Source organism: Mesorhizobium sp. M0618, assembly GCF_040320765.1.
Lineage (GTDB): Bacteria > Pseudomonadota > Alphaproteobacteria > Rhizobiales > Rhizobiaceae > Mesorhizobium.
On the sequence record NZ_JAMYQH010000045.1, the window covers coordinates 1 to 45,172 of the forward strand.

Below are 45,172 nucleotides of genomic sequence, written 5' to 3' on the forward strand. Positions count from 1 at the left end.
CCTCCCGGCGCAAAGCACGCCAAACTGTTCGCGATGTCCTCGCACACCTGTTCGCGATGTCTCCGGTCCAAACAGGGGGGAGATCAGATGTCCGTCGGCCTTCGCTAGTCTCCAGCGTTGGAAGGAAGGCGCCGCCAGCGGAACCGCCAATCTCCCCCCTTGCGGGGGAGATGTCCGGCAGGACAGAGGGGGGTGTGAAGGAACGCGGCGGCAGGTGTTGGGCGGCTTCGCTCAGTCCCACTATAAGGAAGGCGCCTACGCCGCCCTCTTCCACCCATTTTTGATATGCTTATACCCTTCCCGATAGACAGCTTCCGGCGTCTCTGAAAAATCGCGCCACACCTTGGTCGCCGCCGCCAGATCCCCCAGCGAACGGCCGAACGCCTCGATCGTCAGCCAGTCGTCATAGCCGCTCTTGCGGATGGCCGAGAATGTTTCCTTCCACGGAATGTTGCCGCGCCCCGGCACGCCGCGATCATTCTCCGAAATATGGATATGCACGACATTCCGGCGGTGTTTCGTGTAGGCGCCGATCGGGTCGGCCTCCTCGATATTGGCGTGGAAGGTGTCGTACATCGCCTTGATGTGCGGCCGGTCGATGGCATCGATATGCTCGGACAGGTCCGCCATCGTGTTGAGCAGGTAGCATTCGAAGCGGTTCAGCGCCTCGAGCCCGATGGTGACGCCCTTGTTGCCGGCATGGTCGCCGATCGCCCGCTGCGAGGCGACGGAGCGCTTTTTCTCGGCAGAGGTCGGTCCGGAGCCGGAAAAGGCGCCGAGCGTCGAATGCAGCGGGCCACTCAGCGTGTTTGCGCCAAGTGCCTGCGCGCAGTCGATCGCCCATTTCATGTAGTCGACACCGGCCTTGCGCGTCGCCGCGTCGGCCGAGATCAAATTCATCCGGGGATCGCCCATGGCCGAAACCGCGGTCCGCTCCAGCCCGATGCGGTCGAGCAGATCGCCGAGCTTTTTATAATCGTCCGGCGCGCCGGCGAAGATCGGTATCTCGACGCCATCAAAGCCGGTTGCCTTGATATCGCGCAGCAGTGGTTCGTGTGCCTTCGACACGGCCGTCGTCCATAAGAACATGCACATGCCGATTTTCATCGACGGCCCCCCTCCCCTTGGATCCCCCGGACCGCCTCTATTTCAGAGCTTCGTCCACGCCCCATTCTTCTTCGACGACTTCACGCAGGCCTCGATGAAGGCCATGCCCTCGACGCCGTCCTGGATGGTCGGGAAGACGACGTCCTTGGCCGGCTTGCCGCCCTTGCGGCGTGCCGCGCGGATGGCGCGCGCGGCCTCCTGGTAGATGTTGGCGAAACCTTCGAGATAGCCTTCCGGATGACCTGACGGCACGCGGCTGACACGGCCCGCCACCGGCAGCGCGCCGGCGCCGTTGCGGGTGATCAGTTGCTTCGGCTGGCCGAACGGCGTGTACCAGAGATAGTTCGGGTCGGCCTGCACCCATTCCAGCCCACCCTTCGAACCGTAGATGCGCAGTTTCAGCCCGTTCTCATGGCCGGGCGCCACCTGGCTTGCCCAGATCATGCCCTTGGCCGGATGCGTCTTGCCGACCGGCTTGAAGCGCAGCATGACGTTGACGTTGTCATCGAGTAGCCGGCCCGGCACGAAGGCGTCGAGATCGGCCGACAGGGAGTCCAGTTCCAGCCCCGAGACGAAGCGGGCGAGGTTGTAGGCATGCGTGCCGATATCGCCCAGCGCACCGCCGGCGCCTGCCTGCTTGGGGTCGGAGCGCCACGCCGCCTGCTTCTGGCCTGTCGCGGCCAAATCCTCGGTCAGCCAGTCCTGCGGATATTCGGACTGCACGATGCGGATGTCGCCAAGCACACCCTTGGCGACCATTTCGCGTGCTTGCCGGATCATCGGATAGGCGGTGTAGTTGTGCGTCAGCACGAACACCTTGCCGGTCTTCTCGACTATCGCGGCAAGCTTTTTCGCTTCGGCCAGGGTCGTCGCCAGCGGCTTGTCGCAGATGACGTGGATGCCGGCCTCGAGGAAGGCTTTTGCCGCCGGCACATGGACATTGTTGGGCGTGACGATGGCCACTGCCTCGATGCCGTCGGGGCGCTTCGCCTCGGCCTTGGCCATCTCGGCATAGGATGCATAGCTGCGTGCGGGGTCGAGCCCCAGTTCGGCGGCCGAGGCCTTGGCACGGGCCGGGTCGGCTGACAAAGCACCGGCAACCAGCACGAAATCATTGTCCAGCCGCGCCGCGATCCGGTGCACCGCGCCGATGAAAGCGCCTTGCCCGCCGCCGACCATGCCATAGCGGATCGGGCCGCCTCCCGTTTCCGACTTCGATGCGCCGACCATATCTTGCTCCTCGCTGTTGCTCACCTCCCCCTTGAGGGGAGGTCGATCCGCGCAGCGGATCGGGTGGGGTCGTTGAGGCAGAGCTCGGCATGAACCGACCCCTCCCGGCCCTTCGGGCCACCCTCCCCTCGAGGGGGAGGGGAAACCGCGTCAGATTCCCATCATGGCGCGCAGCAACTTCTTGTCGGTAGCGCCGCCGGCGAAGTCGTCGAATGCCTTTTCCGTCACCCGGATGAGGTGATGCTCAATGAAAGGCGCGCCCTCGGCCGCACCATCCTCCGGATGCTTCAGGCAGCACTCCCACTCCAGCACCGCCCAGGAATCGTAGCCATACTGGGTGAGCTTGGAGAAGATGCCGCCGAAATCCACCTGTCCATCGCCCAGCGAACGGAAGCGCCCGGCGCGGTTGGTCCAGCTCTGATAACCGGAATAGACGCCTTGCCGGCCAGTCGGGTTGAACTCGGCGTCCTTGACGTGGAACGCCTTGATGCGCTCGTGATAGATGTCGATGAATTCTAGATAATCGAGCTGCTGCAGCAGGAAGTGCGACGGATCGTAGTTGATGTTGCAGCGCTTGTGGCCGCCGACCGCATCGAGGAACATCTCGAAGGTCGCGCCGTCGAACACATCCTCGCCGGGATGGATCTCGTAGCCTAAATCGACACCATTGTCCTCATAGACATCGAGGATCGGCTTCCAGCGCTTGCCGAGCTCAGCGAACGCTTCCTCGATCAGCCCTGCCGGCCGCTGCGGCCAGGGGTAGAGGTAGGGAAAGGCCAGCGCTCCCGAGAAGCTGACCGAGGCCTTGAGGCCAAGGTTCTTCGAGGCCTTGGCCCCGAACTCCATCTGTTCGACCGCCCATTTTTGCCGTGCCTTGGGATTGTTGTGCACTGAAGCCGGCGCAAAGCCGTCGAACTGCGCGTCATAGGCAGGATGCACCGCCACCAGTTGCCCCTGCAGATGCGTCGACAGCTCGGTGATCTCGACGCCGGCATCCGCGCAGATGCCCTTCACCTCATCGCAATAGGCCTTGGAGGAAGCCGCCTTCTTGAGGTCGAACAGCCGCGCGTCCCAGGTCGGGATCTGCACGCCCTTGTAGCCGAGACCGGCCGCCCATTTGGTGATCGACGCCAGTGAGTTGAACGGCGCGGCGTCGCCCGCGAACTGCGCCAGAAACAGCCCAGGGCCCTTCATTGTCGTCGGCATCGGCATCCTCCCTCATTTCTCTCGACCGAGCATAGCGCCGATTGGAAACAGCGCCAGCCACTTTGGTCTTTTCTCAACGGGTGCTTGCACGCACCGCCATTCTGGTATTACCAAATGTGGAAATTTGGTCAAGCCATGCAATGCGCCACCAAGACCCCAAAATCACCCGGTGCAGGCCTATATATCTCAATATAATCAAGCAAATAATCCACAGCGAAAGTTGCATCCCAGCGCTTCTTGCCGATCTGGAGAATTTGCTGTAGACCTCGCTTCAGGCCCAATTGGTCGAACCAGTTTGCGAGAAAAGGCTGGGAACGCCTTGGGGAGGAACCTTTGTGTCGCCTTTTGGCGATGCATGTCGCAGGCGAACCATAGAGACGATTTGGGAAGGACAGACCATGCATCTTTCGACGCACAACTGGATGCGCGCGGAACCCTTGGAGACGACGCTCAAGCGCATCAAGAAATTCGGCTATGAGTCGATCGAGATTTCCGGCGAGCCCGAGCAGTACAAGACCAAGGAGACCCGGGCGCTGCTGAAGGAGCATGGTATTCGCTGCTGGGGCGCGGTGACCCTGATGCTGGGCGAGCGCAACCTTGCCGCCAGGAACCAGGGCCAGCGCGAGCGTTCCGTTCAATATGTCAAGGACGTGCTGACCATGGTCAGCGAACTCGATGGCGAGATCATCACGCTGGTTCCGGCGACCGTCGGCAAGGTTGTGCCTGACGGGACCGAAGAAGAGGAATGGAAGTGGGTCGTCGACGCCACCCGTGAATGCTTCACCCACGCCAAAAAGGTCGGCGTCAAGATCGCGGTAGAGCCGCTCAACCGCTTCGAGACCTATCTGTTCAATCGCGGCGCCCAGGCACTCGCTCTGGCCGACGCGGTCAGCCCCGAATGCGGCGTCTGCCTCGATGCCTATCACATCCACATGGAAGAATTTAACGTCTATGACGCGATCCGGCAGGCCGGAAAGCGCCTGTTCGACTTCCATGTCGCCGACAACAACCGGTTTGCCGCCGGCCTCGGCCAGATCGACTGGCCGAAGATCGTCGCCACCTTGCGCGAGATCGGCTACGATGGCGCGCTGACCAATGAGTTCGTCGCGCCCGTCGACCGGACGCCGGCAGCCCCCTATCCCGACATGGTCGAGCGCAATCCGGTCGACATCTCGCCCGAACAGCTGAAGTTCATCCAGGACCACGGCTCCAGCGTGCTCACCGAGAAATTCTACACCGACCAGATGCGCATCAACGCCGAAACGTTGCTGCCGCTGATCAAGTAGTCGACTGCCTCTGGGAAATTCGCCCTTCCGCCCTGACCGGCGGCGGGGCTGGGGAAGAATATGCGTATCAAGTCCGTCCAAGCCTGGTGGATCCGCGTTCCGATCGAAGCCGCTCGGCAGCACCGCAGCGACTTCGGTCAGGTGACGACCTTCGACGCCGCCATCCTGCGCATCGAGACCGATGACGGGCTGGTCGGCTGGGGCGAAGGCAAGAACGCCGCTGGCAGTGCCGGCAGCTACGGTGCGCTCGTCCACATGCTGAACCATGAGGTCGGGCCGCAACTGGTCGGCCGCGATCCGGCCGACATCGGCGTCATATGGGAGATGCTCTACAATGGCGTGCGCCACGACAGCGCCGCGCGTGGCGGCCACGCCATGCCGCAACTGGCGCGGCGCGGCATGAGCATCGCCGCCATCAGCGCCGTCGACATCGCGCTGTGGGACATTCTTGGCAAATCGCTTGGCGTTCCGGTCTGGCGGCTGCTCGGCGGCCGCAAGCTCGATCGCATGCCGGCCTATGCGTCCGGCGGCTGGGCAGCCGCCGACGCCATCGGCGAGCAGTTGAAGTCCTATATCGCCAAGGGCGGTTTCAAGGCACTGAAGATGCGCGTTGGCGCCATGGATGGCGCGGCACACATTTCCGCCACCCGCGTGCGGGCCGCACGGCAGGCGCTCGGCCCCGATGTCGAACTGATGGTCGACGCGCACGGCACCTACACGGTGGCCGAGGCCAAGCGCTTCATCCACCTTGTCAACGATTTGGACCTCGCCTGGTTCGAGGAACCTATTATCGCTGACGACAAGCCCGGCATGGCTGAAGTGCGGGCGTCAGGTGCCGTCCCGATCGCCACCGGCGAAAGCGAGGCGACACGCTATGCCTTCCGCGACCTTGCCGTGCTCAAAGCCGCCGACATCTTCCAGCCTGATCCCGCTTTCTGCGGCGGCATCAGCGAGGCGATGAAGATCGGCACCATCGCCAGCGCCTTCAATTTGCGCTTTGCACCCCATTTGTGGGCCGGCGCGCCCTGTTTTTTCGCAGGCTTGCATGTCTGCGCCGCCTCGCCGTCGAGTTTCACCGTCGAATATTCGCTTGGCGCCAACCCGATGATCCATGATCTGGTCGAAGAGACTGTCGAAGCCAGGGACGGTATGATAGCGATCCCGGAAAAACCGGGTCTGGGATTCACCATTTCGGAGCGGTTCCTGGAGGCGCACGCGCAACGCGGTTGACGATGAAAGAAAAGAACCTCCTCGCGGAACTCGCTGCCTACCTGTTCTCCCATTCGGACAAGGAGAGCGGCCGAACGCCTTCGGAACGCGAACTGGCGGAGCATTTCGCCGTCAGCCGCGGTCAGATCCGCGAGGCGCTGGCCATCCTGGAGGCCATGCGCATCGTCGAGCGTCGAGCCAAGTCCGGTATCTACATCGACACCAAGCAGGCCAGTGTGGAGGCCATGGCGCTTTTTGCCCGCGCAGGCCTGCCGCTCGACCCGATCCAGATCTACGAGACGGTCGAACTGCGCAAGATCCACGAGATCAAGGCGGCCGAACTTGCCTGTTCGCGCGCCACCGAGGAGAATTTCGAGCGGCTGCGCGAAATCCTGAAGGCTTCGGAAGAGCGCATCGCCGCCGGTGAAGGGCTTGCCAGGGAAGACCGCGAATTCCACCTCGAAATCGTGCGCGCCACCAAGAACAGCGTCTTCCACAATGTCTGCAGCGTCTACTACATGATGGGCGAGCAGCGCCTGCCGATCTATTTCAACGACCCCGAGCGCAACCTGCGCTCGCATGCCGAGCATATCCAGATTTATGAGGCGCTGCTGCGCCGCGACGGCAATCTCGCCCAGGCGCTGATGAGCGCCCATCTTCAAGGGGCTGAGAGCTACTGGAAAGGCCTGATCGAGGGCCATGGCGAGGAGCCGCAAAGCCCGGCGCTCGAAAGAGCCTGATCGACATGGCCCGTATCCTCACGACCCACGCCCTGCACCCGCGCGCCTCGGCCATGCTCTCAGGCGCCGGCGAACTCGTCGTCGCCTCCGCCATCGATCCGGCCACGCTGGCCGCCGAGGCTAAAAATGCCGAGATCGTCATCGTGCGCGCGCCGCTGCCACCACAGCTTTTCGACGGCGCAAAGCTGCTGAAGGCGGCAATCCGCCATGGCGCCGGGCTCGACATGATCCCCATGGAAGCGGCGACCGCCGCCGGCGTGCTGGTGGCGAATGTGCCGGCGGTCAATGCCCGCTCGGTTGCCGAGCACGTCATGTTTGCGGTGCTCGCCTTGCTGCGCAACTTCCGCGCCGTCGACCGCGACCTGCGCACCAAAGGCTGGCTCGCCGGCCGCGAGCATGCCAATGCCAACAGCGAACTTGCCGGCAAAACCATCGGCATCGTCGGCCTCGGCGCCGTCGGCCAGGCGGTCGGCCATATCGCCGCGCACGGCTTCGACCTGAAGGTGGTGGCGACGACGCGCAGCATGCAGCCGGCGCCGGACAAGGTCGGCTTCCTGTCGATCGACGCCCTAGTCGAACAAAGCGACATCATCGTTCTGTGCTGCCCGCTGACGCCGGAAACGCGCGGCCTGATCAACCGTGAGCGGATCGCCCGCATGAAGCCGCAGGCGCTGCTCATCAACGTGTCGCGCGGACCGGTCATCGATGACGACGCGCTGATCGAGGCGTTGCAGAAACGCCGTATCGGCGGTGCCGCGCTCGACGTTTTTGCGACGCAGCCGCTGCCGTCGAACCATCCCTATTTCGGCTTCGACAATGTCATCATCACGCCGCACATGGCCGGCATCACCGAGGAATCGATGATGCGCATGGGCGTCGGCGCGGCGGGTGAAGCCTTGCTGGTGCTGGCGGGCAAACTGCCGGTCAATCTGCGCAATCCCGAAGTGGTCGATCACTACCGGCGGCGGTTTCCGGCCGATAGCTAAAGCATCGCGGTTTCGCCCCAATTCTCCGCGACGTTGAGCACCATGTTCGGTCTTCGCCTCAAATGTCTGACTGTTGCCGCATCTTCGCTCTGCGCCATGCCGTCATTCGCGGCCGAAAGCAGCTATGTCTATTGTGACAACGGGCTGCGCTGCTTCAAGGCGCCCTGCCCATCCAACAGCGCACTCGACCTTGCCACCGGGACGATCATCAAGGGCGTGTCGATCGACCCCCAGCGGATTGCCTCGAGCCGACAAGGCGATAACCGATCTTTCCGACGCGCTTTATGCTGGCAAGATCGTCGTCAGGGGCTCGATCGAGCAACGCACCCAGTCGATCACCGGCAAGGAGTACAATCTGCCCTGGCTGGTCGCGACCCGTATCGTACGCACCGCCAAGGACAGCGAACGCAAGCACTGTTCGTCGCGCTGATAGGCAGGTCAGCCCTGGTCACGCGCCAAGCAGCTGTTCTATTTCAGCCGCAATCCGCAGCAGGCGCCGGTCATGCCCGTTGCGCGCCACCAGCATCAATCCGGCGGGCAGCGGAGTGCCCGGCATCGGCAGCGAGATTGCGCAGAGATCGAACTGGTTGGCAACCTGCGTGTTGCGCAGCAGCAGGCCTTCGGTGCGGTCACGCAACTCGGCATCGTCAGACATCGAGACGATGGTCGGCGCCGTCACCGGTGTGGTCGGCAGAGCCAGCACATCGACCGATGCCAGCCGCTCGTCCATGGCGGCAACGAGCGCTGTGCGGCGGCGCATTGCCCTGATGTAGACAGGCGTCGGCAGCATTGCCGCCCGCGACAAAGGTCCGCTGACATGCGGGTCGACCGGCACCGAAGCCCCAGCCGCCAGCCAGTCGGCATGCACTTCGGCCCCTTCCATGGCAGCGATCGAGCCACGCTTGGTGGCGGCCCGCAAATCGGCAAGCAGATCATCGATCGATAAGCCCGCGATCCGCGCGCCTGTCTGTTCGATCTTGCCAAGGCAGCGGTCGAACGCGGCCGCCACCTCGTCTTCCGTCTCTTCGAAAAGGACGCCGCGCGGAATGCCTACGCGAAGCCCTGCAAGGGCAATCGGCGTCAGCGCGGTCGCCACCTCACCGGCCATTACGGCGTCGGCGGCGGCACACTGGGCGACGGTTCGGGCAAGTGGGCCGATCGAGTCCAGCGTGGCGGACAGCGGGAACGCACCGGCGAGTGGCACGCGTCGCGCTGTCGGCTTGAAGCCGACGACACCGTTGAGTGAAGCCGGAATGCGTATCGAACCGCCGGTGTCGGAACCGATCGATATTTCGCTCGTCGCCTCGCCGACGGAAACGCCGGCGCCTGAGGAAGAACCGCCCGGAATGCGGCTGGCGTCCACGGCATTGCCAGGCGTGCCGAAATGCTGGTTGTCGCCGATCGCGGTGAAGGCGAATTCGGTCATGTTGGTCTTGCCGATGATCATCGCGCCGGCCTGCCGCAGCCGGCTGACGATCACGGCATCGCACAGCGGAGGTGCTGCGGCCCTAAGCATCAGCGAGCCGGCCGTGGTTGGTTCGCCGGCGACATCGAACAAGTCCTTGACCGAGACGATGGTGCCATCGAGCGGCCCCAGTGTTACGCCCGCGCGCTGGCGCGCATCGCTGGCATCGGCCGCGGCACGCGCGGCTTCGGCATAGAGCTTCGTGAACACGCGCTCTTCGCCGGCACGGGCAGCGAGGCGCGCGAGAATGGTTTCCAGATGATCACGAACGGATTGCATTTTCGGTGTCGGACTCCGGACGTCTTGAACGTCCTTGGGGCATGGATTGCCGAGACTTAACCCGGCGCAGGCGGTTTTGCACCCTGTCTAATGCGAGGAAAAATCCGATGCTCTACAAAGGCAGCTGCCACTGCGGCAAGGTCGCCTTCGAATTCAAGGCCGAACTGACGGGCGCCTTGCGGTGCAATTGCTCGATCTGCTCGCGCAAGGGCGCCCTGTTGTGTGCCATCCCGCACGGGACCTTGCAGGTCCTGGCCTGGGGCGACGATCTCGGCACCTACACATTCGGCAATCATGCCATCGCGCACCGGTTCTGCCGGGCCTGCGGCATCCATCCCTTTGCGGAGGATGTCCGCGAAGGCAGCGAACGCAGTGCCTACATCAACATCAACTGCGTGGCCGATCTCGACCCCTCGACCCTGTCGGTTTTCGATTTCGACGGGCGGTCGGCCTGAGTTTGTTCGCCCCTGCCATCACAACGGCAGCGGCCCGAGAACCGTGACAGTTCTCAGGCCGACGCGCAGTGTCAGGGAAGCCTGATCGCGTCCAGGCTACTTGGCGCACTTCGGGCCGCGCAGGAACACCACGATGGCCGCCAGCAGTGTCGCCGCGCCGCAATAGGCGAAGGCACTGGCCACGCCGGCATGGTCGACCAGCAGGCCGCCGAAGACGGCGCCGAGCGCGATCGCCACCTGGAACGTCGCCACCATCAGTCCGCCGGCGCTTTCTGCCTGATCGGGCGCTGCCCGCACCAGCCAGCTCTGCAGCCCGACCGGCACCGCGCCGAAAGCAAAGCCCCAGACCGCGACGGCGGCAGCGGCGATCGTCGGCGAAGCCCCGAAACCCAGCATCGAGGCGGCGGCCAGTGCGATCAGCAACGGCGCCAGCGCAACGGCTGCCTTGAGGCTGCGCTCGGCCAGGATACCGCCGGCGACATTGCCGAAGAAACCGCCAATGCCATAGGCCAGCAGCACCAGCGAGATCGTCTCGATGTCGAGCACGGGGACCTTCTCGAGGAAGGGACGGACATAGGTGAAGCCGGCAAAGTGTCCAGAAGCGACCAGCAGCACGACCAGCAGCGCCACCCTGATCGACGGACGCTTCAGCACGTCGAGCAAGGTGCGGAAGCTTGCAACACCCACGGGGGGCAATTTCGGAATGGTGGCCAGCTGCACCAGCAGCGCCAGGGCGGCGACGACGGTCGCAATCATGAATGCCGTGCGCCAGCCCCAGATGTCACCAACGTAAGCGCCGACCGGCGCCGCGCAGACGGTCGCCAGCGAGACGCCGGTCAGGATGATCGACATGGCGCGCGGCATCAATCGCATCGGCACCAGCCGCAGCGCCATCGCTGCCGACATCGCCCAGAAGCCGCCAAGTGCTACGCCGAGCACGACACGGGCAAGCAGAAGCACGGGCAGCGATGAGGCAAAGGTGGCCAGAAGATTGGACAGGATCAGGAATACGGTCAGCATCCACATCACCAGCCTGCGATCCATACGCCTGGTGATGATGGCCATGGTGGGTGCGGCAATGGCTCCGACGATCGCGGTTGCCGTCACCGCCTGTCCGGCCACGCCTTCGCTGACGCCGAGATCGCGCGCCATCGGCGTCAGCAGGCTGGCGGGGAGAAATTCAGCGGTGACGAGGCCAAAAACACCAAGTGCCAGCGAAACAACGGCGCCCCAGGCCGGCTCGGTTCGTTCGTCGGAGTCCGCAGGGTTCAAAAGTGTGGCGTCGATGACGCCTGTCGCCTGTTCGGCCATGGTCAGTCTCCGAGTGGTTTTGCAGCGCAGCATTTGGCTGCAACGCAACATAGGGAGTGACCACCTGGAGTTTCCATGCTAGAAACCCCATCATGCTTGACAATTCGTCCAAAATTCCGATCACTGGCGACCCGCTCACCGACATTTTGCGCGGCTTGCGCCTCGATGGCGTCGAATACGGCCGCTTCGAACTGAAGGAACCCTGGGGCATTCAGTTTCCAGCCCAGCCAGCGGCGCGGTTTCATTTCATCGGCCGCAAAGGCTGCTGGCTGAAGCAGCCATCCGGCGAATGGGTGGAACTCAAGGCAGGCGACGCGGTGCTGCTGCCGCGCGGTGCGGCGCACGTGCTGGCCAGCGAGCCCGGCGCCCAGGCCTGGCCGATCCACGGCTACGAAGTCGAGGAGGTCTGCAAGGACGTCTACTGCATGTCGAACGAAGGCATGTCGGAATGCTGCCGGCCGGGAACCCTGTTGTTTTGCGGCAGCATGTACTTCAATCTCGATGGCCTGCATCCCCTGCTCGGCATGATGCCGGATGTGATGCGCACGCATGAGTTGGAAGCCGATGAGCCCGGCATTCCGCATCTGCTGGAATCGATGGCGCGTGAGGTGACGATGGAGCGCGTCGGCTCCGGCGGCATCCTGGCGCGGCTGGCCGACGTACTGGCCGCCACCGTCATCCGTTCATGGGTCGAGCGCGGCTGCGGCGACGCCTCCGGCTGGATCGCCGCCGTCAGGGACCCGGAAATCGGCCGCGTGCTGGCCGCCATCCATCTCGAGCCAAACCATGACTGGACGGTCGAGTCGCTGGCCAGGATGCTGGGCGCCTCGCGATCGGGATTTGCCGATCGCTTCGCCACCATCGTCGGCGAAACCCCGGCAAAATATGTCACCCAGGTCAGAATGCATCAGGCACGGCAATGGCTGGTCCGCGACCGGATTAAGATCTCCGTCGTTGCGGCGCGTCTCGGCTATGAATCGGACGCCGCCTTCAGCCGCGCCTTCAAGCGCGTCATCGGCTCGGCGCCCAGCCATCTCCGGGCCGAGGAACAGGCCGATATCCGCCAGGCCAGCTGACGCACAGGGTTCCGAACTCAGCTTGACAAAGGCAGCACCCAGTTCGGCGGTCCCGGCAGTTTTTTTGCCGGCAGCTTTTCGCGATAGGAATTTTTTCTTGACTCGGTGACCTCAGCTATGCTACATTTTTGCCCATGGTGCTGATTTGCGCCGGTGACCCGCCGCACAGGTGGGTTTTGCGTCTGATGCTACGTCAGCCGACGCCCCGGCGGAGGAACCCGTTGGCCCGAGTTTGTTGCCCCTGAGCTGACGCATGGAGGCCGTGACGGACTGGTGATTCCAGGCTAGAAAAATCCGCATGGTTTTCACCTCGCCCAAGACTGGCCTGCCGGCCTCGGACGGTCCGCTAACCGACATCTTGCGCGGATTGTGGCTTGATGGCGTCGACTATGGCCGCTGCGAACTTTCAAACCCATGGGCCGTGTTGTTTCCTGCCCAGAAGGCAGCAAGGTTTCACTTTATCGGCCGCCGCCAATGCTGGCTGTTTTCGCCAGCCGGGGAATGGATTGAGCTGACACCCGGCGATGCATTGCTCTTGCCGCGCGGTGCCGAGCATGTCGTTGCCAGCGCGCCTGGCATTCCGGCCGTGCCGATCGAAAGCTACACTGTCGAGCCTTTGCAGGACAATGTCTTCAATGTCTCCAACGGCGGCCACGGCCCGAAAACCTTGCTGTTTTGCGGCAGCATGCACTTCAACCTGGACGGGTCGCACCCCTTGCTGGGCATGATGCCGGACATGATGCGCGCCAAGGAATTGATGGCTGGCGAGCCAGGTATTCCGCATCTGCTGGAAGCTATGGCCGGCGAAATCACCATGAACCGGGCCGGCTCTGGCGGCATGCTGGCGCGACTGGCCGACGTGCTGGCTGCAAGCATCATCCGTTCCTGGGTAGAAAACAGTGGCGGCGACACCAGAGGCTGGACCGCGGCGATCAAGGATCGCGACATCGGCCGCGTACTTGCCGCCATTCATCTGCAGCCCGACAGGAACTGGACTGTCGAAGCGCTGGCGCGCGAAATGGGCGCCTCGCGATCGGCCTTCGCCGAACGCTTCACGGCCATCGTTGGCGAAACACCGGCGAGATATGTCGCCCGGATACGCATGCACCAGGCGCGGCAATGGCTGATCGACGATCGGATGCGGGTTTCAGTGGTCGCCGCCAGACTGGGTTACGATTCCGAAGCATCGTTCAGCCGGGCGTTCAAGCGCATCATAGGCATCGCGCCCAGCCACCTGCGCACTGTCGACGGCACCTCCGAAAACCGCTGAGGCGATCCCGGATCCGCGGCCGTGGATTGCCGGGTCTGGATGAATTGCCGGGTCTGGATGAATTGCCAAGCCTTCCGGACGCAATGCCATTGCCGGGCCACCCGCATGTAATAGCTTGCCAGAACCAAGCAGCGAGAGGCCGGCGTCCAGTCGGTCCGAAGAGGAGAACCAATGCCAAATTATCCGAAGGTCATCGCACTCGCCGTCATGCTTGCGGTTCCCGGGCGCGCCTTTGCCCTCGAGGACAGCTACCTGCCGGCCGACAAGATCCCCTATGTGGCGGAAGTACCCGACCAGCCGCATCGTCTTGGCCTATTGTGGGGCGAGCGGGCCAAGGGCCCGGCAGGAACGTTGCTGAAGGTTCCCGGCAACTGGCGTGCACCGGTCCATGCGCACACCGCGGATTATCGCGCGGTGGTCATAAAGGGGCTGTGGGCGCACTGGCAGATGGATGGCGGCGAGGCGACCAAGGTCGAACTGCCTCCTGGATCCTATTGGACCCAGAAGGCCGATGAGATGCATGACGACGCCTGCGTCTCCGACACGGAATGCGTGATCCTGCTAATCAACGACACACCCTACGAAACCTACTTCCAGAAATAGGCTCGGATGCAGCCTATGAGGCGTGTCGCAAGCTGACGCCGCTGCCCTTGTCGAACAGCACCACCTTGTCGGGGTTCCAGGCAAAGCGCACCGCCTGCTCGATGGCGACGTCAGTCCTGGCCGGCACGGTGGCACGCAGCGTCGCGTCGCCGACGCGCAGCGTCAGGATCTTTTCGACGCCGTGGTTCTCGACGTCGTGGACACGCGCCTCGACCGGCGCGCCGCTCTCGAGATAGACGTCCTCGGGACGAATGCCGAAGACGAGTGGGCGACCGTCGGTCGCCGCACCCGCCTTTAGCCCCCCAAAAGTTTTGGCTCCCCCTGAAAATGGCAGTTCGAAATTCAACGGCGCCATCACCGCGCGGCCGTTCACGAGCTTGCCGTCGATGAGGTTCATCGGCGGCGAACCGACGAAGCTCGCCACATAGGTGTCGCGAGGATTGTTGTAGATCTCGTGCGGCGTACCGGTCTGGACGATGCGGCCATGGTTGAGCACGCCGACCTTGTCGCCCATCGACATCGCCTCGATCTGGTCGTGGGTGACGAACAGGAAGGTGGCGCCGAGCTGCATCTGCAGGTTCTTCAGTTCAGTCCGCAGCGCCTCGCGCAGTTTTGCGTCGAGCGCCGACAGCGGCTCGTCCATCAGGAACACGCGCGGCTTGCGCACGATGGCCCGGCCGATCGAGACGCGCTGCATCTCGCCGCCGGACAGCCGATCCGTCTTGCGGTCGAGCAGATGCTCGATCCGCAGCGTACGGGCGGCACGGTCGACGCGATCCTTGATCTCGGCGTCGGGCAGCCGGCGGATTTTCGGCTTCAGCGGAAACTCGAGATTTTCGCGCACGGTGTAGCGCGGATAGAGCGAGTATTGCTGCAGCACCAGCGCCACGTCGCGCTCGGCCGCACCCCAGTCGGCGACGTCGACGCCGTCGATGAAGACCTGGCCTTCGCTCGGCTTTTCCAGGCCGGCGATAAGCCGCAGCGTCGTCGTCTTGCCGGCGCCCGTCTCGCCCAGCAGCACGAAGAACTCGCCATCGGCAATGTCGAGATCGAGCCCGGTGAGCGCAGTGTGGTTGCCGAAGGTCTTCGAGATGTTCTTGAGCTGGATATGGGCCATCAGAGTCTCACCTCAAGCGACTTGCCGCTTGCCTTGTCGAAGAAGTGCGCCTGGGTCGGGTCGATCCTGGCGAAGACCCTTTCACCGGGTCCGGCAACGAAGCCGCTCTTGGTGCGGGCCCGCAGCAACTCGGTTCCGACCTTGAGATCGACGATGTCGAAGGAGCCGAGCGGCTCGACGATATGCGTGTCGACAGGCACGAAGCCCTCGGTCGCCTCGCGCCGAATGAGCACGCCCTCCGGGCGGATGCCCAGCGCGAGCTGCCGCCCGGCATGGCCGTTGAGCTTCGACAGCAATGCCTGCGGAAATTCGAAGCCGGAAGCCGCGCCGCCGACCGTTACCGAGACCGCGGATCCGGTCTCGGCGACCGCGGCATCGGTGACATTCATCACCGGGCTGCCGACGAATTGCGCCACGAACAGATTTGCCGGCTGCGAATAGACCTCGTCGGGCGTGCCGACCTGCTGCAAGACGCCTGCGTGCATGATGACGATGCGGTCGGCCAGGCTCATGGCCTCGATCTGGTCGTGCGTGACATAGATGGTGGTCGAGCCCTGCTTGATGTGCAGCCGCTTGATTTCCGCGCGCATCTCCTCGCGCAGCTTGGCGTCGAGCGCGCCGATCGGCTCGTCCATCAGCATGGCCTTCGGCCGCCGCACCAGCGCCCGGCCGATGGCGACGCGCTGCATGTCGCCACCCGAGAGCGCCGACGGCTTCTTGTCCAGCAGGTCGGTGATCTGCAGCGTCTTGGCGACGGAGCGAACCTCGCTGTCGATCTCCGTCTTGCTCTTGCGCGTGGCACGCAAGGGGAAGGCGATGTTCTCGTAGACGCTCATATGCGGATAGAGCGAGAACGACTGGAACACCATGGCGATGTCGCGGTCGGCGGCCTTCAAATGCTGTACCGGCTTGCCGTCGATGAAGATGTCGCCCTCGTCGATGGTTTCCAGCCCGGCGATGGCGCGCAGCGTTGTCGTCTTGCCGCAGCCCGACTGGCCCAGCAGCACGATGAACTCGTTGTCGGCGATCTTGAGGTTCAGGTCCTTGATGACCTGGACGGCGCCGAAGAATTTCTGGACGCCGCGAAGCTCGATCTGGGTCAATGCTGTGCTCCCGGATTGCGCACCTGGCCGGTGCCGGCCTTTTCCTCGGGCGCGATCTTGGAGGTTACGTTGAAGCCGACGAGTCCGATCAGGATGATGGTCAGGCCATAGGTGTGCAGCAGCATGCTCCAGGGCTGGCAGAGCGCGATGATGCCGAGCACCATCAGGATCTGCGATCCGGGCTCGAGGTATTTCTGGTTGATGGCGCGAAAACTCATTTGCGGATCGCTCCGAAGGACATGCCGCGCAACAGATGGTTGCGAAGCAGGAAGGTGAAGATGGCGACCGGCAGCAGGAACAGGAAGGTTCCGGAGGCGATCACCGTCCAGTCCGGCAGGCCCGAACCGACCTGGCTCGGGATGAAGGGAGGCGCGGTCTGGGCGCGGCGGTTGGTCATGATCAGCGCAAAGGCGTATTCGTTCCACGCGGTGATGAAACAGAACACGGCGGTGGCGGCGATGCCCGTGGCGGCCTCCGGCAGCACGATCTTGAAGAACGCCTCCATGCGCGTGTAGCCGTCGACAAGCGCTGCCTCCTCATACTCCTTCGGGATCTCGTCCATGAAACCCTTCATCAGCCACACGGAGAAGGACAGGTTGAAGGCGGTGTAGAGAATGATCAGGCCCAGATGCGTGTCGTTGAGCCCGACTGCCCGGTACATCAGGAACATCGGAATGGCGACCACCACCGCCGGCAACATGCGCGTCGACAGGATGAAGAAGAGCAGGTCCGCCTCCCCTTTCACCTTGAAGCGCGAGAAGCCATAGGCGGTGAATGTCCCCATGCCGACCGCCAACACCGTCGAGGTGATGGCGATGATGAGCGAGTTCAGGAAGCGGCTCGGATATCCCGACCATTGCACCTGGCCCTTGCCGTCGCGCACGATCTTCTCGCCGCCGTCGAACACGACGCGCTCCCACCACGGGGCGGCGGCATATTCTTCAGCCGACGGCGGGCTGCGCAACTGTGAGCGCTTTGTGAAAAGTTTGACGAAAGGCGAGATGGTCGGCTCGAACATCACGGTCGGCGGGATCGTCGTGGCCAGGTTGCGTGGCTTGAACGAGGTCGCCACGATCCAGTAGATCGGCGCCAGGAAGATGATCGTCACCAAAAGGACGGCGACAATAGCGACCTTGTTGAGCGCCCGTTCACCCGAAGTCTGGACGGCCGCCATCTCAGCGCTCCTTAACTTTGTTGAGGTATTTCACATAGATGTTGGTGATCGCCAGCACCATGATCAGCACGATATAGGCAAGCGCGCAGGAGCGCCCTGTCTGCCATTCCTGGAAAGCCATCTTGTAGAGACGGATGGAAATCACCTCGGTGCTCGGCTGCGTCGAGAGCACATAGGCAAGATCGAAAGTCTTGAAGGCTTCCATGGTGCGGAAGATGACCGCGATCATCAGGATCGGCGCGACCAGCGGCAGCGTGATGCGGAAGAAGGTATAGAACGGCCCGGCGCGGTCGATCGCGGCAGCTTCATAAAGATGCTTCGGCACCGCCGAAAGCCCGGCGAGCGACAACAGCATGACGAAGGGCGACCACATCCAGATGTCTGTGAACGCGACCGCGTAGAGCGCCATCTTCGGATCGCCGAGCCATTGGAATTTGCCGAGGTCGAGCACGTAGTTGATGACACCCCAGGACGGATCGTAGAGCAGTTTCCAGAACAGGCCGACCACCGCCATCGAAAGCATCATCGGCAAGAGCAGCAATGTCGTGATCAGGCCCTTGAGCGGAATGGTACGATTGAGCAGCATCGCCGTTCCAAAGCCGACGACAACCTGACCGACGACCGAGACGATGACGTATTTCGCGGTCACCGCGAAATTGTTCCAGATATAAGGGTCGCTGAGGAGTTCGCGATAGTTCTTCAGTCCGACGAAATTGGCCGGCGCATTGGTCGACGCGCGGAAGTCGGTGAAGGAATAGCCGAGCGAATAGATCAGCGGAAAGATGTTGAAGACGATCAGGAACACGATCGTCGGGATGATGAAGAGGTTGCGTATCGAAATGTCGCTGAGGCCGCGAGAGGCGGCTCTGGAGGAGGTATTCAGCGGTGTGATCATTGTGGTCGCCAAGACCTGCTCCCATTCCTGAAAAAGAAAACGGAGGAGGCACGGGCCTCCTCCGCACTACATGTCGGTTATTGGCCGCGGCCGTATTTCTTGAACGTGGCGTCCCAATCCTTCGCCAGCGCATCCAGCATTTCCTTGGCCGTACCATCGCCATTTACGATGTACGGATAGACACGCTGGTTGAGCTGCTGCAGCAGTTCCGCATATTCCGGCACCGCCCAGAAGTCCTTGACCTTGAACATCGTGTCGTAGAAGGCCTTGTTGTAGGGCGTGGCGTTCTGGAACTCGGCCGATTCCAGCACGGCCTTGTTGCAGGTGTAGCCGCCGAGGGCTGCCCACTTCTTCTGCGTATCGTCCTGGATGAACCACTTCAGGAATTTCATCGCCTCTTCCTTGTTGTTGGAATAGGAGACGACGGAAATGCCCTGGCCGCCGAGCGCGGCGAATTGCTCACCACCTGGACCTGCCGGGTTGGCGAAGAAGCCGGTGTTCTTGGCATGCGGGTTCGACGCCTCGTTGATCAACGAGGGGAAGAAGGCGAAGTAGTTCATGCTCATCGCCGCCAGGCCTTCGGTGATGGCCTGGTTGTTCTCGACGAAAAAGGCGTTGGTCCAGCCCGGAGGCGTGAAGCCGAACAGCTTGCGGTAGTTTTCTGCCGCGGCTACCGCCTTGTCCGAGTTGATGATGCCGTCGACCTTGTAAGTGCCGAAGTCGCCGAGCTCACCGCCATACGAGAACAGCGCGTTCTCGAAGCCCATCGCCAGGCCGTCATACTGGTTCTGGGTGTAGATGGCGATGCCGTAGCGGTTCTGGTCGGGCCTATTGAAGAACTCCGCGATGTCGGTCATTTCCTTGAAGGTCTTGGGAACGGCAAGTTCGTAGCCATACTTGGCCTTGAACGCTTCCATTTCCTTCGGGTCCTCGAACCAGTCCTTGCGGTAGGCCCAGCCCACTGCGTCGCCCTCGGCCGGGATAGACCAGTATTTGCCGCTGTTGCCGGGATATTCGGAGTAGAACTTGACCGTCGCCGGAGCCATCTTGTCGAGAACCTGGTTCTCTTTGACGAAGTCCGTGAGGTCGACATAGTGACCGCCCTCGGAGGCGGCACCAAGCCATTGCGAGTCGCCGACGACCAGGTCATAGGCGCTGCCCTTGGCGTTGAACTCGGTGAAGGCCTTGGTCTGGAAATCGGCCCACGGGGTGGTTTCCACCGTGATCTTGACGCCGGTTTGCTTCTCGTACTCGTTGCCGAGTTCCTGCAGATAGTTTGCGGGATCCCATTCAGCCCAGAAGATGGTGAGTGACTTTTCCTGCGCGTAAACGGACGTTCCGCAGGCAAGCGTTAAGCCGATACCAGCAAGTACGCTGGTCACTAACTTGCGCATAATGATTTCCTCCCTTGTGCGCGTTCTACCTTATCGTGCGAGCCGGCAACGTGGCCGGCCCTGGTAGTTCCTCCCGTGATCGCACCTTTCCGGTTTCGAGCCTCCTCGCCCCGCCGGAAAATGGATCGCAGCCCTCACTTTCGATCCGCATTTCTGATCCAATCTGGTATTACCAATTTTGCATGCACGTCAAGCCCTTTCTTGGCAGCTTGACATGGCCATTGCCATGGGATTCCCGCTTTATCTGCCTGTTTTACCAAGATTTTCCTACTCAGTGATATGATTGGGTATTGTCCGATACTCCACCCAACGGCTAAGATCGGTAGTGTGCATGCCAATCTGGTCGAACCAGTTAGGCTCTATTTCATGACTGCCTTCGGATCGAGGCTGCCTCCTTCATCGACCGATTCCGCGACTGCCGCACGCACCAGCGCCCCGGCCGCCCACTGTGCGACCGCCCTCGTCCGGCGGCTCTCCAGCCCCCAGATATCCTTGAGCACGATCAGCACCTCGACACCGAAGATAAGCGACAGCGCCTGCGCCAGCCGCTGGAAGTCGCGCGGCGGCAAACGGCCCTTGAGCGGCGCGATCGCATCTTTCAGCAAGTCGATGCGATGGCCGCGCGTGAAGGCGGGCTCACCGCCCAGCGTGCCGGCCTGACGCCGCGCCCATTGATCGAGCGACAGCTTCAGTGCTGCCTTGAACGTGGCTTCGAAGGCCTCGATGCGCGGCATGGCCGTATCGAACAGCTCGGCGACCCGGCGCTCGGCATCGGCGGAGGTCGATCGCCAGGTGAGGATTGGCCCCAGCCCCTCGTCGACGACGGCCTGCACCAGTGCCGACTGGCTCGGGAAGTAACGATAGGCGGTGGCGCGGGAAACCTCGGCCGCCTCGGCGACCTCGCTGACCGAGGGCGTGACGCCCGCCTGCATCAGCCTTGTTGCCGTCTCCAGCATCAGCCGTTTCGTCCTCGCGCGCGGCCCACGTTCGGGCATTGGACCAGTTGCCCGTTCAGCGTCGTCGCTCGCAGCGGATTGTTGACGTGAGACATTCATGCCAATACGATACGCGCGTCTCAAAAATTTGCAATGGCGTCCGCATCGTCGAGCGGCCCGGGCAATGAGCGATGGAGGCGGCATCGCGCCTGCCAGGATTGGGGGAGCGCAATGAAGCGTATCTATGTGGTGGGTACCGCGGACACCAAGGGCGAGGAACTCGCCTTCCTGGCCGATGCGATCGCTGCTGCGGGCGCCCTCGTTAGCCGTGTCGATGTCGGAACGCGCGGCGCAACCATACCTGTCGATATCAGCGCGAGGGAAATCGCCGACCATCATCCCGGCGGCCGTGACGCCGTGCTCGGCGGCAATGATCGTGGCGCCGCGGTCGCCGCGATGGGCATCGCCTTCGCCCGCTTTGCCCAATCGCGCAACGACATCGCAGCCATGATCGGCATCGGCGGCGGTGGCGGCACATCGATCATCACGTCGGGCATGCGCGCCCTGCCGCTCGGCTTGCCCAAGATCATGGTCTCGACGCTCGCCTCCGGCGATACCGCACCCTACGTCGATGTCTCCGACATCATCATGATGCCGGCGGTGACAGACATGGCCGGACTGAACCGGCTCTCCCGTGTCGTGCTGCATAATGCGGCTCAAGCCATATCAGGCATGGCGGCCAGACCGGCGCCGCCGCCAGACGGCCGACCGTCGATCGGCCTCACCATGTTCGGCGTCACCACGCCTTGCGTGACGGCCATCGCCGACCAGCTCCGTTCTAGATATGACTGCATAGTCTTCCACGCCACCGGCACAGGCGGCCGCAGCATGGAAAAGCTGGCCGACAGCGGCTTGCTGTCCGGCGTCGTAGACATCACCACGACCGAAGTCTGCGATCTGCTGTTCGGCGGCGTGCTGCCGGCGACTGACGATCGTTTCGGCGCCATCGCTCGCACGGGGCTGCCCTATGTCGGCTCCGTCGGCGCGCTCGACATGGTGAACTTCTGGGCGCCTTCGACCATCCCGGAGCACCATCGCGATCGGCTGTTCTACGAACACAATCCCAATGTCACGCTGATGCGCACCACGGCGGACGAATGCCGTGCGATCGGCGAGTGGATCGGCACCAGGCTCGCCCGCTGCGGGGGGCCGGTGCATTTTCTCATCCCGGAAAAAGGCGTCTCGGCGCTCGACATCGAAGGCGGCGCCTTCTTCGACCCGGAAGCCGATGCCGTTCTGTTCGATGCCATCGAGCGCACCATCGAACCCAACGGCAAGCGCCGCGTGACGCGCTTGCCGCTGCACATCAACGACCCGGAATTCGCAAAGGCTGCAACATCAGCCTTCCTCGACATCGCCAGACAGTGAGAGATCTAAAAAAATGCCCGCCATACCGCGCAAGGACATATTGAAGAAATTCAGGGGAATGATCGACAAGGGCGTGCCGATCGTCGGCGGCGGCGCCGGCACCGGCCTGTCGGCGAAAGCCGAGGAAGCCGGCGGCATCGACCTCATCATCATCTACAATTCCGGCCGCTACCGGATGGCCGGGCGCGGCTCGGCCGCCGGCCTGCTCGCCTATGGCAACGCCAACGAGATCGTCAAGGAAATGGCCTACGAGGTGCTGCCGGTAGTCAAGAAGACGCCGGTGCTGGCCGGCGTCAACGGCACCGATCCCTTCATCATCATGCCGCTGCTGCTGGCCGAGCTGAAGACCATGGGCTTTTCCGGCGTGCAGAACTTTCCAACCATCGGTCTGTTCGACGGCAGTATGCGGCAGAGTTTCGAGGAGACCGGCATGGGCTTCGGGCTTGAGGTCGACATGATCGCTGAGGCGCACAAGCTCGACCTCTTGACCACACCCTATGTCTTTAATCCCGACGAAGCGCGCGCCATGACCAAAGCCGGCGCCGACATCGTCGTCGCTCATATGGGTGTGACGACCGGCGGTTCGATCGGCGCGACGTCGGCCAAGTCGCTCGACGACTGCGTTGTCGAGATCGACGCCATTGCCAACGCAGCCCGCTCGGTGCGCAAGGATGTCATCCTGCTTTGCCATGGCGGCCCGATCTCTATGCCGGACGACGCCCGCTACATTCTCGACCGCTGCAAGGGCCTGCACGGCTTCTATGGCGCAAGCTCGATGGAACGGCTGCCGGCGGAAGCTGCGATCGCCAGACAGACCGCTGATTTCAAATCGGTGACGTTTGGTGGCGAGAAGACCACGAAGAAAAAGAAGGGATGATGAGAGATGACCGACAAAAGCAAAGTGTTCGTGTACCCGGAGGAAGTCAGCGCCTTCGCCTTCGACTGGGGTAGGCTGGCGTTGACCGTGGCGCCCGAGGTGAATGGCGCGACCCGCTTTTCCGGCGGCGTCGTCGACCTGCCGTCCGGCAAGGGCCACACACGCCACAATCATCCCGGTGCCGAGGAAATCATCTTCGTCATCTCCGGCAACGGCGAGCAGATGGTCGAGGACGAGCAGGGCAATCCTGTAGTCGCAAAAGTCGGCCCCGGCTGCACCATCTATGTCCCGGAAAGCCGCTTTCATTCGACGCTCAACACCGGCGACGGGCCGATGCAGCTTTTCGTCGTCTATTCGCCGGCAGGGCCCGAACTGGTTTTGCGGGAATTACCGGACTTCAGGCTGCTTCCGGCGGGGCAGTGATCTTTCCTCCGTCCCGCGTTTGCTGGGAGGCCCCCTCATCCGGCCGCTTCGCGGCCACCTTCTCCCCGAGGGGAGAAGAGACGAGCATTATCGCCGGCTCCGGGTGAGGGGGCAGCAGCCTCAATACCAGCTAGGCGCTCGCACCCCTGTTCCACCCCCGGCCCCGATCACCGAACATCGCATAACCAGCATCCGTCACCGCCAGCGTGTCCTCCAGCTTGATGAAGCCGCGCGTCGGGTGGAGCATGGTTGTCTCCACCGAAAGCACCATGTTCTTCTCCAGCGGCTTGGCCGCATAGGTGCCTTCATAGGTCACCGGGTGGTTGGTCATCAGGAACGGCGCCTCATGTGTGATCAGGCCCATGCCATGGGCGAAGAAATCCGTGTAGGGCGCGACCTTCGAGGCCTTCAGCACGCCCTCGGCATGGGAAATCATGTCGCCGCCCAGCGTGCCCGCTTTGACCTTGGAGAAGGCCGCCTGCTGCACCGTCTCGACCTCGGCCAGCAAATCTCTAAGTTCGGCATCCAGTTCGCCGAGGATGCCCATGCGGCAGAGGTCGCCGATATAGCCGTGATAATTGCCGCCTGAATCGATCGACAGCACCTCGCCTTGCTTCCACGCCTGCGGTGAAGCGGCGCGGTTGTGGCTGGAGCCCAGCGTCAGCAGGCAATATTCGAAATGAATGCCGCGATTGGTTTCCTCGCGCCGCAGCTGCTCGATGATCTCGGCCTTGGTCGTGCCTTCGCGTGCCCAGGCAATGGTCGCCAGCATGGAATCGGTGATCAGTTCGGAGGCCGTGCGCAGCTTCTCCAGTTCGGCATCGGTCTTGATGGCGCGCATGCGCTCCAGCATATCGGTCGCATCGATCAGTCTGGCGTCCGGCAACGCCTTGCGGATCAGCGTATAGGCATCCGACGGCAGGAAGCCAGGCTCGATGCCGATGCGGGCGCCGGCCTTGCCGATCTTCTGCAGATGTTCGACGGCGAGATTGGCAGCGTCGAGCGTGCCCCAGCAGGCGGCGTGCAGCGTCGGCGTCCAGAACGGGTTGTTCTGATGTTCGCCGCCTTCCATGCGGTTGCCGATATAGGCGGCATGGTCCGGCCCGCCCTTTTCGTACACGACGATCGGCAGATACCGGCTGTGGCCGATCGCATCCATGGCGGCGAAGAAGATGAACTTGTAGCCGCCCAGCAGGTATTGCGTGTTGTGCTTGGAGGTGGCGAGCAGCACATCGATGCCGGCGTCCTCCATCAGCCGGTCGACCCTTGCCTGGTCGAACGGGATATTGCCGACCGCATTCTTGCCCGGAGCAATGTTCATCTCTCTCTCCCTGAATAGCCGGATCGCCGCTGTTCCGCTCCCGATCCCTTGGCAGTGGTCAAATCTGCACCATTTTGCCCGTTCTGGTCCAGCCAGAAAGAGATGAAATGTCGTCTCTCTATGTCTCTTTGTTGTCATTCGTCGCATATTCAATCAATCTGGTCCTACCAGAATGATCAAATGAGCCACGCCCTCTAAACTGGTCCAGCGGACGAAAATTTCAAAGCCAAGCGAGGATGCGCCAATTCCGTCTCTGGCGAAACCCTCGGCAAAGCTCATAATCACCGCCGCAAGGGATGCTGGCGGGCTTGCCGGCGTCCGAGGGGTATTGGCGCACCCGACCGGGTCGCGGAGAGGACGGAGTTCGATCATGTCAGGTTTCACGATTTCCAGACGCACGATGCTTGCCGGCTCGGCAATGCTGCTGGCCTCCACCGCCATGCCGACATCGGGCTGGGCGCAGACGCCGAAGAAGGGCGGGCGGCTGGTGCTTGCCGCCGATTCCGAACCGCGCAACCTCAACCCGGCGATCGTCGCCTCCAACGGCGTGTTCTTCATCTCCAGCAAGATCGTCGAAACGCTGGCCGAAGCCTCATTCGACGGCAAGGACGGGCTTGCGCCACGGCTGGCGCTGAGCTGGGAAGGTGCCGCCGACGGGCTCTCGGCGACGTTCAAACTGCGCGACGGCGTCAAATGGCATGACGGCAAGCCGTTCACCTCGGCCGACGTCGCCTTTTCGGCGCTGCAGATCTGGAAGCCGCTGCAGAATCTCGGCCGCACTGTGTTCAAGGATCTGGCCAACGTCGACACCCCTGACGATCTCACCGCCGTCTTCAAATTCGCCAAGCCGACGCCGTTCCAGCTGATCCGCAACGCGCTGCCGGCGCTGAGCAGCGTGGTGCCGAAGCACATCTACGAGGTCGGCAAGATCGAGGAAAACCCGGCCAACAACGCGCCCGTCGGCACCGGGCCGTTCAAATTCGGCGAGTACAAGGCCGGCCAATATTACCGGCTGACCAAAAACACCGACTACTGGGGCAAGGACGAGCCCTATCTCGACGAGATCATCTATCAGGTGCTGCCGGATCGCACGTCAGCGGCGAGCGCGCTGGAGGCTGAAGAGATCCAACTGGCGGCCTTCTCCGCCGTGCCGCTGGCCGACCTCGACCGCATCTCCAAGGTGCCAGGCCTGAAGGTGATCTCCAAGGGTTACGAAGGGCTGACCTATCAGCTCGTCGTCGAGATCAACCATCGCCGCAAGGAACTGGCCGACCTGAAAGTGCGCCAGGCGATCGCGCACGCCATCGACAAGGATTTCGTCGTCAAGACGGTGTTCCTCGGCTATGCCGCCACGGCCACCGGTCCGGTGCCGAAGAACGATCCGCAATTCTACACCGCCGATGTGCCGACCTATGCCTTCGACGTCGCCAAGGCCAACGCGCTGCTCGACGAGGCCGGCTACAAGAAAGGTCCGGACGGCAAGCGCTTCACGCTAAAACTGCTGCCTGCGCCCTATTTCAACGAGACCAAGCAGTTCGGCGACTATCTGCGCCAGGCGCTCGCCGCCATCGGCATCGACGCCCAACTGGTCAACAACGACTCGGCCGCGCACATCAAGGCGGTCTACACCGACCACGCCTTCGACCTCGCGGTCGGCCCGCCGGTGTTCCGCGGCGACCCGGCGATCTCGACCACCATCCTGGTGCAGAGCGGCATTCCGGACGGCGTGCCGTTCTCCAACCAGGGCGGCTACAAGAACGACGCGCTCGACGCGCTCATCGCCAAGGCATCAGAAACGCTCGACACATCAGCCCGCACCGACCTCTACAAGGAATTCCAGAAGGAGGTGGCCACCGACCTGCCGCTGATCAACGTCGCCGAATGGAGTTTTATCAGCGTCGCGCGCGACACTGTCGGCAACATAGCAAACAACCCGCGCTGGGCGGTGTCGAACTGGGCGGACACGTATCTGGAATCGTGACAGAATTGCGCGGATGAAAGTTCGCGAGAAAAGGGGAATTTGGCCGAAGGCCGAGTTCCTTCACACCCCCCTCTGTCCTGCCGGACATCTCCCCCGCAAGGGGGGAGATCGGCTATTTGTCCGCCCCGCCAATTATGCAACCTCGAAAATTGGCGAAGCCGTCGGTGACATCCAATCTCCCCCCTTGCGGGGGAGATGTCCGGCAGGACAGAGGGGGGTGCCCAGACACCGCACCTCTCACGATCAGGCCGGCGTCCTTTTCCCATGACCCGCGCCCTCACGCTCATCCGCCGTCGCCTCGTCGGCAGCATCTTCGTGCTGCTGATCGTCGTCATAGGCACCTTCCTGCTGCTCGAAGCAGCTCCCGGCGACGCGGTCGACGCCTATATCGTCTCGACCGGCGGCGACGCCGGCATGATCGAGCTGTTGCGTCATCGCTGGGGTCTCGACCAGTCGGAGCTGACGCGGCTCGCCAATTACCTCTGGGCGCTGCTGCATCTCGACCTCGGCCAGTCGGTGACCTTCTCCCGGCCGATCCGCGACGTCATCCTCGAGCGCCTGCCCAACACGCTGCTGTTGATGGTCAGCGCCACCGCGCTTTCCTTCGGGCTCGGCTCGGCACTCGGCATCTATGCCGGCGCGCGGCCGGGCAGTTTTCGCGATCGCTTCCTGTTGATCGGTTCGCTGGCGCTTTATGCCGTGCCTGGGTTCTGGCTCGGACTGGTGCTGATCGTCGTCTTTGCCGTCGATCTGCGCTGGCTGCCGATCGGCGGCATCGAGACGTTGGCCTCTGACAAGACCGGCCTTGATCGCGTCGCCGACATCGCTGTCCATCTTATCCTGCCCGTTTCCGCCCTCGGCTTCATCTATCTGGCGCTCTATCTGCGCATGATGCGCGCCGGCATGGCCGAGGTCTGGCGGCAGGATTTCGTCCTGGCCGCACGCGCCAAAGGGTTGTCACGCCGTCGCATCGTGCTCGCCCACGTCGCCCGCAATGCGCTGCTGCCGCTGGTCACCATGCTCGGCCTGCAGTCGGCGCAGATGCTCGGCGGCAGCGTCGTCATCGAGAGCGTCTTTTCCGTGCCCGGCCTCGGCCGGCTGGCGCAGGAGGCGGTCGCCTCCCGCGACACCCCGCTTCTGCTCGGCATTATCCTCACCAGCGCCGTCCTGGTCATCGTTATCAATTTGCTCGTCGACATCGCCTACGCCTTCCTCGATCCGCGCGTCGGCGCGAGCGAGGCCCGCGCATGAGCCCGCTCCGCCGCTTTCTGCGCGTGCCTGAGGCGGTTGCCGGTGCCATCCTCCTCGCGGCGCTGATTGCCATGGCGCTGTCGGCGTCGCTGCTGTTCCCAGGCGATCCCCAAGCCATCGCCGGCCCCGCACTGCTGCCGCCGTTCCAGGACTGGTCGCTGCCGCTCGGCACCGACCGGCTTGGCCGCAACGTGCTGGCCGAGCTTTTTCATGGCGCCCGCACGTCGCTGGCCGTCGGGCTCGCGGCCGCGGCGGCGGCACTTGTCGTCGGCGCGGTGGTCGGCACATTGGCCGGCTTTGCCGGCGGCCTCGTCGACGAGGTGCTGATGCGCGTCACCGACGCCTTTCAGACCGTGCCGAGCTTCCTGTTGGCGCTGGCCTTCGTCAGCGTCGTCGGACCGTCGCTCGGCGTCGTCGTGATTGCCATCGCTCTCGGCACCTGGACCGGACCGGCTAGAGTAGCCCGCGCTGAAGTCCTCTCCATTCGCGAACGCGATTATGTCGCCGGGGCCAGGGTCATCGGCATGCACCCGCTGGCGATCGCCTTTCGCGAGGTGCTGCCCAACGCCTTGCCACCGGTGCTGGCGATGTCGTCGGTGATCGTCGCCGCCGCGATCCTCACCGAAGCGGCCTTGTCTTTCCTCGGCTTGGGCGACCCCAACCGGGTCACCTGGGGCGGCATGATAGCAGAAGGCCGCGCCGTGCTGCGCACCGCGCCCTTCCTGTCGATCGTCCCGGGCATAGCGTTGGTTCTGACCGTGCTCGGCGTCTATCTCGCTGGTGAAGGCATCGTCGAGACGACGGCAGTCAGGAGAGGCCTTTCGTGACCGCCCTGGCTACGATCCGCGACCTGACGGTGACCTACCGCCGCGACGGCAGCGAGGTGGCGGCACTGAAGAGCGTCAGCCTCGACATCGCCGCTGGCGAACGCCTCGCCATCATCGGCGAAAGCGGCTCGGGCAAGAGCACGCTGGCACTGGCCATTGCCGGGCTGCTGCCGGCTTCTGCCAAGGTTGGAGGTCGCATCGATTGGTTTTTGTCCTCATCGGGCGCCAAGGCACCCCCCTCTGTCCTGCCGGACATCTCCCCCGCAAGGGGGGAGATTACGCTCTCACCTCTGCCTTCGCCAATCACCAATGTCGCGGAAGGGGAGCGGTCGGCGAAGCTGCTGATCTCCCCCCTTGCGGGGGAGATGTCCGGCAGGACAGAGGGGGGTGTGACGGAACGCCAGCCTTTCAAACCCGAACTCAACAAAATCCCCCGCCTCGGCCGCGACATCGGCTTCGTCTTCCAGGACCCGTCCGCCAGCCTCGATCCGGTGATGACCATCGGCAAGCAAATCGCCGAAGTGGCGCGCACGCATCTCGGCCTCACCTGGTCCCAGTCCTATGCCAGGGCCAAAAGCCTGCTCGAGCGCGTCCGCCTGCCAGATCCGGACTCGGCCTTGCGCGCCTTCCCGCATCAGCTCTCCGGCGGCCAGAAGCAGCGTGTGGCGATCGCCGCCGCCATTGCGGCCGGTCCGAAGTTGCTGATCGCCGACGAAGCGACCAGCGCGCTCGATACCATCGTGCAGGCCGAGATCGTCGCCTTGATCAGACGACTGGTGAACGAGGACGGCATGACGCTGCTGTTCATCAGCCATGACATCGCGCTGGCGGCCGAGCTTGCCGAGCGCATCGCCGTTTTCCGTCATGGCCAGTTGGTCGAGCTTGGCATGACGGCGCAGATTGTCGGCGCCCCGGCCCAGCCCTATACGCGTGCATTGCTCGACGCCCATATAGGCCTCGACACCAGGCCGTTGCTGAACCGAGCCAGGCTCCACGCATGAGCCTGCTGGCGGTGTCCAACCTCACCAAGCGCTACCGTCGCGGCGGCAAGACCATCGCTGCCGTCGACGATGTCTCCTTTCACATCGACCCCGGTGAGACGCTGGCGTTGGCCGGACCTTCGGGCAGCGGCAAGTCGACGATCGCGCGGTTGGTGCTGCGATTGATCGAGCCGGACGACGGACGCATCGAATTCGAAAGCGACGATTTCCTGGCCTTGAGCGGCGCCGCGCTGCGAGCACGCCGCGCACGCCTGCAAATGGTGTTCCAGGATCCATTGGCCGCCTTCAACCCTCGCGCCACGGTGGCGCGTGTGCTCGACGATCCCTTGCGCATCCATGGCATCGCCTCCCGCGCCGAGCGCCCGCGCCGCATCGCCGCGTTGCTGGAGCGCGTCGGGCTGACGGCTAATCTCGCGCCGCGCGCCATTCATGAAATCTCCGGCGGCCAGCGGCAGCGTGTCGCCATTGCCCGCGCCATCGTCACGAAGCCGTCGCTGATCGTGCTCGACGAGGCGGTGTCGGCGCTTGACGTCTCCGTGCGCGGGGAGATCCTCGAGCTTTTGCTCGACCTGCAACGCCAGGAAAAGATCGCCTATCTCTTCATTTCACATGATCTCGGCGTCATCAGGTCGGTCGCCCACCGCGTCATCCTTCTCGACGCCGGCCGAATTGCCGAAAACGGCGATGCCCAAACCGTCATCGGCGCGCCGCAATCAGCCATCGGCAAGGCGCTGGTGGCGGCCGCGCCAAGATTGAACCGGGCCGGACCATGATCCCGAAAAGTGAGATCGCAGGCATGACAGCCCAGCATTTGCTTTGCCCAAGGCACCGAGACGGGACGGCGTCGGCACCGATGACCTACCGGGGCGTCGCCGCCCGCGAAATCTTGATGCGGCTGGCGTCGGCCGGCCTCGATTGAGTTCCGGCCGCCACCACCCGTTCGCTCAATAGCCGACGGTGAAGCGCTGCCTGATGTGGGCCGGCTTCTCGATCTCATCGACCATGACGATCGCGTAGTCCTCGAAGGAAATGCTGCTCCCCTTGTCGGAGGCGAGAAGCGTGTCCTTGCCGAGGCGGAATTTGCCGGTGCGCTCGCCCGGCACGAACATCGCGGATGGCGACAGGAACGTCCAATCGAGGTCGCTGACCGTCTTCAATCTGTCGAGAAAGTCGGCGCCCTTCTGCGCTTCTGCCTTGTAGATCGCCGGGAAGTCGGGGCTATCGACCAGCCGCTTGCCCGGTGCGGCTTCGAGACTGCCGGCGCCGCCGACGACGAGATAGCGCTTCACGCCGGAGGCCCGCACAGCGGCAATCAGCGTGTCGGCGTCGCTGTCCAGAAAATGCACCGTGCTGATCACCACATCATGGCCGCGGATCAGATCGGCAAGACCCTGCTCGTCGAAGACGTCGCCCTTCCTGGCCGTCACGCGTGGCAGCGCCGCGATCTTTTCCGGGTTGCGCGCAATGCCGGTGACGGTGTGGCCGCGATCGGAGAGTTCTTTGAGAAGGCGCGAACCAACTGCGCCGGATGCACCAATGAGAGCGACTTTTGCCATGTCTTTCAGTTCCCTTGTTGAAGATTTGCTGGGGATCACGCCGCCGCGATATGGGCGACGAGATTGTCGAAGCTGCCGAATAGTGCGTTCGAACCGATGAGCCGGGGCGCATCGTTGCGGATGACCGCCAGCGAAGGCACGCCATCGGCATGCAGGCGCTGTAACAGCGCGCGGCCGCGGCCGACCATCTCGCGGTAGGCCGTCAGCAATGTTTCGGTCGGCGCCTTGAGCATCTCGGCGGCGTCCGCCATGCCGGCGGCGGCGAGCACCTCGGCCACACCGCCGATCGTCACGACATCGCGTCCATCCACGTAGCGCGCCCGCTGGATCGTCTTCAGCGCGGCAAGCCGGCGGCTGGGATCTTCCAGGCCGGCGGCACTGATACCGAGCGTGGCGGCATGCGAGTCGAGCAGGGTTCCGCGGACGCCAAGGACATTGTGCCGGTAGGCCGGTGTGAACACTTGTCCGGTCAGGCGCTCGATGCGCTGGTCGTTCGCCCAGGCATGGGCGGCAAAACCTTCATCCATCGGACGCGCGCCGGCGCCGGAGAACAGGCCGGTCGGCAGCAGTTCGACGTTCAGGCCGGCGGCCGGCAACCGGTCGAGCATCGGGGTGGCGCCATAGCACCAGCCGCAGAGCGGATCGAAAAGATAGGTCACTTCTGAATTGCTCATAGTCGCTGCCATTCCTGTCCGGCCACCGGACTCATCGAGGCCGTCGCTCGTATGTGGCAGACGGCGGCCTTGCGATAAATGGCGCCCAATTATACAAACTGTCTGATCTGATCATACAAAGGGCAGCCAGCTTGGCCGAACTTCTGAACCTCAATCGGCTGGCTTATTTCACCACGGTGATGGAAACCGGCTCGTTCACTGCCGCGGCCGACCGGCTTGGCGTCGCCAAGGCCGTGGTCAGCCATCAGATCGGCAAGCTCGAAGAGGAGCTGGGCGCAACGCTGCTGCAGCGCACGACCCGGCGTGTCACGCCGACCGAAGAGGGTCGCCTCTTTTATGACCGCGCGATGATCATCCTGCGCGAAGCGGAGGCGGCCTATGGCGAAATCTCGCGCGGAGCCGTCGAACCGAGCGGAACGCTGAGGCTCACGGCGCCACTCGACTACGGCACCAAGATGGTGGCTCCGGTCATGGCGGCCTATCTCAGAACCTATCCGCATATGCGCGTCGAGGCGATCTTCGACGACGCCGTCAGCAATCTGGTGGACGAGCAGATCGATCTCGGCATCCGCGTCGGCTGGCTCACCGATTCCTCGAACCAGGCGCGGCGCCTGGGGACGATCCGGCAGATCGTGGTGGCGAGCCCTGGCTTCGCGGCGAGCCTGCCGCCCGACGTGACGCCGCGCCAGGCAAGATCGCTGGCCTGGGTCGGCAACACCCAGTTGCGCGGCATCGGCCAATGGCTGTTTTCCAGGGACGGCGAAACGGTGCTGACCGAACTCAATCCGGTCGTCATGTGCGACAAGAGCCCCGCCGCCCTGGCTTGTGTGCTCGCCGGCATCGGGCTCGGCGTCTTTCCGGACTACAGCGTCAGCGACGATATCGCCGAGGGGCGACTGGTGCCGGTGTTTGCCGACTGGAGCCTGCCGTCAGGCGGCATCCACGCGGTCTTTCCGCCGGCCAGGTTCCGGCCCGCCAAGGTGCGCACCTTCGTCGATCTGCTCGCGGCGGCCGAGAGACGGCGATCGCGCGGTGTTGCCGCGGCCTGAAGCCGATGGCGGTCAGCGGGCCTCTTGCAGGATCATCTCGGCTGCCTTTTCCGCGATCATGACGACCGGCGAGTTGGTGTTGCCCGAGACGATTGTCGGCATGATCGAGGCATCGACCACGCGCAGCCCGCCAAGCCCGTGAACACGCAGGGCCTCGTCGACCACCGCCATCGTATCCGAACCCATCTTGCAGGTGCCGACGGGGTGGAAAATCGTCGTGCCGATATCGCCGGCCTTGCGGATGAGCTCTTCGTCGCTGTCATACTGCGTGCCGGGCAGCATCTCTTCCGGCGCAAAGCGCGCCACCGCTTTTGCCTTCATCAGACTGCGGACATGGCGCAACGACGCGACGGCCACGCTGCGGTCCCCCTCGGTGGAAAGATAGTTCGGGCGGATCTTCGCCGCCTCCCGCACATCGGCTGAACCCATGTGCACGCTGCCCCGGCTTTCGGGGCGCAGATTGCAGACCGAGACGGTGACCGCGGGAAAGCGATGCAGCGGCTCGCCCAGACGGTTGGTGCTCAGCGGCTGCACGTGATATTCGAGATCGGGCGTTGCGAGGCGTGGATCGCTCCTGGCGAAGATGCCGAGCTGGCTCGGCGCCATCGACAGTGGCCCGCTGCGCTTGAGCGCGTATTCCAGCCCCATCGACGCACGGCTGACCAGATTGTGGTAGCGCTGGTTGAGCGTGGCGGTGTTGGCGACCTTGAAGACGGTGCGAATCTGCAAATGGTCCTGCAGGTTTTCTCCAACGCCCGGCAAGGCATGACGAACATCCAGGCCGATGCTCGAAAGCAGGTCGGGGCGGCCCACCCCCGACAGTTCGAGCAGCTTCGGCGAGTTGATGGCACCGGCCGCAAGGATCGTCTGTCCAGCGCGGATCTGGTGTAGGCGGCCGCCTTGGCGGAAAACCAGTCCGGTGACGCGCCGGCCGTCGAATTCGAGCCGTTCGGTCTCCGCGCCGAGCACCACGCGCAGGTTCTTGCGCCCCGCGATGCCGCGCAAAAACGCCTTCGACGTGTTCCAGCGCACGCCCTTCCTTTGGTTGACCTCGAAATAACCCGAGCCTTCATTGGTGCCGGTGTTGAAGTCTTCGGTGCGCGGAATGCCGAGTTCCTCGGCAGCGTCCCGAAAGGCGTCGAGGATCGGCCACGACAGCCGCTGCCGTTCGACCCGCCACTCGCCGCCACCGCCGTGCATGGCACTCTTGCCGCCGTGATAGTCTTCCGATTTGAGGAAATAGGGCAACACGTCGTCCCAGCCCCAGCCGGCATTGCCGGCCTGCCGCCAACCATCATAGTCGGCAGCCTGGCCTCGCATGTAGATCATGCCGTTGATCGATGAACAGCCGCCGAGCACCTTGCCGCGCGGATAGTTGAGGCTGCGTCCATTGAGACCGGCTTCCGGCTCGGTCTTCATCATCCAGTCGGTGCGCGGATTGCCCATGCAGAAGAGGTAGCCGATCGGGATATCGACCCAGTGATAACGGTCACTGCCGCCAGCCTCGAGCAGCAGCACATTGTTGCGCGGATCGGCCGAAAGCCGGTTGGCGAGCACGCAGCCGGCGGAACCGGCGCCGACGATGACGTAATCGTAATTGCCGAACGGGGACGGTGGAGCCTCGGTCACGTGCGCGCCTGCTGTCCGGCGATGCGCTCCCACATCGGGGTCATCGCCTGGTTGATCTCGCCGTACAGTCGATACCGCCGTGCGTATGCGTGAGCAACCGTCTCGTTGGGTACAAAATGTCGGGCCGCCGCTGTCATGGCGGCGGCACCGGCATTGTAATCCGCGAAGATGCCGACGCCGGTGCCCGCCGCGATCGCCGCTCCCAGGGCGCCGGTTTCGCGGCTGCGCGCCACGGTGACGGGCACGCCGAGCACATCGGCGAATATCTGCGGCCACACGCTGCTGCGCGAGCCCCCGCCCGACAGCACCACCTGGTCGAAATCGGCGCCCGCTTTGTGCAAGGTCTCGACATGGCGCTTGTGCTCGAAGGCGACGCCCTCGAACAGCGCACGCAGCAGATGGGCCCGGCTGTGCCAGCCGGCGATGCCGTAGAACCCGGCGCGCGCATGGCCATTCTGCTGCGAGCCGTAGAGGAAGGGATGATAGATCGGGATGTCGCTGTTGGGATCGACTGACGCCACCAGTTCGCTGCACAATTCGAACGGCGACTTGCCGGCTTCGCCGCCATGTTCGAGGAATTCGCGAACGATCCATTCGAGATTGGCGGCCGAGGTCGCGCTGGATTCGATCGCCAGATAGCGCTGGCGATCGAAAGTCGACAGCATGAAGATCGAAGGGTCGCGGATCGGTTCGTCGGTGATGATCTGGTTGATGCTCCAGGTTCCAGCGATAACCGAGGCGGCGCCGGTTCTGGTCACGCCCGAACCGACCGCGCTGGCGACGACATCGAATAGCCCGGCGACGACCGGCGTGCCGATGCGCAGTCCAGTCAGGGCCGCCACCTCCGCGCCCACATGGCCGGCAATGTCGGCCGATTCCAGCACTGGCGGCAGCAGGTCCACGCAATCGCCGAGCCCATAGGCGGCAAGCAGGTCCGGCTCGTAGCGACGGTCCCGCATCTGCAGCAGGCCGCAGCCCGACATATCTGAAGTATCGCTGCTGCGCGCACCGGTCAGGCGGTTGACGACGAAATCCTTGCACAGGAACACAGTTCCGATGCTGGCAAACAAAGCCGGCGAAAAGCGCTTGAGCCAGGCTAGCAGGGTCGGCGTCTGCGCCGCCCACGGCCGTTGCAGGCAATGTGCATAGGTGCGGTCGCCGACATTCTCTTTTGCCCATTCGGCGACGATGTCGACCGCGCGTGTATCGAGCGACTGGATGCCGATCAACGGCGCACCCTCGCGATCGAGCGCGTAGAGCCCGTTGCCATGACCGGCGCAGCCGATGGCAACGATCTCGCGGGCGTCGATACCGGCTTCAGCGATGCATTGGCCGATGACCGAAACCGCGTTGCGCCAGAGTTCGTCGAGGTCGCGTTCGACATGTCCGGGCTTTGGCATGGACGAGCGGCCGTCACGGGCGGCGAATGCCAGCTCGCGGCCGGACAAGTCGAAGAGGATGGCCTTGATGACGGTGTTGCCGGCATCGAGGCCGAGGATGTAGCTTGCCATTGACGCCTCCCGAGGCCGCAGCCTATGCCTGGTTGTACAGATCCCAGGCCACGCCGCCATTGGCATCGTCATGAATGATCGCCATCAGCCCGCGCACGACGGCGCTCGGGTTGGCATGCTGGTAGATGTTGCGGCCATAGACCATGCCAAGCGCACCCTGTGCCATCAAGGCAGCCGACTTGTCGAACACGGCACGCAGATCCTCCTTGCCGCCGCCGCGCACCAGCACCGGGCAGCGCGCCGCCTCGACGACGCGGTGGAAGTCGTTGGGATCGGTGGTCGGATCGGCCTTGACGATATCGGCACCCATCTCGCGGGCAAGCCGGGTCAAGGTGACGATCTTTTCGGCATCGCCGTCGACCATGTAGCCGCCATGCTCTGCGACCGGCAGCATGGCCAGCGGCTCGATCATCAGCGGCAGGCCGTATTTCTCGCAATCGGCGCGCACGCGGGCGATGTTCTGCACGCATTGCCGGAACAGGTCCGGCTCGTCGGGCAGCATGAACAGATTGACCACGACGCAAGCCGCATCCATCTCGATGGCGCCAAGCAAGGGCTCGGCTTCGTTCTGCAGCACCGCCCACATCGCTCGGTGGCGTATCCTGTTGTAGGGATTGCCCATGTCGATGCGCATCACCAGCGCCGGCTTGTCCTTGCCAGGCACGGCCTGCAGCAGGTCGGCCTGGCCGTAGTTCATCTGGATGGCGTCGGGGCCGGCCTTGACCAGTTGGTTGACGACGCTGGCCATGTCTTCCAGCCCGGCAAGGAAACTCGGCTCGTTGCAGACGCCGTGATCGATGGCGACGTCGAGACAGCGGCCGCCGCCGAACAGACGGTTCATGCGGACTTTCTTGTTTACGCGCATAGGGCGCTCCTTTGATGCGTCTGGAGATCGATGCCGTGCCGGTAGGCCAGCAAGGTGAGGAAGGTCGAGCGCTCAATGGCGGCCTCGCTGGCGCTCCAGCCCTTGTGCGCCGCCAGCATGTCGAGAACGGCATTGACGAGGTCGAAGCTGAGACCGCCCGAAATGGCGATGGTGGTGCGGCGCAGGAACAGGTCGGCGAGGCACTCGACCTGCTCGCGCTCGATGATGCGCCCTATCTCGCTTGCCGAATAGTCCGACCGCGGCAGCATCTGTTCGCCCGCCGGGTGCGAAACGAAATCCCTGGCCGACGTGCCATAGCGTTGCAGAAGTGTGTGCGCGCGATCGACCGGCAGGCCATGCTCGGCAGCGAATGACGCGTACCAGGCGTCCGGATCGGTGGGAAAATCGCGGCCGCCACCGATGGCCATGTCCTGCGTTCCCTGGCTGCGCGCGAGGCCGAGCCGCTTCAGCGCCATGTCGGCGGCCAGCGCTCCAAACGAACGGAAGGTGGTCCACTTGCCGCCGATCATGCACAACGTCGCCGGCAGATGCCCGCTCGCTTCCACGAACTCGCAAAAATGATCGCGCGGTATGCGGCTCGTAAAACTGTCCTCGCTGGCCGGCAAAGGACGCACGCCGGCGAAGCGGAACACGATCTGGTTTTCGGTAACCTTGATCGAGGGAAAGACGAAAGCGAGCGACTGCAGGATGTAGCGCTGCTCGTCCTCCTCGCAACGGACTAGGTCTGGATCATCGACCCGGATGTCGGTCGAGCCAATCAGCACCTTGCCCAGATAGGGAAACAGGATGCAGATGCGACCGTCCTCGTTTTCGTAATAGACCATGTGGCCGCCGAGTGCGTCGAACAGTTCGCTGTTGTCGACGATCAGATGCGAGCCCTTGGTACCGCCCATCATCGTCTGCGCCGTCGCCCCGATGGCCTTGTTGGTCAGGTCGATCCAGCCACCGGTGGCGTTGATGACCAGTTGCGCCCGCACCGGCAACTTTTCGCCGGTCAGCGTGTCGGTGATGACAAGGCCGTCGCCGGTCGACGACGCCTGAGCGTAGTTCAGGGCGCGCGCGTTCGCCCCGCTCGTCGTGGCGTCCAGCAGCATCTCCAGGCCGAGGCGCTCGGGCCGGCTCACCCAGGCGTCGTAATAGGTCGCCGAATTGCGGATCGCCGGGTTGATCGCCGGCCATGTCTTCAGGGTTTCGGCGCGGCCCCTGAACCGGTGCGTCGGCATCAAACGCCGTGCAGCGGTGAAAAGGTCATACATGGCAAGCCCGGCTTTGATGACCAGCGCCCCGCGCCGGCTGGGCCGCCGCGTCAGCCCCAGGAAACGCACCGCACCGTTGGCGAGGCCGGAAAACATATCAAAGATCGGCACCGTCGTCGGCAATGGGGCCACATAGTGCGGCGCATTCCTCAGCAGCCGGTCGCGTTCGAGCAGCGATTCGCGCACCAGTTTGAATTCGCCGTTTTCGAGGTAGCGCAGGCCGCCATGCACCATGCGCGACAGGGCGGCACTGGCACCACTGCAATAGTCGCCCTTTTCCGCCAGCACGACATCGACCCCTTGCAAGGCCAGTTCGCGAAAGACGCTGATGCCGTTGATGCCGCCACCAATGACGAGCACGGCAATGTCCGGCCGGTCGCGCAGACCGGCGATTGTATGACTACGCTTCATCGGGGCTGTTGCCTTTTTTTCTCAGGCATCCATCGCGGTGAGATGTGCGGCTGCCGCGGCGTCGATTGCCGCAAGCTCGCTTGCGGCAAGCGTGATCTCCCCGGCCCGTGCATTGTCGAGCGCCTGCTCAGGATTGCGTGCGCCGCACAGGGCGAAGGTGATGCCCGGCTGGGCGAGCGTCCAGGCGATGACGATCTGCGCCATCGACGCCTGGTGGCTTTCCGCGATCGGGGCGATTGCCTCTTTCAGCTTTGCGACCTTCTGCCGGTTGGCCGTGGAGAAGCGTGGGTTGTCCTTGCGTTGGTCGTCGCCGCCGAATGTGCGCTCAGGGTCGACCGTGCCGGTAAGTAGCCCCAACCCCAGCGACGAGTAGCTGAGGGTGGCAATGTCATGGCGGCGGGTGATCGGCAGCAGGCTGCTCTCGATGTCGCGGTCGATCATCGAATAGCGCTCCTGGATCGCATCGAGCTGGCCGGCATCGATATACTGGCCAAGATCCTCGGCGCTGATGTTGCTGGCGCCAATGGCGCGGATCTTGCCGGCCGCCTTGAGCTTTTCCAGCGCCGCCATCGTCTCGGCGATCGGGGTCGTCGGATCCTGCCAATGGGTGATGTAGAGGTCGATGTAGTCGGTGCCCAGACGCCGCAGGCTCTGCTCGACCTCATAGGCGATGCCATCGGCGCCGAGATAGCGATGCACAGGCTTGTCGTCCTGATCGAAGAAATGGCCGCCCTTGCCCGAATGCCAGTTCAACCCGCATTTGGTCGCGATCACCACTTTGTCGCGCTTGCCCTTGATGGCGGTGCCGACGATCGCCTCGCTGCGGCCAAGACCGTAGGCCGGCGCTGTGTCGATCAGGCTGAGGCCGGCATCGATCGAGGCTTCGATCGCCTTGACCGACTCCTTCTCGTCGGTGCCGCCCCACATCCACCCGCCAATCGCCCAGGTGCCCAGGCCTACAGCCGACGCCGATATGCCGGACTTGCCGATCTGCCGCTGGATCTGTCGAGAATTCATGCTACCTCCTGTTCGGCCAGCTCGAGGATCTGGAGCCCCGTGGCCTCGTCCGTGACGATGGTGTCGAGATGGTTGCCGCGCAGGGCGGCGAGGATCGGCGCGACCTTGCTGGGGCCGCTTGCAATGCCGATCGAGCGCGGGATGGTCGCGAACTCGTCAAGCGTCAACGAGACCAGCGAACGGTTGAGCGAGTAGTTGCAAAGCTTGCCCTGGCGGTCGATGAGATGAGCGAGCAGCTCGCCTGTCGCCCCGGACTTCTCGATCGCCTGGCGATCGGCATTCGAGGACGGATGCAGGTCGTAGTAGCTGGAATCGTCGGTCAGGATGGAGCCGACACCCACCACCGCGACATCCGCCTCGCGCGCCTTGCGAAACACGTCGGCGACGGAGCTGATGCCCATCAGCATTTCGCGCTGCTGCGCGGTGTCGGCAAACAGCGGCGCATGGATCTGGTAAGCGCGGCCGCCGAGCTTGTCGGCCATCAGCGAGGCGACGTGGTTGACGTCGGTATAGTGCTTGCCCTGCACCAGGCCGGTTGCGGGAATGATCTCGACGTCGTATCGGCGCCCCGGCTTGAGACCGGCGACCAGCGCGCTGACGCCCTTGCCGCCGGTGATCGAGATCGTGTCGCCGTCCTTGATGGTGTCGAGCAGCAGCCCAGCCGCCGCCTCGCCGACCCGCTGCAGGGCCGTGTGCGGATTTTCGGAAACCGACGGCACCACCATCGCCCGCTCGATGCCGCCCAGCGCAACCAGCCGCGCTTCCAGGTCGACCAGATGGTCGATCGGCGACTTGATCTTGATCTCGACGAGGCCGAGCTGGTGGCCGCGCTTGATCAGCCGGTTGACCGTCGCGTGCGAGAGGCCGAGTTCCCCGGCGATCTCGGCCTGGGTCTTGCCTTCGATATAATGCAGGACAAGCGCCTGGTGCATCTGACGAACAGCGGCGATGTCGTCGCGGGTGTTGGGAGGGGCCATGGTCTTGCTTCGCCGCCTTTGAGGTTCAGGACTTCTTGCGGTGCAGGAAGTGATCGATCGACACCGCCGCCAGCAGGATGCATCCCTTGATCATGTCCTGCCAATAGACCGAGACATCGAGCAGGATAAGCGAGCTCGTCACCACCGACAGCAACGCCATGCCGAGGATCGCTCCGAAGATGGTGCCCGAGCCGCCATTCAGCGAGGCGCCGCCGATGACGGCCGCGGCGATGATGTTGAGCTCCATGCCGGCGCCGAAGGTCGGCGTCGCCGCGCCAAAGCGCGCCATGTAGATCACACCGGCCAGTCCAGCGAGGGTCGAGCACAGCACCGTGACCCAGAACTTCACCTGATTGGTCCTGATGCCGGAGAACTGCGCGGCCTTCTCGTTGGAGCCGGTGTAGAAAACCTTGCGGAAGGCCGTGGCGCGACGCAGCAGGAAGTCGAAGATGGCCACCACGACGATGAAGATCAGGATGACATAGGGGATGTTGTTGAAACTGCCCTGGCCGATGGCCTTGAAGGCCGGCGGCAGGGTGAACAGCGACAGCGGCGTGCCCTTGGTGACCACCAGGCACATGCCCCGCACGATGACCATGGCCGCCAGCGACGTGATGAAATGATTGAGGCCTATCACGGTCACGAAGAAGCCCATCGCCGCGCCGATCAGCGCGCTGACGCCGATGCCGATCAGGCTTGCCGTCCAGGGGTCGAGACCGGCGAGGAACAGCGCACCCGAGACCACCATCGAGAAACATACGACCGAGCCGACGGAAAGGTCGATGCCGCCGACGATGAGCAGGATCGTCATGCCGACGACGACGATCCCTTCGATGGAGAAGCTCATCAGCATGGCGCGGAAATTGCCCCATGTCAGGAAGTGCGGCGAGGCGAAGCTCATGGCGATGCACAGCGCCAGGATGATGACGATCAGCCCGGCCTCGCGCATCGAGGCGAGCTGAGCGAGATTGATGCGCCGCCCGGCGGCCTTGATCTCGGCGTGCACGAGCGCTTCTCCTGATTCCCTAGGCGACATTCTGGGCCTGCCTTTGATTTGAACTATCCTGAACGCCAGAGGCGAGCATGATGATGGCTTCCTCGCCGAGGTCGTCGGCGGTGAGTTCGCCGGCGATCCTGCCTTCGCGCACCACGAGAACGCGGTCACACAAACCGATCAGCTCCGGCAGTTCCGACGAGATAACGATGACGCCGACACCGCTGCCGGCAAGCTGGCGCAGCAGCCGGTGGATCTCGACCTTGGCGCCGACATCGATCCCGCGCGTCGGCTCGTCCATGATGATGACCTTGGGACTGACGGACAGCTGCCTGGCGATGGCAACCTTCTGCTGGTTGCCACCGCTCAGCGTCGAGACGGCGGCCTCGATGCCGGCCATGCGCACGCCAAGCCTGCCGGTCAGTTCCCTCGCCTGACGATCCTCGGCCTTGCGGTCGAGCAGGCCGAGGCGCCCGGTGAGCCGGCCAAGGTCGAGCGCGGAGATGTTCGCCGCGATCGGCAGATCGAGGAATACGCCGGAGCCTTTGCGATCCTCAGAGAGATAGACCAGTCCCGCCTTGACCGCATCGCCATAGCCGCGTAGCCGGAGCTGCTTTCCGTCGAGCGCGACGGTTCCAGAGGTCATTGGCCTGAGGCCGCAGACCGTCTGTGCGATCTCGCTGCGGCCGGCGCCGATCAGGCCGCCTATGCCCAGGATTTCGCCGGCGCGAAGCTGCAGATCGACGTCGGCGAAGCGGCGCCCATCGGAAAGCCCCTTGACCGAGAGGAGCAGACGCCCAAGCTCTTGCGGCGCCAGCTTGTCGGGATAGAGCTGGGTGATTTCGCGGCCCACCATCTTGCGCACGACATCGTCCGGTGAGACGGCGGCGACCTGATCGGTCGCCACGTAGCGGCCGTCGCGGAAGACGGTGACGCGGTCGCAGAGCGAGAATATCTCGGCCATGCGGTGGCTGATATAGACCACCGAAATGCCACGTTCCTTGAGCCCGCGCACGATCGAGAACAGGCGCTGCGCTTCGCTTTCGGTCAGCGCCGCGGTCGGCTCATCAAGCATCAGCACCTTGCAGTCGAGCGTCAGCGCCTTGGCGATCTCGACAAGCTGCTGGTTGGAAATGGAGAGGTCGGCGACCCTGGTACGCACCGGAATGGGTGCGAGAAGATCCATCACTTTCTGGGCGTCGGCGTAGAGCTTCTGGAAATTCATCAGCGGCGCGCGCCGGCTGTTGATCGCGGCCATGTAGATGTTTTCGGCAACGGTGGCGTCCTGACACAGCGCGATTTCCTGGTGGACAAGCGCAATGCCGAGGCGTTGGGCGGCCGCGGGCGAGTGGATCGAAACACGCTCACCATCGATCAGGATGTCGCCCTCGTCGGGCTGCAATACACCGGCGATCATGTTCATCAGCGTCGACTTGCCGGCGCCGTTCTCTCCGCACAGTGCATGGATTTCGCCGCGCCGCAGCTCGAACCGTACGTCGCTCAGCGCCTTGACCGGGCCGAACGCCTTGGACAGGCCACGGATTTCAAGAATAGGCGCCTGGGTCACGCCGTGCTCCTGCAATGAACCTGCGGGGAGGAAGGAGGCCGAAGCCTCCTTCCCGGTTAATCCGGCCATGCCGAGGCCGGGCGGCGAGATCGAGACTATTCCTCGATGCCCTTGGTGCCGCGACGCTTGAGGTACTTGTCCCAGTAGAAGTCGTCCGCATTGTCCTTGGAGACGATGGAGAAGCCATTGTCGACGAAGGGCACGCTCATCGGGTTGAAGCCGGAACGCTTGGCGTCGTTCATCGGGTCGATCAGGCCGGGATGCTTGGCCATCCACAACAGCATGAAGCCCATATAGCCCTGCATGCCCTGGTTTGGATTGACCGAGCCGAAAATCTCGCCGGCCTTGATCATGTCGAGGATCTTGGCATTAACGTCGGCGAGCATGACACGGATCTTGCCACCGCCTTCCTTGGCGGCCTGGGCAGCGCCGATGGCCGAGTTGGCCTCCGGCATAAACACGGCGCCAAGATCAGGATGCGCCTGCGCCAGGCTCAGAACCGCCTGATAGGCCTTAGTCGGATCCTGGTTCGAAGCGGCGCGGCCCACGAGCTTCATGTCAGGCCATTTGGCTTCCATGCGGGCAACGAACGCGTTGACGCGCTTGTCGTGGTTGTCCTGACCGGGATTCTCCAGCACCGCATATTCGCCCTTGCCGTCCATCGCCTTGGCAACGGCGTCGGCGGCATAGGTGCCTTCGGCATTGTTGTCGGAAGTGATGTAGGAGACGCGCTTGGAATTCGGCGAGTCGGCGGCGAAGGTCACCACCGCGGTGCCCTGTTCGATGGCGCGATTGATCGGCTCGATGAACGGATCGGAATTCATCGGGTGTACCAGTATGCCGGCAGGCTTCTGCGCCAGCGCCTGGTCGAAGGTCGCGATCTGCTTGTTGACGTCGTATTCCGGCGTACCCGTATAGGCGGTCTCGCAGCCGAACTGCTGGCCGGCCTGCTTGAACATTTCATAGACCGGGAACCAGTATTCGACGCCCGAGACCATGACGTTCATGACGTATTTTTCACCCGGCTCGCATTTGAACGGGTTGGGGGTTTCGGCGCGTACCTGCATCGACCCAAAGCAGGTCGATGCAGCCGCCGCGATTGCGAGCGTGCTCAGAAATTTGCGCAAGTTTCCTCCCTTGGCCGAAGCCATCCTCAATGACCGTCGCAGACGCTCAGCGAGCGCTGCCGTATGGATTTGATGATGCCGACCTTCCTCCGAAAGCCGACGATCGGGACATTACAGCCTCGGCACATGTTGTCAATATAATTCACATATTGAAATATATTTCACGACCTCCTTCGGGGACCTATACGCTCCGATCGACGAAGCTGGTCGCGGGCCGCCAAGGTGCCGTACGGGCTAGGCAGGGCCTTTCCGGCCTTTGGCCGCGAACCGCGGAGAGTGTGGTTAGAGTATCGGCACCCAGGAGCTCGCGTGGTGCCCTCCCGCCGGCCGCGTCTTTATCGCGTGAAGCCACGATCTTGTCTTTGATAGCATCTATTCCGGGCGCGGCGTGACGCTCTCCATGTCGCTTAGCCAAGAAGTCTGCTGCTGCGTCGGCTTACGGCAGCCTTCGGACCATCCGGCGTATTCCGAGAAGCTTCGGCAGTCCCCCGAATGCGAACGGCCCGCTGGCTGGTGCCTGGGGGACTGTTGTTTGGTGCAGATTGGTTTGCGGGGGACGGGATTGGGT

The 45,172-nt window shown here is 63.5% G+C and carries 43 protein-coding genes; 18 read left to right on the forward strand and 25 right to left on the reverse strand.

Annotation, left to right across the window (positions count from 1 at the left end; genetic code table 11):
* Positions 1–255: 255 nt before the first annotated feature.
* From NKJ04_RS31065 to NKJ04_RS31075, 3 genes are all read right to left on the reverse strand, one after another.
* Entirely contained in the window at positions 256–1,107 is an 852-nt protein-coding gene (locus NKJ04_RS31065; RefSeq protein WP_352555928.1) for a sugar phosphate isomerase/epimerase family protein, read from the reverse strand.
* A 42-nt stretch (positions 1,108–1,149) separates the two neighbouring features.
* A complete protein-coding gene (locus NKJ04_RS31070) occupies positions 1,150–2,337 on the reverse strand; it encodes a Gfo/Idh/MocA family protein (RefSeq protein WP_127295124.1) in 1,188 nt (395 codons plus the stop codon).
* 150 nt (positions 2,338–2,487) lie between these two features.
* Positions 2,488–3,543, reverse strand: a complete 1,056-nt coding sequence (locus NKJ04_RS31075) for a sugar phosphate isomerase/epimerase family protein (RefSeq protein WP_352679512.1) — start codon at positions 3,541–3,543, stop codon at positions 2,488–2,490.
* A gap of 398 nt (positions 3,544–3,941) precedes the next feature.
* On the opposite strand from NKJ04_RS31075, the gene NKJ04_RS31080 reads away from it, so the two are divergent.
* From NKJ04_RS31080 to NKJ04_RS31100, 5 genes are all read left to right on the forward strand, one after another.
* Complete coding sequence (locus NKJ04_RS31080) at positions 3,942–4,829, forward strand: sugar phosphate isomerase/epimerase family protein (protein ID WP_023812461.1); 888 nt, start codon at positions 3,942–3,944, stop codon at positions 4,827–4,829.
* 60 nt (positions 4,830–4,889) lie between these two features.
* Positions 4,890–6,059: a mandelate racemase/muconate lactonizing enzyme family protein gene (locus NKJ04_RS31085; protein WP_023812460.1), complete on the forward strand. Its 1,170-nt coding sequence runs from the start codon at positions 4,890–4,892 to the stop codon at positions 6,057–6,059.
* A 2-nt stretch (positions 6,060–6,061) separates the two neighbouring features.
* On the forward strand, positions 6,062–6,778 hold the full coding sequence (locus tag NKJ04_RS31090) for a FadR/GntR family transcriptional regulator (protein ID WP_023812459.1): 717 nt from the start codon (positions 6,062–6,064) through the stop codon (positions 6,776–6,778).
* Between the two features lie 5 nt (positions 6,779–6,783).
* Entirely contained in the window at positions 6,784–7,764 is a 981-nt protein-coding gene (locus NKJ04_RS31095; protein WP_352679516.1) for a hydroxyacid dehydrogenase, read from the forward strand.
* A gap of 238 nt (positions 7,765–8,002) precedes the next feature.
* Positions 8,003–8,194, forward strand: a complete 192-nt coding sequence (locus tag NKJ04_RS31100; RefSeq protein WP_352679519.1) for a hypothetical protein — start codon at positions 8,003–8,005, stop codon at positions 8,192–8,194.
* Between the two features lie 18 nt (positions 8,195–8,212).
* Here the strand turns inward: NKJ04_RS31100 and NKJ04_RS31105 are convergent, their stop codons facing one another.
* Positions 8,213–9,508: an amidase gene (locus tag NKJ04_RS31105; protein WP_352679522.1), complete on the reverse strand. Its 1,296-nt coding sequence runs from the start codon at positions 9,506–9,508 to the stop codon at positions 8,213–8,215.
* Positions 9,509–9,615: 107 nt separating this feature from the next.
* On the opposite strand from NKJ04_RS31105, the gene NKJ04_RS31110 reads away from it, so the two are divergent.
* A complete protein-coding gene (locus NKJ04_RS31110) occupies positions 9,616–9,963 on the forward strand; it encodes a GFA family protein (RefSeq protein ID WP_023812455.1) in 348 nt (115 codons plus the stop codon).
* Positions 9,964–10,059: 96 nt separating this feature from the next.
* Here the strand turns inward: NKJ04_RS31110 and NKJ04_RS31115 are convergent, their stop codons facing one another.
* On the reverse strand, positions 10,060–11,274 hold the full coding sequence (locus tag NKJ04_RS31115; RefSeq protein WP_023812454.1) for an MFS transporter: 1,215 nt from the start codon (positions 11,272–11,274) through the stop codon (positions 10,060–10,062).
* 92 nt (positions 11,275–11,366) lie between these two features.
* On the opposite strand from NKJ04_RS31115, the gene NKJ04_RS31120 reads away from it, so the two are divergent.
* From NKJ04_RS31120 to NKJ04_RS31130, 3 genes are all read left to right on the forward strand, one after another.
* Positions 11,367–12,350: an AraC family transcriptional regulator gene (locus NKJ04_RS31120; RefSeq protein ID WP_023812453.1), complete on the forward strand. Its 984-nt coding sequence runs from the start codon at positions 11,367–11,369 to the stop codon at positions 12,348–12,350.
* A gap of 298 nt (positions 12,351–12,648) precedes the next feature.
* Positions 12,649–13,620: an AraC family transcriptional regulator gene (locus tag NKJ04_RS31125; RefSeq protein WP_352555941.1), complete on the forward strand. Its 972-nt coding sequence runs from the start codon at positions 12,649–12,651 to the stop codon at positions 13,618–13,620.
* A gap of 171 nt (positions 13,621–13,791) precedes the next feature.
* Complete coding sequence (locus NKJ04_RS31130; RefSeq protein ID WP_023812451.1) at positions 13,792–14,223, forward strand: DUF4437 domain-containing protein; 432 nt, start codon at positions 13,792–13,794, stop codon at positions 14,221–14,223.
* A gap of 13 nt (positions 14,224–14,236) precedes the next feature.
* Here the strand turns inward: NKJ04_RS31130 and NKJ04_RS31135 are convergent, their stop codons facing one another.
* The 7 genes from NKJ04_RS31135 to NKJ04_RS31165 all read right to left on the reverse strand — a co-directional run bounded on the left by NKJ04_RS31135 (position 14,237) and on the right by NKJ04_RS31165 (position 20,961).
* The gene (locus NKJ04_RS31135; RefSeq protein WP_023812450.1) at positions 14,237–15,340 is read right to left on the reverse strand and encodes an ABC transporter ATP-binding protein; all 1,104 of its coding nucleotides are present in this window, start codon (positions 15,338–15,340) and stop codon (positions 14,237–14,239) included.
* On the reverse strand, positions 15,340–16,443 hold the full coding sequence (locus NKJ04_RS31140) for an ABC transporter ATP-binding protein (RefSeq protein ID WP_023812449.1): 1,104 nt from the start codon (positions 16,441–16,443) through the stop codon (positions 15,340–15,342). Before NKJ04_RS31140 ends, NKJ04_RS31135 begins: the two co-directional genes overlap by 1 nt.
* Positions 16,440–16,661: a hypothetical protein gene (locus NKJ04_RS31145; protein WP_127293505.1), complete on the reverse strand. Its 222-nt coding sequence runs from the start codon at positions 16,659–16,661 to the stop codon at positions 16,440–16,442. The genes NKJ04_RS31140 and NKJ04_RS31145 overlap by 4 nt, the downstream gene beginning before the upstream one ends.
* Positions 16,658–17,617 (reverse strand): carbohydrate ABC transporter permease, encoded by a 960-nt coding sequence (locus NKJ04_RS31150; RefSeq protein ID WP_013529496.1) that lies wholly within the window; start codon positions 17,615–17,617, stop codon positions 16,658–16,660. The genes NKJ04_RS31145 and NKJ04_RS31150 overlap by 4 nt, the downstream gene beginning before the upstream one ends.
* A 1-nt stretch (position 17,618) precedes the next feature.
* On the reverse strand, positions 17,619–18,524 hold the full coding sequence (locus NKJ04_RS31155; RefSeq protein WP_013529495.1) for a carbohydrate ABC transporter permease: 906 nt from the start codon (positions 18,522–18,524) through the stop codon (positions 17,619–17,621).
* Positions 18,525–18,589: 65 nt separating this feature from the next.
* Entirely contained in the window at positions 18,590–19,906 is a 1,317-nt protein-coding gene (locus NKJ04_RS31160; RefSeq protein ID WP_127293507.1) for an ABC transporter substrate-binding protein, read from the reverse strand.
* 359 nt (positions 19,907–20,265) lie between these two features.
* Entirely contained in the window at positions 20,266–20,961 is a 696-nt protein-coding gene (locus NKJ04_RS31165) for a TetR/AcrR family transcriptional regulator (RefSeq protein WP_352440815.1), read from the reverse strand.
* A gap of 111 nt (positions 20,962–21,072) precedes the next feature.
* Between NKJ04_RS31165 and NKJ04_RS31170 the strand changes: the two genes are divergently transcribed.
* From NKJ04_RS31170 to NKJ04_RS31180, 3 genes are read left to right on the forward strand one after another with little or no spacing between them, the layout of a single operon-like run.
* Complete coding sequence (locus NKJ04_RS31170) at positions 21,073–22,269, forward strand: Tm-1-like ATP-binding domain-containing protein (RefSeq protein WP_352440814.1); 1,197 nt, start codon at positions 21,073–21,075, stop codon at positions 22,267–22,269.
* 13 nt (positions 22,270–22,282) lie between these two features.
* A complete protein-coding gene (locus tag NKJ04_RS31175; protein ID WP_352440813.1) occupies positions 22,283–23,146 on the forward strand; it encodes a phosphoenolpyruvate hydrolase family protein in 864 nt (287 codons plus the stop codon).
* 6 nt (positions 23,147–23,152) lie between these two features.
* A complete protein-coding gene (locus tag NKJ04_RS31180) occupies positions 23,153–23,569 on the forward strand; it encodes a cupin domain-containing protein (RefSeq protein WP_352440812.1) in 417 nt (138 codons plus the stop codon).
* A 130-nt stretch (positions 23,570–23,699) separates the two neighbouring features.
* On the opposite strand, the gene NKJ04_RS31185 is transcribed toward NKJ04_RS31180, so the two are convergent.
* Together NKJ04_RS31185 and NKJ04_RS31190 are read right to left on the reverse strand one after the other, a co-directional pair.
* The gene (locus NKJ04_RS31185) at positions 23,700–24,890 is read right to left on the reverse strand and encodes a M24 family metallopeptidase (RefSeq protein ID WP_352440811.1); all 1,191 of its coding nucleotides are present in this window, start codon (positions 24,888–24,890) and stop codon (positions 23,700–23,702) included.
* Positions 24,891–25,043: 153 nt separating this feature from the next.
* Entirely contained in the window at positions 25,044–25,262 is a 219-nt protein-coding gene (locus NKJ04_RS31190; protein ID WP_352440810.1) for a hypothetical protein, read from the reverse strand.
* On the opposite strand from NKJ04_RS31190, the gene NKJ04_RS31195 reads away from it, so the two are divergent.
* The 5 genes from NKJ04_RS31195 to NKJ04_RS31215 all read left to right on the forward strand — a co-directional run bounded on the left by NKJ04_RS31195 (position 25,261) and on the right by NKJ04_RS31215 (position 30,723).
* Positions 25,261–26,871: an ABC transporter substrate-binding protein gene (locus tag NKJ04_RS31195; RefSeq protein ID WP_352440809.1), complete on the forward strand. Its 1,611-nt coding sequence runs from the start codon at positions 25,261–25,263 to the stop codon at positions 26,869–26,871. The genes NKJ04_RS31190 and NKJ04_RS31195 overlap by 2 nt on opposite strands.
* A gap of 264 nt (positions 26,872–27,135) precedes the next feature.
* Positions 27,136–28,122, forward strand: a complete 987-nt coding sequence (locus NKJ04_RS31200) for an ABC transporter permease (RefSeq protein ID WP_352440808.1) — start codon at positions 27,136–27,138, stop codon at positions 28,120–28,122.
* Positions 28,119–28,949 (forward strand): ABC transporter permease, encoded by an 831-nt coding sequence (locus NKJ04_RS31205; RefSeq protein WP_352440807.1) that lies wholly within the window; start codon positions 28,119–28,121, stop codon positions 28,947–28,949. Before NKJ04_RS31200 ends, NKJ04_RS31205 begins: the two co-directional genes overlap by 4 nt.
* Entirely contained in the window at positions 28,946–29,950 is a 1,005-nt protein-coding gene (locus NKJ04_RS31210) for an ABC transporter ATP-binding protein (protein ID WP_352440806.1), read from the forward strand. Before NKJ04_RS31205 ends, NKJ04_RS31210 begins: the two co-directional genes overlap by 4 nt.
* Positions 29,947–30,723, forward strand: a complete 777-nt coding sequence (locus tag NKJ04_RS31215) for an ABC transporter ATP-binding protein (protein ID WP_352440805.1) — start codon at positions 29,947–29,949, stop codon at positions 30,721–30,723. Before NKJ04_RS31210 ends, NKJ04_RS31215 begins: the two co-directional genes overlap by 4 nt.
* A gap of 171 nt (positions 30,724–30,894) precedes the next feature.
* Here NKJ04_RS31215 and NKJ04_RS31220 read toward each other — a convergent pair whose 3' ends face one another.
* Positions 30,895–31,506 (reverse strand): NAD(P)-dependent oxidoreductase, encoded by a 612-nt coding sequence (locus NKJ04_RS31220; RefSeq protein ID WP_352440804.1) that lies wholly within the window; start codon positions 31,504–31,506, stop codon positions 30,895–30,897.
* Positions 31,507–31,541: 35 nt separating this feature from the next.
* Complete coding sequence (locus tag NKJ04_RS31225) at positions 31,542–32,180, reverse strand: DsbA family protein (protein WP_352440803.1); 639 nt, start codon at positions 32,178–32,180, stop codon at positions 31,542–31,544.
* A 131-nt stretch (positions 32,181–32,311) separates the two neighbouring features.
* Between NKJ04_RS31225 and NKJ04_RS31230 the strand changes: the two genes are divergently transcribed.
* A complete protein-coding gene (locus NKJ04_RS31230; protein WP_352440802.1) occupies positions 32,312–33,229 on the forward strand; it encodes a LysR family transcriptional regulator in 918 nt (305 codons plus the stop codon).
* Between the two features lie 12 nt (positions 33,230–33,241).
* Here the strand turns inward: NKJ04_RS31230 and NKJ04_RS31235 are convergent, their stop codons facing one another.
* The 9 genes from NKJ04_RS31235 to NKJ04_RS31275 form a co-directional block, all read right to left on the reverse strand.
* Complete coding sequence (locus NKJ04_RS31235) at positions 33,242–34,858, reverse strand: GMC family oxidoreductase (RefSeq protein WP_352679537.1); 1,617 nt, start codon at positions 34,856–34,858, stop codon at positions 33,242–33,244.
* Positions 34,855–36,369 (reverse strand): FGGY-family carbohydrate kinase, encoded by a 1,515-nt coding sequence (locus tag NKJ04_RS31240; RefSeq protein ID WP_352679540.1) that lies wholly within the window; start codon positions 36,367–36,369, stop codon positions 34,855–34,857. Before NKJ04_RS31240 ends, NKJ04_RS31235 begins: the two co-directional genes overlap by 4 nt.
* Positions 36,370–36,391: 22 nt before the next feature.
* Entirely contained in the window at positions 36,392–37,234 is an 843-nt protein-coding gene (locus tag NKJ04_RS31245) for a class I fructose-bisphosphate aldolase (protein WP_023812428.1), read from the reverse strand.
* Positions 37,225–38,922, reverse strand: a complete 1,698-nt coding sequence (locus NKJ04_RS31250; protein ID WP_352679543.1) for a glycerol-3-phosphate dehydrogenase/oxidase — start codon at positions 38,920–38,922, stop codon at positions 37,225–37,227. Before NKJ04_RS31250 ends, NKJ04_RS31245 begins: the two co-directional genes overlap by 10 nt.
* Positions 38,923–38,943: 21 nt before the next feature.
* Positions 38,944–39,939 carry an aldo/keto reductase gene (locus NKJ04_RS31255; protein ID WP_023812426.1) on the reverse strand — a complete coding sequence of 332 codons (996 nt, stop codon included), beginning with the start codon at positions 39,937–39,939 and terminating at the stop codon, positions 38,944–38,946.
* Entirely contained in the window at positions 39,936–40,916 is a 981-nt protein-coding gene (locus NKJ04_RS31260; RefSeq protein ID WP_023812425.1) for a sugar-binding transcriptional regulator, read from the reverse strand. Before NKJ04_RS31260 ends, NKJ04_RS31255 begins: the two co-directional genes overlap by 4 nt.
* A gap of 25 nt (positions 40,917–40,941) precedes the next feature.
* Positions 40,942–41,865, reverse strand: a complete 924-nt coding sequence (locus NKJ04_RS31265; protein ID WP_236383556.1) for an ABC transporter permease — start codon at positions 41,863–41,865, stop codon at positions 40,942–40,944.
* Between the two features lie 76 nt (positions 41,866–41,941).
* Positions 41,942–43,477: a sugar ABC transporter ATP-binding protein gene (locus tag NKJ04_RS31270; protein WP_352679546.1), complete on the reverse strand. Its 1,536-nt coding sequence runs from the start codon at positions 43,475–43,477 to the stop codon at positions 41,942–41,944.
* 95 nt (positions 43,478–43,572) lie between these two features.
* Positions 43,573–44,604, reverse strand: a complete 1,032-nt coding sequence (locus tag NKJ04_RS31275) for a substrate-binding domain-containing protein (protein WP_013529471.1) — start codon at positions 44,602–44,604, stop codon at positions 43,573–43,575.
* Positions 44,605–45,172: the final 568 nt, after the last annotated feature.

Excerpts from the sequence above, each read along its gene's own strand:
- NKJ04_RS31065 (WP_352555928.1), bottom strand. The coding sequence starts at position 1,107 with ATGAAAATCGGCATGTGCATGTTCTTATGGACGACGGCCGTGTCGAAG.
- NKJ04_RS31070 (WP_127295124.1), bottom strand. The coding sequence starts at position 2,337 with ATGGTCGGCGCATCGAAGTCGGAAACGGGAGGCGGCCCGATCCGCTAT.
- NKJ04_RS31075 (WP_352679512.1), bottom strand. The coding sequence starts at position 3,543 with ATGCCGACGACAATGAAGGGCCCTGGGCTGTTTCTGGCGCAGTTCGCG.
- NKJ04_RS31080 (WP_023812461.1), top strand. The coding sequence starts at position 3,942 with ATGCATCTTTCGACGCACAACTGGATGCGCGCGGAACCCTTGGAGACG.
- NKJ04_RS31085 (WP_023812460.1), top strand. The coding sequence starts at position 4,890 with ATGCGTATCAAGTCCGTCCAAGCCTGGTGGATCCGCGTTCCGATCGAA.
- NKJ04_RS31090 (WP_023812459.1), top strand. The coding sequence starts at position 6,062 with ATGAAAGAAAAGAACCTCCTCGCGGAACTCGCTGCCTACCTGTTCTCC.
- NKJ04_RS31095 (WP_352679516.1), top strand. The coding sequence starts at position 6,784 with ATGGCCCGTATCCTCACGACCCACGCCCTGCACCCGCGCGCCTCGGCC.
- NKJ04_RS31105 (WP_352679522.1), bottom strand. The coding sequence starts at position 9,508 with ATGCAATCCGTTCGTGATCATCTGGAAACCATTCTCGCGCGCCTCGCT.
- NKJ04_RS31110 (WP_023812455.1), top strand. The coding sequence starts at position 9,616 with ATGCTCTACAAAGGCAGCTGCCACTGCGGCAAGGTCGCCTTCGAATTC.
- NKJ04_RS31115 (WP_023812454.1), bottom strand. The coding sequence starts at position 11,274 with ATGGCCGAACAGGCGACAGGCGTCATCGACGCCACACTTTTGAACCCT.
- NKJ04_RS31120 (WP_023812453.1), top strand. The coding sequence starts at position 11,367 with ATGCTTGACAATTCGTCCAAAATTCCGATCACTGGCGACCCGCTCACC.
- NKJ04_RS31125 (WP_352555941.1), top strand. The coding sequence starts at position 12,649 with ATGGTTTTCACCTCGCCCAAGACTGGCCTGCCGGCCTCGGACGGTCCG.
- NKJ04_RS31130 (WP_023812451.1), top strand. The coding sequence starts at position 13,792 with ATGCCAAATTATCCGAAGGTCATCGCACTCGCCGTCATGCTTGCGGTT.
- NKJ04_RS31135 (WP_023812450.1), bottom strand. The coding sequence starts at position 15,340 with ATGGCCCATATCCAGCTCAAGAACATCTCGAAGACCTTCGGCAACCAC.
- NKJ04_RS31145 (WP_127293505.1), bottom strand. The coding sequence starts at position 16,661 with ATGAGTTTTCGCGCCATCAACCAGAAATACCTCGAGCCCGGATCGCAG.
- NKJ04_RS31150 (WP_013529496.1), bottom strand. The coding sequence starts at position 17,617 with ATGGCGGCCGTCCAGACTTCGGGTGAACGGGCGCTCAACAAGGTCGCT.
- NKJ04_RS31160 (WP_127293507.1), bottom strand. The coding sequence starts at position 19,906 with ATGCGCAAGTTAGTGACCAGCGTACTTGCTGGTATCGGCTTAACGCTT.
- NKJ04_RS31165 (WP_352440815.1), bottom strand. The coding sequence starts at position 20,961 with ATGAATGTCTCACGTCAACAATCCGCTGCGAGCGACGACGCTGAACGG.
- NKJ04_RS31170 (WP_352440814.1), top strand. The coding sequence starts at position 21,073 with ATGAAGCGTATCTATGTGGTGGGTACCGCGGACACCAAGGGCGAGGAA.
- NKJ04_RS31175 (WP_352440813.1), top strand. The coding sequence starts at position 22,283 with ATGCCCGCCATACCGCGCAAGGACATATTGAAGAAATTCAGGGGAATG.
- NKJ04_RS31180 (WP_352440812.1), top strand. The coding sequence starts at position 23,153 with ATGACCGACAAAAGCAAAGTGTTCGTGTACCCGGAGGAAGTCAGCGCC.
- NKJ04_RS31185 (WP_352440811.1), bottom strand. The coding sequence starts at position 24,890 with ATGAACATTGCTCCGGGCAAGAATGCGGTCGGCAATATCCCGTTCGAC.
- NKJ04_RS31195 (WP_352440809.1), top strand. The coding sequence starts at position 25,261 with ATGTCAGGTTTCACGATTTCCAGACGCACGATGCTTGCCGGCTCGGCA.
- NKJ04_RS31190 (WP_352440810.1), bottom strand. The coding sequence starts at position 25,262 with ATGATCGAACTCCGTCCTCTCCGCGACCCGGTCGGGTGCGCCAATACC.
- NKJ04_RS31200 (WP_352440808.1), top strand. The coding sequence starts at position 27,136 with ATGACCCGCGCCCTCACGCTCATCCGCCGTCGCCTCGTCGGCAGCATC.
- NKJ04_RS31205 (WP_352440807.1), top strand. The coding sequence starts at position 28,119 with ATGAGCCCGCTCCGCCGCTTTCTGCGCGTGCCTGAGGCGGTTGCCGGT.
- NKJ04_RS31215 (WP_352440805.1), top strand. The coding sequence starts at position 29,947 with ATGAGCCTGCTGGCGGTGTCCAACCTCACCAAGCGCTACCGTCGCGGC.
- NKJ04_RS31220 (WP_352440804.1), bottom strand. The coding sequence starts at position 31,506 with ATGGCAAAAGTCGCTCTCATTGGTGCATCCGGCGCAGTTGGTTCGCGC.
- NKJ04_RS31225 (WP_352440803.1), bottom strand. The coding sequence starts at position 32,180 with ATGAGCAATTCAGAAGTGACCTATCTTTTCGATCCGCTCTGCGGCTGG.
- NKJ04_RS31240 (WP_352679540.1), bottom strand. The coding sequence starts at position 36,369 with ATGGCAAGCTACATCCTCGGCCTCGATGCCGGCAACACCGTCATCAAG.
- NKJ04_RS31245 (WP_023812428.1), bottom strand. The coding sequence starts at position 37,234 with ATGCGCGTAAACAAGAAAGTCCGCATGAACCGTCTGTTCGGCGGCGGC.
- NKJ04_RS31250 (WP_352679543.1), bottom strand. The coding sequence starts at position 38,922 with ATGAAGCGTAGTCATACAATCGCCGGTCTGCGCGACCGGCCGGACATT.
- NKJ04_RS31255 (WP_023812426.1), bottom strand. The coding sequence starts at position 39,939 with ATGAATTCTCGACAGATCCAGCGGCAGATCGGCAAGTCCGGCATATCG.
- NKJ04_RS31260 (WP_023812425.1), bottom strand. The coding sequence starts at position 40,916 with ATGGCCCCTCCCAACACCCGCGACGACATCGCCGCTGTTCGTCAGATG.
- NKJ04_RS31265 (WP_236383556.1), bottom strand. The coding sequence starts at position 41,865 with ATGCGCGAGGCCGGGCTGATCGTCATCATCCTGGCGCTGTGCATCGCC.